49 protein-coding genes (2 of these 49 running past the window's edge) are annotated in these 57671 nt (G+C 66.6%); 27 read left to right on the top strand and 22 right to left on the bottom strand.

Going from position 1 to position 57671, the window contains the following annotated elements; translation table 11 throughout:
- Positions 1-1241 carry the 3' portion of a 2-succinyl-5-enolpyruvyl-6-hydroxy-3-cyclohexene-1-carboxylic-acid synthase gene (gene menD / locus NG697_RS06495; RefSeq protein ID WP_252598542.1) on the top strand. It extends 454 nt beyond the left edge of the window, so only the last 1241 of its 1695 coding nucleotides appear in the window; its start codon lies beyond the left edge, outside the window; it ends in the stop codon at positions 1239-1241.
- 124 nt (positions 1242-1365) lie between these two features.
- On the opposite strand, the gene NG697_RS06500 is transcribed toward menD, so the two are convergent.
- The 4 genes from NG697_RS06500 to NG697_RS06515 form a co-directional block, all read right to left on the bottom strand.
- On the bottom strand, positions 1366-2169 hold the full coding sequence (locus NG697_RS06500; protein WP_252598541.1) for an amino acid ABC transporter ATP-binding protein: 804 nt from the start codon (positions 2167-2169) through the stop codon (positions 1366-1368).
- Positions 2170-2180: 11 nt separating this feature from the next.
- On the bottom strand, positions 2181-2972 hold the full coding sequence (locus NG697_RS06505; RefSeq protein ID WP_252598540.1) for an amino acid ABC transporter permease: 792 nt from the start codon (positions 2970-2972) through the stop codon (positions 2181-2183).
- A 113-nt stretch (positions 2973-3085) separates the two neighbouring features.
- Complete coding sequence (locus NG697_RS06510; protein WP_252613833.1) at positions 3086-3886, bottom strand: ABC transporter substrate-binding protein; 801 nt, start codon at positions 3884-3886, stop codon at positions 3086-3088.
- Between the two features lie 224 nt (positions 3887-4110).
- Positions 4111-5454, bottom strand: coding sequence for an isochorismate synthase (locus NG697_RS06515; protein ID WP_252598538.1), 1344 nt, complete (start codon positions 5452-5454; stop codon positions 4111-4113).
- A gap of 24 nt (positions 5455-5478) precedes the next feature.
- On the opposite strand from NG697_RS06515, the gene NG697_RS06520 reads away from it, so the two are divergent.
- The 5 genes from NG697_RS06520 to NG697_RS21335 all read left to right on the top strand — a co-directional run bounded on the left by NG697_RS06520 (position 5479) and on the right by NG697_RS21335 (position 10332).
- Complete coding sequence (locus NG697_RS06520) at positions 5479-5874, top strand: MDR/zinc-dependent alcohol dehydrogenase-like family protein (protein ID WP_252613834.1); 396 nt, start codon at positions 5479-5481, stop codon at positions 5872-5874.
- A gap of 12 nt (positions 5875-5886) precedes the next feature.
- Positions 5887-6663: a demethylmenaquinone methyltransferase gene (locus tag NG697_RS06525; RefSeq protein ID WP_246848588.1), complete on the top strand. Its 777-nt coding sequence runs from the start codon at positions 5887-5889 to the stop codon at positions 6661-6663.
- 3 nt (positions 6664-6666) lie between these two features.
- The gene (locus NG697_RS06530) at positions 6667-7995 is read left to right on the top strand and encodes a geranylgeranyl reductase family protein (RefSeq protein WP_252613835.1); all 1329 of its coding nucleotides are present in this window, start codon (positions 6667-6669) and stop codon (positions 7993-7995) included.
- Positions 7992-9092, top strand: coding sequence for a polyprenyl synthetase family protein (locus tag NG697_RS06535; RefSeq protein WP_252613836.1), 1101 nt, complete (start codon positions 7992-7994; stop codon positions 9090-9092). Before NG697_RS06530 ends, NG697_RS06535 begins: the two co-directional genes overlap by 4 nt.
- A gap of 400 nt (positions 9093-9492) precedes the next feature.
- Complete coding sequence (locus NG697_RS21335; RefSeq protein ID WP_374209902.1) at positions 9493-10332, top strand: type IV toxin-antitoxin system AbiEi family antitoxin domain-containing protein; 840 nt, start codon at positions 9493-9495, stop codon at positions 10330-10332.
- Positions 10333-10446: 114 nt separating this feature from the next.
- Here NG697_RS21335 and NG697_RS06550 read toward each other — a convergent pair whose 3' ends face one another.
- Complete coding sequence (locus NG697_RS06550) at positions 10447-10875, bottom strand: hypothetical protein (protein ID WP_252598534.1); 429 nt, start codon at positions 10873-10875, stop codon at positions 10447-10449.
- A 13-nt stretch (positions 10876-10888) separates the two neighbouring features.
- Positions 10889-11653, bottom strand: coding sequence for a trimeric intracellular cation channel family protein (locus NG697_RS06555; protein WP_252598533.1), 765 nt, complete (start codon positions 11651-11653; stop codon positions 10889-10891).
- Between the two features lie 61 nt (positions 11654-11714).
- On the opposite strand from NG697_RS06555, the gene NG697_RS06560 reads away from it, so the two are divergent.
- The 14 genes from NG697_RS06560 (at position 11715) to NG697_RS06625 (ending at position 27953) form a co-directional block, all read left to right on the top strand.
- Positions 11715-12446, top strand: coding sequence for a sirohydrochlorin chelatase (locus NG697_RS06560; protein ID WP_252598532.1), 732 nt, complete (start codon positions 11715-11717; stop codon positions 12444-12446).
- A gap of 1081 nt (positions 12447-13527) precedes the next feature.
- Positions 13528-15273, top strand: a complete 1746-nt coding sequence (locus NG697_RS06565; protein WP_252598531.1) for a nitrite/sulfite reductase — start codon at positions 13528-13530, stop codon at positions 15271-15273.
- Entirely contained in the window at positions 15237-15995 is a 759-nt protein-coding gene (locus NG697_RS06570) for a phosphoadenylyl-sulfate reductase (protein WP_374209903.1), read from the top strand. Before NG697_RS06565 ends, NG697_RS06570 begins: the two co-directional genes overlap by 37 nt.
- The gene (gene cysD / locus NG697_RS06575) at positions 15992-16960 is read left to right on the top strand and encodes a sulfate adenylyltransferase subunit CysD (RefSeq protein ID WP_252613837.1); all 969 of its coding nucleotides are present in this window, start codon (positions 15992-15994) and stop codon (positions 16958-16960) included. Before NG697_RS06570 ends, cysD begins: the two co-directional genes overlap by 4 nt.
- On the top strand, positions 16961-18415 hold the full coding sequence (locus NG697_RS06580; protein WP_252608394.1) for a sulfate adenylyltransferase subunit 1: 1455 nt from the start codon (positions 16961-16963) through the stop codon (positions 18413-18415). It abuts the gene before it with no gap.
- Between the two features lie 128 nt (positions 18416-18543).
- On the top strand, positions 18544-19710 hold the full coding sequence (locus NG697_RS06585) for an RtcB family protein (RefSeq protein WP_252613920.1): 1167 nt from the start codon (positions 18544-18546) through the stop codon (positions 19708-19710).
- A 112-nt stretch (positions 19711-19822) separates the two neighbouring features.
- Positions 19823-20959: an ABC transporter substrate-binding protein gene (locus NG697_RS06590; protein WP_252613922.1), complete on the top strand. Its 1137-nt coding sequence runs from the start codon at positions 19823-19825 to the stop codon at positions 20957-20959.
- A 37-nt stretch (positions 20960-20996) separates the two neighbouring features.
- A complete protein-coding gene (locus tag NG697_RS06595) occupies positions 20997-21722 on the top strand; it encodes an ABC transporter ATP-binding protein (RefSeq protein ID WP_141141322.1) in 726 nt (241 codons plus the stop codon).
- Positions 21712-22668 (top strand): ABC transporter permease, encoded by a 957-nt coding sequence (locus tag NG697_RS06600; RefSeq protein WP_252608398.1) that lies wholly within the window; start codon positions 21712-21714, stop codon positions 22666-22668. Before NG697_RS06595 ends, NG697_RS06600 begins: the two co-directional genes overlap by 11 nt.
- Positions 22669-22794: 126 nt before the next feature.
- A complete protein-coding gene (locus NG697_RS06605) occupies positions 22795-23247 on the top strand; it encodes an SRPBCC family protein (protein WP_252608400.1) in 453 nt (150 codons plus the stop codon).
- Positions 23248-23640: 393 nt separating this feature from the next.
- Complete coding sequence (locus NG697_RS06610) at positions 23641-24585, top strand: PLP-dependent cysteine synthase family protein (RefSeq protein WP_252569818.1); 945 nt, start codon at positions 23641-23643, stop codon at positions 24583-24585.
- Between the two features lie 134 nt (positions 24586-24719).
- Positions 24720-25016 (top strand): putative quinol monooxygenase, encoded by a 297-nt coding sequence (locus tag NG697_RS06615; protein WP_252613838.1) that lies wholly within the window; start codon positions 24720-24722, stop codon positions 25014-25016.
- Positions 25017-25118: 102 nt separating this feature from the next.
- Positions 25119-26387: a uroporphyrinogen-III C-methyltransferase gene (cobA, locus tag NG697_RS06620; protein ID WP_252613839.1), complete on the top strand. Its 1269-nt coding sequence runs from the start codon at positions 25119-25121 to the stop codon at positions 26385-26387.
- A 99-nt stretch (positions 26388-26486) separates the two neighbouring features.
- Positions 26487-27953, top strand: coding sequence for an FAD-dependent oxidoreductase (locus NG697_RS06625; protein WP_252608404.1), 1467 nt, complete (start codon positions 26487-26489; stop codon positions 27951-27953).
- A 102-nt stretch (positions 27954-28055) separates the two neighbouring features.
- On the opposite strand, the gene NG697_RS06630 is transcribed toward NG697_RS06625, so the two are convergent.
- The gene (locus NG697_RS06630; protein ID WP_252608406.1) at positions 28056-28883 is read right to left on the bottom strand and encodes a DUF1206 domain-containing protein; all 828 of its coding nucleotides are present in this window, start codon (positions 28881-28883) and stop codon (positions 28056-28058) included.
- 223 nt (positions 28884-29106) lie between these two features.
- On the opposite strand from NG697_RS06630, the gene NG697_RS06635 reads away from it, so the two are divergent.
- A complete protein-coding gene (locus tag NG697_RS06635; RefSeq protein ID WP_252608407.1) occupies positions 29107-29643 on the top strand; it encodes a hypothetical protein in 537 nt (178 codons plus the stop codon).
- Positions 29644-29822: 179 nt separating this feature from the next.
- Here NG697_RS06635 and NG697_RS06640 read toward each other — a convergent pair whose 3' ends face one another.
- The 3 genes from NG697_RS06640 to NG697_RS06650 form a co-directional block, all read right to left on the bottom strand.
- Complete coding sequence (locus tag NG697_RS06640; protein WP_252598520.1) at positions 29823-30992, bottom strand: AI-2E family transporter; 1170 nt, start codon at positions 30990-30992, stop codon at positions 29823-29825.
- 210 nt (positions 30993-31202) lie between these two features.
- A complete protein-coding gene (locus NG697_RS06645) occupies positions 31203-31883 on the bottom strand; it encodes a FadR/GntR family transcriptional regulator (RefSeq protein ID WP_252613840.1) in 681 nt (226 codons plus the stop codon).
- A 9-nt stretch (positions 31884-31892) separates the two neighbouring features.
- Complete coding sequence (locus tag NG697_RS06650) at positions 31893-33113, bottom strand: MFS transporter (RefSeq protein ID WP_252613841.1); 1221 nt, start codon at positions 33111-33113, stop codon at positions 31893-31895.
- Between the two features lie 166 nt (positions 33114-33279).
- Between NG697_RS06650 and NG697_RS06655 the strand changes: the two genes are divergently transcribed.
- On the top strand, positions 33280-34890 hold the full coding sequence (locus tag NG697_RS06655) for a CYTH and CHAD domain-containing protein (protein WP_252613842.1): 1611 nt from the start codon (positions 33280-33282) through the stop codon (positions 34888-34890).
- A 10-nt stretch (positions 34891-34900) separates the two neighbouring features.
- On the opposite strand, the gene NG697_RS06660 is transcribed toward NG697_RS06655, so the two are convergent.
- Complete coding sequence (locus tag NG697_RS06660) at positions 34901-36337, bottom strand: PucR family transcriptional regulator (RefSeq protein WP_252613843.1); 1437 nt, start codon at positions 36335-36337, stop codon at positions 34901-34903.
- Between the two features lie 156 nt (positions 36338-36493).
- Between NG697_RS06660 and NG697_RS06665 the strand changes: the two genes are divergently transcribed.
- Together NG697_RS06665 and gabT are read left to right on the top strand one after the other, a co-directional pair.
- Positions 36494-37924, top strand: coding sequence for a gamma-aminobutyraldehyde dehydrogenase (locus NG697_RS06665; RefSeq protein WP_252613844.1), 1431 nt, complete (start codon positions 36494-36496; stop codon positions 37922-37924).
- 59 nt (positions 37925-37983) lie between these two features.
- Positions 37984-39354, top strand: a complete 1371-nt coding sequence (gabT, locus tag NG697_RS06670; RefSeq protein ID WP_252598514.1) for a 4-aminobutyrate--2-oxoglutarate transaminase — start codon at positions 37984-37986, stop codon at positions 39352-39354.
- A gap of 105 nt (positions 39355-39459) precedes the next feature.
- On the opposite strand, the gene rarD is transcribed toward gabT, so the two are convergent.
- Complete coding sequence (gene rarD / locus NG697_RS06675; protein ID WP_252598513.1) at positions 39460-40404, bottom strand: EamA family transporter RarD; 945 nt, start codon at positions 40402-40404, stop codon at positions 39460-39462.
- A 135-nt stretch (positions 40405-40539) separates the two neighbouring features.
- Here rarD and NG697_RS06680 point away from each other — a divergent pair, with 135 nt between their 5' ends.
- On the top strand, positions 40540-41538 hold the full coding sequence (locus NG697_RS06680; RefSeq protein WP_252613845.1) for a DNA topoisomerase IB: 999 nt from the start codon (positions 40540-40542) through the stop codon (positions 41536-41538).
- Between the two features lie 35 nt (positions 41539-41573).
- Here the strand turns inward: NG697_RS06680 and NG697_RS06685 are convergent, their stop codons facing one another.
- The 10 genes from NG697_RS06685 to NG697_RS06730 all read right to left on the bottom strand — a co-directional run bounded on the left by NG697_RS06685 (position 41574) and on the right by NG697_RS06730 (position 54607).
- On the bottom strand, positions 41574-42308 hold the full coding sequence (locus tag NG697_RS06685) for a class F sortase (RefSeq protein ID WP_252613846.1): 735 nt from the start codon (positions 42306-42308) through the stop codon (positions 41574-41576).
- A complete protein-coding gene (locus NG697_RS06690) occupies positions 42309-43172 on the bottom strand; it encodes a phosphate ABC transporter ATP-binding protein (RefSeq protein ID WP_083510445.1) in 864 nt (287 codons plus the stop codon).
- Between the two features lie 26 nt (positions 43173-43198).
- Positions 43199-44167, bottom strand: a complete 969-nt coding sequence (locus tag NG697_RS06695) for a sortase (protein WP_252613847.1) — start codon at positions 44165-44167, stop codon at positions 43199-43201.
- Positions 44164-45852 carry a substrate-binding domain-containing protein gene (locus NG697_RS06700; RefSeq protein ID WP_252613848.1) on the bottom strand — a complete coding sequence of 563 codons (1689 nt, stop codon included), beginning with the start codon at positions 45850-45852 and terminating at the stop codon, positions 44164-44166. Before NG697_RS06700 ends, NG697_RS06695 begins: the two co-directional genes overlap by 4 nt.
- Positions 45849-47129: a PstA family ABC transporter permease gene (locus NG697_RS06705; protein ID WP_252613849.1), complete on the bottom strand. Its 1281-nt coding sequence runs from the start codon at positions 47127-47129 to the stop codon at positions 45849-45851. The genes NG697_RS06700 and NG697_RS06705 overlap by 4 nt, the downstream gene beginning before the upstream one ends.
- 2 nt (positions 47130-47131) lie before the next feature.
- A complete protein-coding gene (gene pstC / locus NG697_RS06710; RefSeq protein WP_252608431.1) occupies positions 47132-48151 on the bottom strand; it encodes a phosphate ABC transporter permease subunit PstC in 1020 nt (339 codons plus the stop codon).
- Positions 48148-50850 carry a hypothetical protein gene (locus NG697_RS06715; RefSeq protein WP_252613850.1) on the bottom strand — a complete coding sequence of 901 codons (2703 nt, stop codon included), beginning with the start codon at positions 50848-50850 and terminating at the stop codon, positions 48148-48150. Before NG697_RS06715 ends, pstC begins: the two co-directional genes overlap by 4 nt.
- Positions 50851-51163: 313 nt before the next feature.
- Positions 51164-52384 (bottom strand): hypothetical protein, encoded by a 1221-nt coding sequence (locus tag NG697_RS06720; protein ID WP_252608434.1) that lies wholly within the window; start codon positions 52382-52384, stop codon positions 51164-51166.
- 216 nt (positions 52385-52600) lie between these two features.
- A complete protein-coding gene (locus tag NG697_RS06725) occupies positions 52601-53719 on the bottom strand; it encodes a hypothetical protein (protein ID WP_252613851.1) in 1119 nt (372 codons plus the stop codon).
- A gap of 162 nt (positions 53720-53881) precedes the next feature.
- Positions 53882-54607, bottom strand: coding sequence for a hypothetical protein (locus NG697_RS06730; RefSeq protein ID WP_252576241.1), 726 nt, complete (start codon positions 54605-54607; stop codon positions 53882-53884).
- A gap of 190 nt (positions 54608-54797) precedes the next feature.
- Here NG697_RS06730 and NG697_RS06735 point away from each other — a divergent pair, with 190 nt between their 5' ends.
- Entirely contained in the window at positions 54798-56252 is a 1455-nt protein-coding gene (locus NG697_RS06735) for an FAD-dependent oxidoreductase (protein WP_252613852.1), read from the top strand.
- A gap of 143 nt (positions 56253-56395) precedes the next feature.
- Positions 56396-57671, top strand: the 5' portion of a protein-coding gene (locus NG697_RS06740; RefSeq protein ID WP_252608439.1) for a helix-turn-helix domain-containing protein. 113 nt of this gene lie beyond the right edge of the window; 1276 of the gene's 1389 nt are visible here — the first part of the coding sequence; its start codon is at positions 56396-56398; the stop codon falls past the right edge of the window.

The raw sequence follows: 57671 nt of genomic DNA on the forward strand, positions 1-57671 counted from the left end.
TGGCCGCGGCCACCGGAGCGTTTTCCGACCTCGCACCCGGGCCCGTCCAGCTGAACCTGGCGTTCCGCGACCCGCTGGTTCCCGCACCGGGGGAGGGGCTTCCGACGGCGGCCGGGCATCCCCGGTTCCGGATCGGCACCGACCCGCTCACCATGAATCTGCCGCCCGCCGCTGCCTCCCTGGAGGAAAGGCGCACCGTGGTGCTGGCAGGGCACGACGCCGGGCCGGTCGCCGAAGCGTTCGCCCGCGCACACGGCCTGCCGCTGCTGGCCGAGCCCTCCTCCAACGCCAGGTTCGGACCCAACGCCGTGGGCCCGTACCGGCTGCTGCTGGAGCACTTCGGACCGTCCGCGGCGCTGCCCATCGAACGGGTGGTGATGTTCGGCCGGCCCACGTTGTCCCGCCCGGTTGCTGCGTTGCTGGAGCGGGCCGACGTGCCATCCGCGCTGTACCAGCCGGTTCCCGTGGCCTGGTACCAGCCGGGCCGGCGCACGGAACTTCCGCTGGAGAACCTGGCCGACCTCTCCGATTTCGCCGGCCGCGGCCCGTCCGACTGGCTGGATACCTGGCTGCTGGCCGGGGCCGCCGCGCAGCACTCGCTCGACGGCGTCCTGGCCGCCGAGCCCGCCGCTTCCGGACCCTCCGTGGGCGCCCAGGTCTGGCAGCACGCCCGAGGCCAGTTGGTGCTGGGATCCTCCAACGGCATCCGCGACGTTGACCTGGCCGGCCTGCCCGCCGCCGAGCCCTTGGCCACGGTGTACGCCAACCGCGGCCTCGCCGGGATCGACGGCACCATCTCCACCGCCACCGGGATTGCCATCGGCGGCCGCCAGGACACCACGCTGCTGCTGGGTGACGTCACCTTCCTGCATGACGCCGGCGGCCTGCTCCTGGGCGCCAGCGAACCCGAGCCCGGGCTCCGGATCGTGGTGCTGAACGACGCCGGCGGTGCCATCTTTGATCTGCTGGAGCACGGGGCTGTGCGTGAATCCGGACGCTATGCGGACGCCGTCGAGCGACTCTTCGGCACCCCCCACACCGTGGACATCGCGGCACTCGCGGCGGCGTACGGCGTCGGGCATTGCTCGGTAAGTACGACGGCGGGACTCGCCGAAGCGCTCGCCGCACCGCTGAAGGGGCGCAGCATCATCGAAGTCCGCACCGACCGTGTTGGCCTTCGCGCCCTCCACGCCCGCATCAAGGCCGCCGTCGCCGCCGCCGTGTTCGCCGTCGGAGCGTAGGATCGCGCTCGCGGCTGGCTGACGCGCGGAAGACCCTATGACGCGCAAATGCCCTGCCGCTACCGGTATTTCGGTGGCGACAGGGCATATGCGCGTCGACAGGCAGGCAGCGCGTCGAAAGCGGCTACTCTTCGATCTCGATGTGCGTCGGGTCCAGGACTCGGCGCAGGAACTCCTTGGTGCGGGCCTGGGTGGGTGCGGAAATGACCTGCTCGGCCACGCCTTCCTCCACCACCACGCCGCCATCCATAAACACCACGCGGTCGGCAACTTCGCGGGCGAAGCCCATCTCGTGGGTCACCACCAGCATGGTCATGCCCTCCTTGGCGAGGTTCCGCATCACCGAGAGGACATCGCCCACGGTCTCGGGGTCCAGCGCGGAAGTGGGCTCGTCAAAGAGCATCAGCTCGGGGTTCATGCTGAGCGCCCGGGCAATCGCAACGCGCTGCTGCTGGCCGCCGGAAAGCTGGTCCGGGAAACGGTCGGACAGGTGCCCCAGGCCCACACGGTCCAGGTTGTGCTGGGCCACCTGATCGGCCTCTTCCTGGGACCGCTTCAGGACCTTCGTCTGCGCGATGGTGCAGTTCCGCTTGGCATCCAGGTGCGGGAACAGGTTGAACTGCTGGAACACCATGCCCACCTTGCGGCGCATCTTATCGATGTCCACGTCGGGGTCGGTAGCTTCGAAGCCGCCCACGTGGATGGCGCCCTCGTTGGGCTGCTCCAGGAGGTTGACGCAGCGCAGGAGGGTGGATTTGCCGGAGCCGGACGGGCCGATCAGGCACACGACTTCGCCGGGGGCAACGTCCAGGCTGATGCCCTTGAGGACCTCGTTGCTGCCGTAGGACTTGCGGAGGTCCTTGATGGACACGCCGGCCGCGTTGATGGTGCCGGTGTTGCCGGCGGAGGAATTTACGACGTCGTTCATGGCTTCCCTGCCTATCGCTTGGTCCGCGCGGAGCGGCTTTCGAACTTCCGGGCCAGGAGGCTCAGCGGGATGGTGATGACCAGGTAGAAGGCGCCGGCTACGAGGAGCGGCGTCAGGCCTGCGCCCAGGCTGGAGATGCCGTCGCGGCCGAACTTGGTGAGCTCGTACTGCGAGGCGGTCAGGCCGAGCACGTAGATCAGCGAGGAATCCTTGGTCAGCAGGATGACCTCGTTGGTCAGCGGCGGCAGGACGATCTTGAATGCCTGCGGGATCACGATGGACACCATGGCCCGCCACTGCGGCATGCCCAGCGAGCGGGCTGCTTCCAACTGGCCCTTGGGCACAGCCTGCAGGCCGGCGCGGAGGGTTTCGGCGATATATGCCGAGGCCACCATACCCAGCGAGATCATGACCACGAGGGTGACGTTCCACTGGACGCCAAACGCGAGAGGGACACCGTAGCCGAACGCGATAAACACCAGCAGCGCCGGGATGCCGCGGAAGAACTCGATGTAGCCGGTGGCGATCCAGCGGTACAGCGGGAAGCTGGACAGCTTCATCAGGGCCAGCAGCAGGCCGCCGGAGAGGCCCACGACGAAGCCGAGGAACGTGTAGACCAGGGTGTTCTTAAGGCCCACCAGGATGATGTCCGGGAACATCGGGCCGATCTTGCCGAAGTTGAAGACACTGGTGCCGACGGTCTTCCAGTCGGTGGCCAGGACCAGCGCGGCCACGGCCACAACGAAGATGCCGATCTGGACATACAGGCTCACTTTGGCCCGTTGACGTGCGGTCATTGCCATGGGGTGCTCACATTCATTTGCGTGGCTGAGGCCCCGGACGGGCTGCAGCGCAGTCCGTGCGGGGCCCCAGCGGCGTGGTTCTCAGGGCTGTGAAGGTCAGTCCGGGGTGCCGGTTACTTGGCGGTCTCGCCGAACCAGGTGGTTTCGAACTTCTTCAGGCTGCCGTCGTCGGTCAGGCGCTTAAGGGTTCCGGTGACCTTCTCGGCCATGGCGGTGTTGCCCTTCTTGATGGAGATGCCCAGCTTCTCGCCCGTAGCGTAGTCATCCACACGTTCGAACTTGGGGTCATCCTTGATGGCGTAGGCCAGGATTGACTGGTTGCCCAGGGCCGCGTCGATGGTGCCGGCCTGGAGAGCCTGGACCAGGAGGCCGCTGTCCTCGAACTGCTGGGCGTCGATGCCGTTCTCCGCCGTGTACTTTGCGCCGGTGGTGGCCTGCTGGACACCCACCTTCTTGCCCTTGGCGCTGTTGATGTCCGTGATCCCGGACGCCGTGGTGGCCACGAGGGTGAGGTCATCGTCCATGTACGGGTTGGAGAAGTCCATGACCGACTTGCGGACATCCGTGATGGAAATCGAGGAGATGGAGACGTCGCAGCCGGTGAGGGCTGTTCCGGTCTCGATGGCCTCGAAGGAGCTGTCCACGATGCTGAGTTCCGCGTTGAGGTCCTTGGCTACTTCATTGGCGATGTCGATGTCGAAGCCAACGATCTTGCCGTCCTTCTGGAATTCGAAGGGCTCGTAGGGGACGTCTGAGCAGACCGTGAGCTTGCCGGCGTTGATGAGCTGGATGCCGCCCTCGGACGCTGCCGGGGTGGTGCTGCCGCCGCAGGCAGTGAGGGTGAGTGCGCCGGCGGCCAGGATTGCTGCTGCCTTGGCAGCGAACTTGGCCTGGGCCAGGGACTTGAGCTGCATGTTCTTTACCTTTTGTTGCAGGGGTAGGCGGTACTAAATCGGTTCATAGTGTAGCGCCGAATGAGAGATGTGCATCACATGAAACTTAGTTTTACTATTGGATAACTAAATCACAGCCTAAATCAAGACCCGGGAGGCCGCCCGTGACTGGAATTCCGGACACGCCGCCCATGTAAGTAGCGCTAACTGTCGTTTTGGACGCTCAAAACGACAGTTAGCGCTACCTAGTTGGAAATCCCCAGTGACTCCAGCATCGGCCGGAACTTCGCCCACGTCTCCGCCAGCTCGGCCTCCGGTTGGGAGCCATCCACTATGCCGCAACCGGCATATAACCGTACGGTATGCGGATCCTCAATCACGGCGCCCCGCAGGGCGATGCCCCATTCGCCATTGCCGGCAGCGTCGAGCCAGCCCACCGGCCCCGCGTACGGGCCACGGTCCAGGTGCTCAAGCTTGCGGATCAGGGCGCCGGCCACCAGCGTGGGCGTGCCACAGACCGCGGCCGTGGGATGCAGCGCATTGATCAGCGCGAGGCACGTGGGCACGTGGCCCTCCACTTCGGCGAGCTCCGCTTTTACGTCCGACGCCAGGTGCCATACGTTCGGCAGCTCCAGGATGAACGGCTCGTCGTGCGCGTTCATGGCCTCGGAAAACGGTGCCAGCTGCGACGTCAGCGACTGGATCGCGATCTCGTGCTCATGCCGCTGCTTCTCCGACCCGGCAAGCACCCGCTCGGCGTAATCCATGGGAATCCCGGACTCGCCGTGCGCATCGCGGCGGTCCAGCGTCCCGGCCAGCACGCGCGCCTGGGCAGTGCGGCCCTCCACCTGGATCAGCATCTCCGGGGTGGCGCCCACGAGCCCGTCCACGCCATACGTCCAGCATTCGCGGTACCGCACGGCGAGCTCGCGCAACACCTGCGCGGCGTTCACGCCCGACGGCACCGTGGCCACAATGTCCCGCGCCAGCACCAGTTTCTCCAGCGCACCGGTCCGGATCTCCGCCACGCCGGCGGCGACGGCGGCCATCCAGTCTTCCTCGCTGAGCGAACCGGTGTGCAGTGTGGCCCCGTCGGCGGAAGGCAAAGGACGCACGACGGCGCCGGCCGGCTCGGCGGGGACATCACCGGCGGTGCTGCCACCGCTCAGCCAGCCGGCCAGGGCGGCGAGGGCGCCCGCCTCGGTGAGTTCGCCGTCGTCGACCGTCAACTGGGTGAGCCAGTACCGGCCGTCGCGGACGCCCACCACGATCTCCGGCACAATCAGCCGCGATACATGGGTGGACTTCTTGGAAAACGCGAACGATCCGAAAGCCACCGGGCCGGTGCCGGGCAGCTCCACCGAGTCGGTGATGTCCGCTTCGAGGACCAGGTGGCGCCACCAGATATCCGCTTCGAGAAAACGCTCCGGGCCGGTGGCGGTGAAGCGGGCGATCTCGCCGAAGCCCACCAGGCCGGCTTCGCGGCGGGTCCAGCAGAGGACGTCGTCCCGGACCAGAAACTGCGGCAGTCCGCCGGCGGACGCGGTGCCATCCAGGGGGACTGTGAGGGTGCGGAACGTGCTCGTCATGATGAGACCACACTACTCCCGCGCGTGTCAGACCCGGGCCGGACGCCCCGTGCGTCGCTCGGGCACGGCAGGGGCGGAGAACAGGTCCGGCCGTGCGGCGCGCATGCTCGCGACGTCGTCCAGGACCTGGGCGGTGTCCTCGCGGCCGTGCGCCGCGGCGGCACCGTGGTCCAGGTGGGCAACCTGCCGGCCGGGCCCGTGCCGGCCGAGCTCGCCGCACTCGTTTTCCGGGAGATCGATTACCGCGGGACCTTCCGCTTCGCGAACGAGCTGGATGACGCCCTCGCGTACCTGGCGGACGGGCTGGACGTTGAGCCGCTGCTGACGCACACGTTCGACGCCGGTGACGTGGCCGAGGCGTTTGCCGTGGCTTCGGACCGGGGCACGGGCTCGTCGAAAGTCCTTCTCAAGTTTGTCTGAGACAATTGCATGGTGAACCGAGCATCCTTGGAAAAGCGTCCGGACGAAGTAGCCACGATGTTTGACGACGTCGCACCTAAGTACGACGTCGTCAACGATGTCCTCTCCATGGGGCAAACCCGCCGCTGGCGCAGGATCGTGGTGGACGCCATGGACATGAAACGGGGCCAGCGGGTGCTGGACCTGGCCGCGGGAACCGGCACCTCCAGCGAGCCATATGCCGATGCAGGCATAGATGTCATCGCCTGCGATTTCTCCCTCGGCATGCTCAAGGTTGGCAAGCGCCGCCGCCCGGACATCAACTTTGTTGCCGGCGACGCCACCAATCTGCCGTTCGCGGACAACAGCTTCGACGCCAGCACCATTTCGTTCGGGCTGCGCAATGTCAACGAGCCCAAGAAGGCGCTGGCCGAGATGCTCCGCGTCACCAAGCCCGGCGGCAAGCTGGTCATCGCCGAGTTCTCCCAGCCCGTGGTGCCGCTGTGGCGCACCATGTATACGGAATACCTCATGCGCGCCCTGCCGGCCATCGCCGTGAAGGTGGCCTCCAACCCGGACGCCTATGTCTACCTCGCCGAGTCCATCCGCGCCTGGCCGGATCAGGACCACCTGGCCGCCTGGCTGCAGGAATCCGGCTGGGAAAAGGTCACATACCGCAACCTGACCGGCGGGATCGTGGCCGTGCACCGTGCCACCAAGCCGCTGGAATCAACGCCGGAGGGCGCAGCGGAGGCCATCGCCGCACACAAGGGCCCCGTGGCCAAACTCCGACGAAACATCCAGCGCTGACCTGTGAATGTTCTGATTGTCGGCGCGGGGCCAGCCGGTTCCACCGCCGCGTACTACCTTGCCAAGGCCGGTATCAGCGTGACCGTCCTGGAGAAAACCAGCTTCCCGCGCGAGAAGGTCTGCGGCGACGGCCTCACCCCGCGGGCAGTCCGCGAAATCCAGAAGCTCGGCCTGCCGCACCCTGAAGCGGACGGCTGGCGCCGGAACAAGGGCCTCCGCCTCATCGCCGGCGGCCGCACCATCGAACTGCCCTGGCCCGAGGTCTCCGACTTTCCGCAGTACGGCCTGATCCGCACGCGCCTGGGCTTCGACGAGGAACTGGCCCGCCACGCCCAGGCTGCCGGCGCCGAAATCCTCGAGCGGCACAGCGTCACCGAAGCTCTCCGGTCTGAAGACGGCCGCGTGACCGGTGTCCGCGCAGCGCTCCTGGACGAGTCCGGACGCAAGACGGGGGAGTCACGCGACTTCAGCGCCGACGTCGTACTCGCCGCAGACGGCAACTCCACGCGAACCGCCGTATCGCTGGGCATCCACAAGCGGGACGACCGCCCCCTCGGCGTCGCCGTCCGCACCTACTTCACGTCCCCCCGGCACGATGACGACTGGATGGAAGGCTGGCTGGAGCTCCCCGGCCGCGACGGAAAACTGCTCCCCGGCTACGGCTGGGTGTTCGGCGTCGGCGACGGCACATCCAACGTGGGCCTTGGCATCCTGAACTCGTCCAAGGAATTTGGCAAGCTCGACTACAAGCAGGTCCTGCGCGAGTGGACCGGCGCCATGCCCGCCGAATGGGGCTTCACCCCGGACAACCAGGTGGGCGAAATCCGCGGCGCCGCGCTGCCCATGGGCTTCAACCGCACCCCGCACTACTCGCCCGGCCTCCTGCTCCTGGGCGACGCCGGCGGCATGGTCTCCCCGTTCAACGGCGAGGGCATCTCCTACGCGATGGAATCGGCACGGTTCGCGGCGGAGTTCATCATCGACGCGTCGGCGCGCTCTGCTTCGGCCGGAACGTACGACGCCGACGCGCACCTCGCGGGGTACGCGGACTATGTGCGGGGCCAGTGGGGATCGCACTTCACGCTGGGCCGGGCATTTGCCGCGCTGATCGGAAAACCCGCCGTTATGAAGCTCGCGCTGCGGACCGGGATGCCCATTCCCGTGCTGATGCGCTTTGTGGTGCGGCTGCTCGCAAACCTGACCGACCCCGCCGCGAAAGGCTTCGAGGACCGGGCCATCCGCGTCCTGGAATCGCTGGTTCCGGCCACCTCCAACACCCCACCGGCATCGAACCAGCGGTATCCGCAACAAAAAGTTAGGGTTAACCAGTGACTAACTCCGCAGACCACAGCTGGACGCACGCCGGGCACGGCCTGCCGGACTCCGAACCCAGCCTCAATACCACCGCCATTGCCACGGGACTGCAGCTGCCCGCAGGCTTCGCGGCGATCGCGGAGGACGCCGAACTGGGCCCCGCCATCACCAACAACCTGGCGCGGGTGGAAAAGAAGCTGCGCGAAGCCATTGCCAACTCCGATCCGCTGGCTGATGCAACGTCGCGTCACCTCGTGGAAGCCGGCGGCAAGCGCATCCGGCCGCTGCTGACGCTGCTGTGCGCCCACCTTGGCGACGCCTCACTGCCTGCCGTCGTGCAGGCGGCCGTGGTGGTGGAACTGACCCACCTGGCAACTCTGTACCACGACGACGTTATGGACTCGGCCCCGTTCCGCCGCGGCGCCCCCACGGCCCACGAGGTTTGGGGAAACTCCGTGGCGGTCCTCACCGGCGACCTCATCTTTGCCCGCGCGTCCATCCTGGTGTCCGAGCTTGGTTCCCGGGCGCTGGGCATCCAGGCGCGGACGTTCGAGCGGCTGTGCCTGGGCCAGCTGCACGAGACTGTGGGCCCGCGTCCGGACGAGGATCCGGTGGAGCACTACCTGTCCGTCATCGCGGACAAGACCGGTTCCCTGGTGGCCGCCTCGGGCCAGCTCGGTGCCATCTTTGCCGGTGCCGACGAGGCCTACGAGGACCTGCTGGTGGAGTACGGCGAGAAGGTGGGCGTGGCCTTCCAGCTCGCCGACGACGTCATTGATGTCACCGGCGTCAAGGTGAAGTCCGGCAAGTCCCCGGGCACGGATCTCCGCGAGGGTGTGCCCACGCTGCCCGTTCTGTTCCTGCGGCGCGATGCTGCTGCCGGTGACCAGTCCGCCGTCGAACTCTTGAAGCTCATTGACGGGGACCTGACCTCGGACGAGGCCTTGGCTGCCGCCGTGGCCGGACTGCGCGAGCACCCCGTCACTGCCGAGTCCTGGGTGGTTGCCCGCCGCTGGGCCGACGAAGCCATTGCCGCACTGGCGCCGCTTCCTGAGGGTGTTGTGAAGTCCTCGCTGTCCAACTTCGCCCTGGCTGTGGTGGACCGCGCCAGCTGATCTCTTCTTTTGGAGCGGGGCCTCGGCGGGGTGAAGCTGGCCGGGGCCCTTGCTGGTTGCTTGGGGGAGTTCGTTAAATGCAATAGCCCCGGTTCTCAGCAACGAAACGAATCACACGTTGCGTCGAACCGGGGCTATATCTCCGTTCGCATCAGACCCGCCGGAGGCGTTTAGCGGATCCGTGAACAGTCTATGACAGGTTTGTCACAGGATGCAAACCTGCTGTTACTGCCCGTGTCACAGGCTACTTCGTCCTTCGTGGGGCACATTGAGGCATCCGATGGGCCTTCCGGGCTGGAGAGACGGCGTTTCCGTGTCGAAGTGCCCCGCGACGGCCGCGTTGTCCACATGCGGCACCTTGGGTCTGCCCTTTGCTGTGGTCCAGGTGCACCGTGGAGTAATGGATATTGAGACTTTTCTCGGCGCGCGGGCAGGCGTAGCCCGGGCCTCGACGCTCCGAGAGGCCGGATTTTCCCGAACTTCCCTCGACAAAGCACTGGCGGCCGGGCGAATTGTGCGGATTCGACGAGGCATCTACAGCATGCCGCGTGAGGCAGGCGTGGTAGCCCTGGCGCTTCAGCACAACGCTCTGCTGACATGTCTGTCGGCCGCCCCCACGTACCAGCTGTGGACGATACATGACGCTGGTTCCGTGCACCTCAGTCCAGGGCATAAGAGGACACCGCCGGGGATGTTGACCCACGGCCAATGCCTCCACCCGTCCCACTCATGGCTGCCGGTGGCCGGTCTGGCCGATGTCCTGATTCATTCGTTGCGTTGCTTGCCGGCAGTGGAATCGTTGGTCATGCTTCAGTGCGCAGCCCAGCGGGGCGACATCAGCCTGGATTTCCTGCGGCGCAAGCTCTCGGGAAACCGCAACGCCCGCGCCAGGTCCGTCCTCGACAGCGTGGTCCCCAGGGCGGATTCCATCCTGGAGGTGCTGGCCAACTACCATTTCCGGCGAGCGGGCCTCCAAGTACGAAGGCATGTAGAGCTTCCGGGAGTGGGAGAAGTGGACTTCCTTATTGAGGAGTGGCTCGTGGTGGAAACCGACGGCAGTACGCATCTGGAACCACGGCAAGTAAAAAAGGACCGAAAGCGCAACAATGCCACAGTCATCGGCGGACGTCTTGGCCTCAGATTCGGCTATGACGACGTTGTCTATCACCCTGAGCGGATGGTGGGCCAGGTGTTGGCAGTACTGGAACTGTCGCGGCAGGGGGCTTTCGGTGCGAGGTGAGTCTCGCCGTCGTGGGGCACTTTGGGCGACGTGTCCGAAGAAACTGGCTTAGGAAGCGGCGCGTCCGTGTCGAAGTGCCCCGTTTAGGCCGCGCAGGCCGGGCAGGGGAGGACCCTAGTTTTCTTCCTCTTCGTTGAAGGCCCACTCGAACATGTCGAAGACGAACTCGGAGAAGGTGCCTTCTTCGCTCTTCCACTGACCGCGGGCGTTGTTGCGGCGGTACACGATGGGGTCCGGGATGCCGAGGTCGCCTACGCGGAAGCCCCAGGTGAACTGTTCTTCCTCGTCCTCAAGGAACATCAGGAAGCCTTCGTCATCCACTTCCAGCTCTTCAGGATCCCAGAAGTAGTGGTAGGCCTCCATGATGTCCTCGCAGCCGCCCACCGCCAGGTAAAACTCCTTCAGCACCAACGGGACCTGGAACTGGTGTTCGGCGAGGGCCGCGTCCAGTTCGTCGGCGGGCAGGCCATCTTCTTCCTGCCATTCGTCCTCGAGATACGTTGGAACAAGCGCGCGGAACTTCTCGAGGAACATGTCAGTCATGCTCATATCCTAGCTAACTGCGGCGTGCTCCCGAGCCGCTGCCAGCCCCATCAGCCCCACCGCCCCCAAAGCCGCCCGGGCCCCCAAAGCCGCCTGCCCCGTCCCCGCCGCCGGAGTCCCCACCGGAGCCCCGCCGGTGCCAGCCATGCACGGCCAGCGGAACATACCAGGACCGGCGCCACGCTACCACTCGGAAAGCGAACACCACGGCCGCCACCGCGCACGCCGTCAACGCGTTGAAGGCCCCTGTCACCCAGAGCAGCGCGGTCAAAGCCGCCCCGCTGAAGGCCGGCAGCGCGTAGAGGTCCCGGGGGTTGAACAGCTGAGGCACCTCGTTCGCGGTGATGTCCCGCAGCAGGCCGCCGCCCACCGCCGTCGTCACGCCGAGCAGCATGGCGGCCACCGGGTTCATCCCCAGGGCCAGGGCCTTCAGCGTTCCGGTGATGCAGAAGAGGGCCAGCCCGCCTGCGTCGAACAGCACCAGCAGCGAGGTGTACCGCTGCACGCTGGAGTACAGGAAATACACCAGGACGGTCGCCAGCACCGGGGGAACCAGATACGCGGGGTTGGAGAAGGCCGCAGGCGTGGTGTTGAGGATGATGTCGCGGATGACGCCCCCGCCGAGGGAAACCAGGGACGCCAGCAGTAGCGACCCCACCAGATCGAACTGCTTCCGTGCCGCCAACAACGACCCGGAGACGGCGAAGAAGAAGACTCCGGCCAGGTCCAGCCATACAAGGTCGATGCCGAACGGCAATGTGTCGAACGGCAATGTCATGAGGCGTCCCGGCAGTTTCATGGTGGGCGGACAGGGCGGCTCCAACGTTACGCTAGCCCCTATGAACAACCCGATCATGATCGCCTGCGCCCACGGGACGTCCAGTACTCAGGGCGCCGCGGAGGTCAACGCCCTGCGCGCAAACATCGCTGCCCTGCGCCCGGGCCTTGACGTTCGCGAGGCCTACGTGGACGTCCAGCAGCCGGACCTCGTGGACGTGGTGGCGTCGCTGCCCGAAGCGGACAAAGCCGTCGTCGTGCCTCTGCTGCTGAGCGTGGGCTACCACGTCAAGGTGGACATCGCCCGGGCCGTGAAAAGCCGTACGGGCAGCCTGGCTGCCGCGCCGCTCGGCCCGGACCCGCGGCTCGCCGCCCTCCTGGACCAGCGCCTCCGCGAAGCCGGCGTCACGGACCGCGACGCGATCGTCCTCGCCGCCGCCGGCTCCTCCAACCCCAACGCCGCCGGCAGCGTCGAAGAGCTCGCTGACCAGCTGCGGGAGCTGCGGCGCAACCGGATTCTGCCCGCCTACGGTGCCTCTGCCCAGCCGTCGGTGCCCGACGCCGTCGCCATGCTCCGCCAGGAGCTGGCCGGAGGTGCCGGGGCGGGGGAGTCCGCGGGGGCCGTGGACGACGGCGGCCGCGTGGTGATTGCCTCCTACCTGCTCGCGCCGGGGTTCTTCCACGACCAGCTGGCCAAAGCCGGCGCCGACCTCTTGACGGAACCACTGCTGCCGTCCCCGGTACTCGCCGAGATCGCGCTGGAACGGTTCGATGCCGCCGTCGCAGCCGGGTGACCCGGGCAGGCCGAAGGCCCCGGAATGCGCCTCCGAGGGAAGCACATTCTGGAGCCTTGCAATTGGGGCAGCTTGAACCGCGGGGATCAGGCTGTCCCCGGACTCGGGCTCTTTAGCAGGTAAGCGGCACCGTTCCGGTCAGTCCGTCCGGGTTGCTCGCTGTGCAGGTGAAAATGACAGTTCCAAGGGGCTGTTCGATCACTAGGGTGATTGACGTCACCGTCAGCACCGGGTTGACGCCTGTCCAGTTCGGGTTCGGGCACCCAGCGTCGGCTCCACTCACTGTCTCGGGAGCCGTGAGTACGACTGGAAGTGTGGTGAGTCTGAGGGTCCCGTTCTTGACAGCATCGCGAGGAACTGGAGTGGCTACCGTTGCCGGTCCCACCAGTACCTTGTTTTGTCCTGGTGCGACGTTTCCGCCCTGGTTTTGGCACTGATAAACGGCAGTACCCTCAACGGAGACAGTGGCCACGAGATCTTCATTTCCAAGGCCCGCGAGTGTGGCCTTGCAGACGGTTGTTGCAGTGCTCCCGCCGTCCGAAAGGACCACGGTACAGACAGGCGTACCGCCACGCTTAAAGTGCGGGCTGGCGGCTTGGGCTGCTGATAGTCCTGTCATGAACACGAGCAGAATGGTTGCGAACAGCATCAAGAGGGGGCGGAGGTGGGATTTCATGGTTACTTCTTGGGGGCAGCAATGGTTTCAAACCAAAGATTTCGAGTTTAATCGACTCAGTTGTGCCGGCCTCGATGCCGCCACGACCGATAACGGCCCCAGGTTCCCAGTAGTTACGGGGGCCAAACTCTGCGCAACTTCCCAGCTAGCAGCGCGAAAGGCGCGACCAACAGCAGATATTGACTTATTCAGAAATTCTGCTATGGCAAGCCCAAGGCTACCCCTGGCCGCGACCCTCGTCCATGGGTCGAGGGTGCCATCGGCGTCTAAGAACAATCACGTGTCGAAGCACAGCAGCCGGGCATCTTCAAGGGCCTCCGGCGGTTCGTGACGAATTGTTTCCCTAGGTGACCTCCCGTTTCCGGACCTTTGTGACGCGCTTCGGCAGGCACCTACAGTCGATGCATGACTGATACAGCTCTAGCCGGAGCGTCCGTGGACCCCGCCGCCGCCAAGCGCCCCGCGCGTGCCTCCCGCCCCGCTGCAAAGCCGCACGGGCAGTGGAAAGTGGACGGCAAAACCCCGCTGAACGCCAACGAAACCTGGAAACAGGAAGACGACGGCCTCAACGTGCGCGAGCGTATCGAGACCATCTACTCCAAGGACGGCTTCGACGCCATCCCCAGCCAGGACCTGCACGGCCGCTTCCGCTGGTGGGGCCTGTACACCCAGCGCAAGCCCGGGATCGACGGCGGCAAGACCGCCACGCTCGAGCCGCACGAGCTGGAAGACAAGTACTTCATGCTCCGGGTCAGGATCGACGGCGGTGCGCTGACCACCGAGCAGCTGCGTGTCATCGGCCAGATTTCCGTTGATTTCGGCCGGGATTCCGCCGACCTCACGGACCGCCAGAACATCCAGCTGCACTGGATCCGCGTGGAGGACATCCCCGAGATCTGGAACCGGCTTGAGGGTGTTGGCCTGTCCACCACCGAGGCCTGCGGCGACGTGCCCCGTGTCATCCTGGGCTCGCCCGTGGCCGGCATCGCCAAGGACGAGATCATCGACCCCACGCCGCTTATCGCGGAGCTGGGGGAGCGCTTCATCGGCAACCCGCTGCTGTCCAACCTGCCGCGCAAGTACAAAACCGCCATCACCGGCCACCCCAGCCAGGACGTGGTGCACGAGATCAACGACTTCGCCCTGGTGGGAGTCCGCCACCCCGAACTCGGCGTCGGCTACGACCTCTGGGCGGGCGGCGCGCTGTCCACCAACCCGATGCTCGGCAAGCGCCTCGGTGCCTTCGTGAAGCCCGAGGAAGCCGCCGAAGTGTGGCTCGGCGTAACCAGCATCTTCCGCGACTACGGCTACCGCCGCATGCGCACCAAGGCCCGCCTGAAGTTCCTGATGGCCGACTGGGGACCGGCGAAATTCCGCCAGATCCTCGAGGATGAATACTTGGGCTACAAGCTGGCCGACGGGCCCGCCGCGCCCAAGCCCACCACTCCGGGCGACCACATCGGTGTGCACGAGCAGAAGGACGGCAAGTTCTTCATCGGCGCCACCCCGCTGGCAGGCCGCCTGTCCGGCGCTCAGTTGATCAAGCTCGCGGACACCCTCGAGGCCCGCGGCTCATACCGCCTGCGCACCACCCCGCACCAGAAACTCGTAGTGCTGGACGTTGCCAAGGATCACGTGGAACCGCTGGTTGCCGAGCTGGATGCCCTAGGCCTCTCCGCACGCCCGTCCGTGTTCCGCCGCGGCACCATCGCCTGCACCGGCATCGAATACTGCAAGCTGGCCATCGTGGAAACCAAGGTCACGGCCGCCACCGCCGTCGCTGAACTGGAACGCCGCCTGGCGGACCTCGCGGAGTCCGGCGAACTGCCGCACGCGCTGTCCCTGCACATCAACGGCTGCCCCAACTCCTGCGCCCGCATCCAGACCGCGGACATCGGCCTGAAGGGCATGATGCTGCCAACGCCCGACGGCGACCCCTCCCCGGGTTTCCAGGTCCACCTGGGCGGCGGGCTGGCTTCCAACAGCCGCGAAGAGGCTGGTTTGGGACGCACCGTCCGCGGCCTGAAGGTGTACGTCGAGGACCTGCCGGACTACGTGGAACGCGTCGTCCGCACGTTCGTGGCCCAGCGCGCCGAAGGCCAGACCTTCGCCGAATGGGCCCACGCAGCAGACGAGGAGGCCCTCCAGTGAGCAACACTCAACCTGCCAACGTCCTCCGCACCCACGACGAGCTGAAGGTCATCGCCGAATCCGGCGCTGCCGAGCTCGGCTGGGACGCCCCGGCCCGCGACGTGATCGCCTGGGTGGAGCGCAACTTCGACCTCTCAGCGGTCGCCGTCGCGTGCTCCATGGCCGACGCCGTCCTGCCGGCCCTGGTCGCTGACCAGATGCCCGGCGTCGACGTCCTGTTCCTGGAGACCGGCTACCACTTCCCGGAAACCTACGCCACGCGTGACGAGGTGGCCGCGAACCTCCGCGTCAACGTGGTGGACGTCCTTCCCGAGAACACCGTGGAACAGCAGGACCGGCTCCTGGGCAAGGACCTCTTTGCCCGCGACGCCGCCCAGTGCTGCGCCCTCCGCAAGGTGGCCCCGCTGCGCCGTACGTTGGCCGGCTACGAACTCTGGTTCACCGGCGTCCGCCGCGACGAGGCTCCCACCCGGACGAACACCCCGCTGGTGACCTGGGACGAAGTCAACGGCTTGGTCAAGGTCAACCCGGTGGCCGCGTGGACGTTCGACCAGCTGGTCCAGTACTCCGATGACAACCTCCTGCCCGTCAACCCGCTGCTTTCCCAGGGTTACCCCTCCATTGGCTGCCAGCCCTGCACCCGCAAGGTGGCGCCCGGAGACGACCCCCGCGCCGGCCGCTGGGCAGGCACCGACAAGACAGAATGCGGACTACACGTATGAGCACCCTTAACGACACTTTGGTTTCGACAGGCTCAACCACCGAGCCGGTGATCGAGCCTGTCGAGATCTCCACGCGCCTCTCCAGCCTGGACGCCCTCGAGTCCGAAGCGATCCACATCATCCGCGAAGTTGTGGCCGAGTTCGAGAAGCCGGCGCTGCTGTTCTCCGGCGGCAAGGACTCCGTGGTGATGCTGCACCTGGCCACCAAGGCCTTCTGGCCGGGCAAGGTCCCGTTTCCCGTCCTGCACGTGGACACCGGTCACAACTTCCCCGAGGTCATCGACTTCCGCGACCGCACGGTGGAGCGCCTTGGCCTGAAGCTCGTCGTCGGCTCCGTCCAGGAGTTCATCGACCGCGGCGAGCTGGCCGAGCGTGCCGACGGCACCCGCAACCCGCTGCAGACCGTCCCGCTGCTGGACGCCATCCAGCAGAACAAGTTCGACGCCGTCTTCGGCGGCGGCCGCCGTGACGAGGACAAGGCCCGCGCCAAGGAGCGCATCCTGAGCCTCCGCGACGAATTCGGCCAGTGGGACCCGCGCAACCAGCGCCCCGAACTGTGGAACCTCTACAATGGCCGCCACACCGTGGGCCAGCACGTCCGCGCGTTCCCCATCAGCAACTGGACCGAGCTGGACATCTGGCGCTACATCGAACGCGAGAACATCGAGCTGCCGGGCCTGTACTACGCCCACGACCGCGAAGTGTTTGCCCGCGACGGCATGTGGCGTGCGGTCGGCGAAGTTTCCCAGCCGCTGCCGCACGAGCAAGTCATCGTCAAAACCGTCCGCTACCGCACCGTGGGCGACATGTCCTGCACCGGTGCCGTTGAATCGGACGCAGCCAACGTGAGCGACGTTGTGATCGAAGTTGCCGCCTCCACCATCACCGAACGTGGCGCCACCCGTGCAGATGACCGCATCTCCGAGGCAGCCATGGAAGACCGCAAGAAGGATGGTTACTTCTAAATGAGCACTCTTAATACGCCGGTGGTTGAGCCTGTCGAAACCCTGATTTCGACAGGCTCAATCAACGAGGCCCTGCCCACCACGCTGTTCCGCTTCGCCACCGCGGGATCGGTCGACGACGGGAAGTCCACTTTGGTGGGCCGTCTCCTGCACGATTCCAAGGCGATTCTTGCTGACACGCTCGACGCCGTTGCCCGCACCTCCGCGGACCGAGGCTTCGGCGGCGCGGCAGGCGGCATCGACCTGGCCCTCCTGACCGACGGCCTGCGCGCAGAGCGCGAGCAGGGCATCACCATCGACGTCGCATACCGCTACTTCGCCACGGACCGCCGCAGCTTCATCCTGGCGGACTGCCCCGGGCACGTTCAGTACACCAAAAACACGGTGACCGGCGCGTCCACGGCGGATGCCGTCGTCGTACTCATTGATGCCCGCAAGGGTGTCCTGGAGCAGACGCGCCGGCACCTGTCCGTGCTGCAGCTGCTGCGGGTGGCGCACGTGATTGTGGCCGTGAACAAGATCGACCTGGTGGACTTCAGCGAGTCCGTGTTCCGTGAGATCCAGGCCGATGTGCAGCAGGTGGCCCGCGAACTGGGCATCGGCTCCGCCGAGCTGGGCAGCGCGGACCACATCGATGATCTGCTGGTGATCCCGGTGTCCGCCCTCGACGGCGACAACGTGGTGGACCGTTCCGAGCGCACCCCCTGGTACGACGGTCCCGCCCTGCTGGAGGTCCTCGAGACCCTGCCCGCCGCAGACGAGATCGACACGCAGCTGGAGAGTTTCCGTTTCCCGGTGCAGCTGGTCATCCGGCCGCAGGGTGCGCTGGCTCCCGACGCCGTTGCCGGCGGCCTGGACGTTGAGGCCTACCGTGACTACCGCGCGTACGCCGGCCAGATCACCGAGGGTTCGGTGAAAGTCGGGGATTCGGTGTCCGTGCTGACACCGGGCCAGGCTCCGCGCACGACGACGGTGATTGGCATCGATTTCGCCGGTGATTCGCTGGAGGAAGCGTTCGCCCCGCAGTCCGTGGCGATCCGCCTGGCGGATGAGTTCGACGTGGCCCGCGGTGACACGATCGCCGCCTCCGGCACCGTCCGCGAGTCCACCGCCGACCTGTACGCCGCGCTGTGCTGGCTGTCGCCGAAGCCGCTGCGGGAAGGTGCCAAGGTGCTGGTCAAGCACGGCACACGCACCGTCCAGGCGCTGGTCCGCAGCGTCAGCGGCAAGCTGGACCTGGCCACGTTCAAGCTCGAAGGCGCGTCCAGCCTGGAGCTGAACGACATCGGCCACGCGCAGCTCCGGCTCGCCGCGCCGCTGCCGCTGGAGAACTACCTGCACCATCGCCGCACCGGCGCGTTCCTCGTCATCGACCCGCTGGACGGCAACACGCTGGCCGCGGGCCTCGTCAAGGACCACCCGGGCGACCACGAGGACGAGCGTTACTCCATCTAAGCCCGAGCTTGAGCTGCCCTGCCCCGCATGAACGGTGTTGCCCCAACACCGGTTATGCGGGGCAGAGCTGTTCCTAGGGCTTGTGGGCCTGAGTCTGCCGCACCATGATCGTCAGTGGGAGGCGCGGCGTGGAGACCATCAACAGCAAGCTCATCAGCTGGGCCTCGATCCTGGACGCCAAGACCCGCGAGCAGGCGCTGGCCACGTCCACGCTGCCGTTCATCTACCCGCACCTTGCCCTGATGCCGGACGCGCACCTGGGCAAGGGCGCCACCGTCGGCTCGGTGATCCCCACCCTGCGCGCCATCATCCCGGCCGCCGTGGGCGTGGACATCGGCTGCGGCATGATCGCCGTGCGGACCCGGTACTCGGTCAAGGACCTGCCCAAGGACCGCAAACGGCTGCGCGAGGACATCGAACGGGCCATTCCGTTGTCCGCCGGGCATAACAACAGGAGCGTCCAGCACACTGCCGAACCGTGCCTCGCCGAGCTCCGGAAGCTCGCGGCGCAGGCCGGCTTCAACCCGGCCCAGTATCTGGCCAAGTGGGAGCTTCAGCTGGGCTCGCTGGGATCAGGCAATCACTTCATCGAGGTCTCCGCCGACGAAACCGACGCCGTCTGGCTGTTCCTGCACTCGGGCTCGCGGGGCGTGGGCAACAAGATCGCGCAGCACCACATCGGCGTCGCCCAGCAGGTGACCCGGAAGCGCGGGACCAGGCTGCCTGACCCGGACCTCGCCTACCTGGAGGAGGGTACCAGCGAGTTCGCCCGCTACATCAAGGAACTACGCAGGGCCCAACATTTCGCCCTCCTCAACCGCGAGGAAATGATGGACCGCGTCATTACGCAGTTCGGGCACTGGGTGGGCGGCCATGTCAAGGAGCGCGAGCGGATCAACTGCCACCACAACTTCACCCAGCAGGAGACCCATTACGGCAAATCCGTGTGGGTATCGCGGAAGGGGGCGATCAGAGCCGAGCACGGCGATCCGGGACTTATCCCCGGGTCCATGGGGACGGCGTCGTACGTAGTGGAGGGGCTGGGGAACCCCGTCTCGCTGAACTCCTCCCCGCACGGGGCCGGCCGCGAGTACTCCCGGACGGCTGCCCGCAAAACGTTCTCGCTGGCCGAGCTGAAGACGGCCATGCAGGGCATCGAATTCCGGGCAACCGAGGCGTTCATCGACGAAATTCCGGCGGCGTACAAACCCATCGATGTGGTGATGAGGGACGCGGCGGACCTGGTCACGGTGCGCCACAAACTGCGGCAGCTGGTCAACGTCAAAGGGGACTGAGCCGGGCCCGGAATGTGACGCTGCATGAACCCGCGTGACCCCCCGTTTCTGCTTCATTGAATGGGTTTAGGTCACTCCCTATGGTGAAACAATGACTAGTTCCAAGCCCGGGATGACCCGCATCGTGGCAGGCGAAAGCGCCGTACCCAAGCGCAAGCGTGCCATCGAGGCGGCCCTGGCCATCGGGCTCGTCTTCCTGATCGCCGCCGGTGCCGTTGTGGCGTCGTCCATCTCCCGTAATACTGCGGCAGAGGCAGCCCTCCCGTCGCCCACTCCGGCCGCAGAACTGAAGCTTGGCTACTTCGGTAACTTGACGCATGCCCCGGCCCTGGTGGGCGTGAAACAGGGGATCCTCGCCCGGAATCTGGGCAACACCAAGCTCAGCACCGAAACTTTCAACGCCGGGCCTGCCGCGATCGAGGCCCTGAACGCCGGCGCCATCGACGCGGCATACATCGGCCCGAATCCCGCGATCAACTCGTTTGTCAAGAGCGAGGGGGAGTCCGTCAGCGTCATCGCGGGCGCCGCAGCGGGTGGGGCGCAGCTGGTTGTGCGTCCGGAAATCAACTCGGCGGCCGAGCTCAAGGGCAAGACCCTGGCCTCGCCTCAGCTGGGCGGCACGCAGGACGTGGCGCTTCGCGCCTGGCTCGGCTCGCAGGGCTACAAGACCAACGTGGACGGCAGCGGCGACGTTTCAATCAACCCCACGGAGAACGCCCAGACGCTGAAACTGTTCCAGGATGGAAAGCTCGACGGCGCGTGGTTGCCTGAGCCGTGGGCGTCCCGTTTGGTGCTCCAGGCCGGAGCCAAGGTCCTGGTGGACGAAAAGGACCTCTGGGACGGCTCGCATTCCGGCAAGGCCGGCGAGTTCCCCACCACCATCCTGATTGTGAATAAGAAGTTCGCCGCCGCGCACCCGGACACCGTGAAAGCCCTGCTGCGCGGCCACGTGGAGTCCGTGGCCTGGCTGAATGACGCGCCTGCCGCAGAGAAAACAAGTGTCATCAACGGCGCCCTGCAGGAATCGGCAGGCGCGGCGCTTCCCGCCGATGTCCTTGACCGAGCCCTGCAGAACGTGGTTTTCACGGTGGATCCGCTCGCGGGAACCTACCCCAAGCTCCTCGAAGACGGCGTGAAAGCCGGCACCACGAAGCAGGCGGACATCACCGGACTGTTCGACCTCCGTGCCCTGAACGAAGTCACCGGGACCGCCGAACGGGCCTCCGCGGCCGGCCTCGGCCAGGACTGACCGCCACCTACCGCACCAACTACTTAAGGACGGGACCATGCCAGTCGTACTGGAAAACCTGGGCAAGCGCTTCGGCGACGGCGCCCCGGTGCTGGACGACGTCAACGCCAATATCGGCGCGGGCGAATTCGTAGCCCTCCTCGGTGCATCCGGCTGCGGCAAATCCACCCTGCTGAACATCATGGCGGGGCTGGAGGTCCCGACGTCGGGCGCCCTTGAAGTACCCAGCGACGGAGCAGCCTTTATGTTCCAGGACGCTGCCCTCTTCCCCTGGCTGACGGCGCGGGAGAACATCGAGCTGGCCCTGAAGCTGCGCGGTGTGGGGAAGGCTGAACGCCGGATCAAGGCCAACGAGCTGCTCGAGCTGGTGCATCTCGGCGAGGCGGGGGACAAGCGTCCGCACGAGCTTTCCGGCGGCATGCGCCAGCGCGTGGCACTGGCCCGTGCCCTGTCGCAGGACCGGCAGCTGCTGCTGATGGATGAGCCGTTTGCCGCCCTGGACGCCATCACCCGCGACCTGCTGCACGACGAGCTGGAACGAATCTGGAAGGAAACCGGGCGGACAATCGTTTTTGTGACCCACAACGTCCGCGAGGCCGTGCGGCTGGGCCAGCGTGTGCTGCTGCTGTCGTCCCGGCCCGGCCGCGTGGTCCAGGAATGGGCCGTCACCGAGGAACACCGAACCGACGCCGGCCTGGCCGGACAGCTGACCGGGGTCATCACCGCCCGGCTGCGGGAGGAGATTCGCCGCCATGCCAAATAACCCCACGCCCCTCGCCGAGACCGAACCGGTGGTCGAGAGCAAGCCGGAAACCCGCAAAGTCCACGCCGCCCTGACCCGAACTTCCACCGGGCATGAGGACCTGCGCGAGCTCGAGGCCGGGCTGGATTCGCTCCAGTCCGACGCCGCGCGCAAGCACCGTATCGACTGGAGCCGTGTGCTTCTGCCCGTCGCGGCCCTCGTGGTCCTTGTCCTGATCTGGCAGTTCTACGTATCCCTGGGCCTCAAGCGCCGCGACCTTGTGCCCGGTCCGCTCGACGTCCTGGGCCAGATCGGCATCCTCTGGGGTGAGGCCAAACTGCAGGAAGCGGTGTGGACCTCGCTGCAGCGCGGGCTGGTCGGGTTCCTGATCAGCGTTGCCATTGCCACGCCGGTGGGGTTGCTGCTGGCCCAGGTTGCGCCGCTGCGCCGTGCCTTCGGGCCGCTGATTTCCGGCCTTCAGGTGCTGCCGTCCGTAGCCTGGGTGCCCGCGGCCATCATCTGGTTTGGGCTTACTGACGCCACGGTCTACTTCGTGGTGTTTATGGGTGCGATCCCGTCCATCATCAACGGGCTGATCTCCGGCGTGGATCAGATCCCGCCGCAGTACCGACGGGTGGGCACCGTCCTGGGTGCGAACCGTTTCCAGATGGCCGTACAGATCATCTTGCCTGCCGCGCTGCCCGGCTACCTCAGCGGGCTCAAACAGGGCTGGGCGTTCTCCTGGCGGTCGCTTATGGCCGCGGAAATCATCGCCGTGGGCGGCACCATCGGCTTCGGCCTCGGCTCCATGCTGAACCAGGGCCGCGACTTGGCCGACATGACTATCGTGATGTCCGCAATCCTGCTGATCCTGGCCGTCGGTATCCTCATTGAGCTGCTGGTGTTCGCGCCGATCGAGAAGCGCCTCCTCCGCAGCCGAGGCCTCCTCTCGGGAAGCACCCGCTAGGCCGCACCGGCAACGCCCCGCAAAACCCAACCCCCGCGAAACCTAACAGCAGAGCCCGACGGCGAGTCCCGCCGTCGGGCTCTGCTGCTGCTTCCGCGACCAATGTGGGTCTGGCAGACTGGCGCCATGACCGTAAGCTTCGTGTGCCGCACCGAGTCCGCACTGCCCCCGGAGCGTCTGTTCGACCTCGCGCGCAGCGTTGACGCCCACGTGGACTCGCAGCGGGGTGCGGGGGAGCGGGCCATTGCGGGAGTCATGTCCGGGCTGATCGATGAAGGCCAGGAAGTGACCTGGCGGGCCCGGCACTTCGGCGTTCCGCTAACCATGACCAGCCGCATCACAGCGCTGGAGTTTCCCGCCAGCTTCACGGATGATCAGGTCAGGGGGCCGTTCAAGTCATTCCGCCATGTCCATGAGTTCCAGGCCACTGAGACTGGCAGCATCATGACGGACCGCGTCGAATTCACCGCGCCATTCGGCATTCGGGGGCGCCTCGCTGAGCGGCTGATTCTCCGCGGTTACCTGCAACGCCTAATCGCGCACCGTGGCCGGTTCCTGGCGGGCCCTTGGACAGCATGAAGCGTCCTTAACGGGAAGACGTCGCGGAGCGGCTGGATGCCGTGGTGGTGGAGTTCACCAGAATGATCGTCGAAACCGAGGCGCAGCAGCGGACCATGTTGAGGCTTTCCCTGGAGCAGCCGGGGGACGGGCCCGGAGCCTGCCCTTGCGGCAGGGGCGTGCGATCGCCTGGATCTCGGAGGCGCTTGCCCCGCTCCAGGGCCAATGGGCCGGCCAGGACATTCAACGGCTGGTCCTGGCGATCCGCAGCGCCAGGGGCATTGAATCCCTGGTCTGGCTGACGGACGTCGGCGGCCTGAGCAGGGAATATGACGCGGCTCTCGGTCCTGAGGGGTATATCTTGGGACTTATCCGGAGTCATCAGGGCGGGCGTTGCGCGATGTGAGGAAGACCATGGAACGTGCGGTGGGGGCAGGCGGGGGCGTACTGGCGGGGATAGGTTCTACGCCACTGATCGAGCTGGGCAAAGTGGTACCGGCGGGATCGGCCAGGGTGCTCGCGAAGCTGGAGTTTGCGAACCCTACCGGGAGCATGAAGGACCGGATGGCCGTGGCCGCGATCAGGGGTGCAGAAGCCCGCGGCGACCTCAGCCCGGGTGACACCGTCGTCGAGTACACTGCCGGGACAACAGGCATCTCGCTCGCGTTGGTCTGCGCAGCCGAAGGTTACCGGCTCCACGTCGTTTTTTCGGACGCGTTCAGCGATGAGAAGCGCCGCACCATGGAGGCGCTCGGAGCAACGGTCGAGGACGTGCCAAGCGACCACGGAAAAATCACGGAGCAGCTGATCAAAGCGATGATCGCCCGGGCGGGTGAACTGAGCGCGCAGCCGGGCCATTGGGCCTGCGACCAGCTCAACAACCGGGATGCGATCACGGGTTACCTCGCCTTGGGCCAGGAAATCTGGCAGCAGTCCTATGGCCGCGTCGACGCTTTCGTCCAGTTCGTCGGCACCGCCCACTCGATCCACGGCACGGCGCGTGCCCTTCGCGCCCACCTTCCCGGGCTGCGGGTCGTCGCCGTCGAGCCGGCCGAGTCTGCCGTACTCTCCGGGGGCCCGACGGGCTCGCACCGGATCGAGGGGACCGGCATCGGCTTTATTCCCCCGCTTTGGGAGCCAGCGGAGGTGGATGCGATTGAACGGGTCTCATCCGACGAAGCGATGGCGATGAGCCGGCGGCTTGCCCGCGAGGAAGGCATCTTTGCCGGGACCTCCTCCGGAGGAAATGTCGTGGCCGCGCTGCGTGTGGCCGAACAGCTCGGTCCAGACGCAACCGTTGTCACCGTCATGGTCGACTCCGGCTTCCGCTATCTCAGTACTGGACTGTACGGCCAATAGCCGGGACTCACAGGGCGACGCCCTCACCGGACTCCTTCATTCCGTCGGACCCTTGTTCTGGTCCGGGCATCTTCCTAGACTCTGGAATAGGCCGGCAGGCGGCCGATTCCGCTGATGTTCTTGAGGAGACTGCAATGGTGCTTAACTTTGGAGTACTGGCACTGGTCGAGGCCAAGCCGGGCAAGGAGCAGGACGTCTGGGACTTCCTCAGCGGAGGCCGTGACATCGTGGCCACCGAGCCGGGCACTAAAACCTGGTACGCCTTCCGCGTCGACGAAAACACCTTCGGCATCTTCGACACCTTCGAGACTGAGGAAGCGCGGCAGGAGCATCTCAACGGTGCCATCCCGGCGGCGCTCGGCGAACACGGCCCAAGCCTCCTGGCCAGGGATCCCAACATCCGGCTGATCGAGCTCATCGCCGTGAAGTAGCCCCGAACCGGGACAGCACCGAATGTGACGCCCCGTTACCCTACGTGAACTGGTGTTTCCGCTGCCGTTGTTGGTGAAACGACGCGGCCCTACCGTTGATTCATGGCAATTCAGGATATTTACCCCACAGCACTGCGGCTGCTCGGCCGCCCCGTGCTGGTGGTGGGCGGCGGCCCCGTGGCAGCCCGCCGCGCCAAGGGTCTGCTCGACGCCGGTGCGCGGGTCACCGTCGTGGCTCCCGTTGCCTCCGCCGCGCTCCGCGAACTGGCCGACGCCGGCCTCCTCACTTGGGAGCCGCGCACATACCTTGCGTCCGACGTCGACGGCGTCTGGTTCGTCCAGACGGCCACCGGCGATCCCGCCGTGGACACCCAGGTGTCGGTCGACGCCGAGGCGCAGCGCATCTGGTGCGTCAACGCCTCCAACCACGAAGCCTCAGCCGCGTGGACGCCCGCCGTCGCCGTGGTGGATGACGTGCAGATCGCCGTGAACGCCGGGGGAGACCCGCGCCGTGCCATGGCCCTGCGTGACGCCGTCGCCACCGCACTGGAAACCGGCGACCTCCCGCTGCGCCGCCGTCGTGCGTCTGCGGGCTCCGTGGCCCTTGTGGGTGGCGGTCCCGGCGACACCGGCCTCATCACCGTCCGCGGCCGCAGGCTGCTCGGCCAGGCCGACGTTGTGGTGGCAGACCGCCTCGGCCCGCGCGAACTGCTCAACGAACTTGCCCCCGACGTCCGCGTGATCGAAGTGGGCAAGACCCCCGGCCACCATCCCGTGCCGCAGGCCGAGATCAACCGGATCCTGGTGGACGAAGCCCTGATGGGGCACCGCGTGGTCCGGCTCAAGGGTGGCGATCCGTACGTCCTGGGCCGCGGCGGCGAGGAAGCCGAATACTGCCGGCAGCACGGCGTCGAGGTTGAAGTTGTCTCCGGCGTGACGTCCGCGATCTCCGTTCCGGCCGCCGCCGGCATCCCCGTGACTCACCGCGGCCTGGCCAAGGGCTTCAGTGTGGTCACCGGCCACGAGGAGCTGTCCGAGGTCCCCGCCCGGGCAGATCACACCATCATCCTGCTGATGGGCGTGGCCGCACTTCGGGATTCGGCCGCTGCCCTGGCCGGCGCCGGTTTGCCTCAGGACACTCCAGTTGGCATCGTTGAGAACGGCTATCTGCCGAATCAGCGCGTGACGATCGGCACGCTCGGTTCCATCGCCGACCAGGCGGAAGCCACCGGCGTCGCAAATCCTGCCGTGATTGTGATCGGCGACGTTGTCCGCGTCAGCCCGTTCGCGCCGTCGCACTTCAAGACAGCGGACTACAGCACCACCACCCCGAACAGCCCCCGCACCACCGCAAGAGCCCTCACCACCTAGCCACCCACCCAACTAGGTAGCGCTAACTGTCGTTATGAGCCCTCAAAACGACAGTTAGTGCTACCTAGTTGGGCCGGTACGAACAAAAGGAACACAGCCGTGTCATCAAGCACCTCCGTAGGATCTGCCGAGCGTCCGCTGCGCGTTGCCGTTGTGGGCTCCGGCCCGGCCGGCGTCTACGCCGCGGACATCCTCACCAAGAGCGAAGCCGTCAAGAGCGGCGAGCTCACCGTGAGCATCGACCTCTTTGACCGCTACCCGGCACCCTACGGTCTGATCCGCTACGGAGTGGCCCCGGACCACCCGCGCATCAAGGGCATCGTCAACGCCCTGCACAAGGTCCTGGACCGCGGCGACATCCGCTTCTTCGGCAACGTGGATTACGGCACGGACATCTCCATCGAGGACCTCCGCACGCACTACGACGCCGTCATCTTCGCCACCGGCGCCATCAAGGACGCGGACCTGAACATCCCGGGCATCGAGCTGGACGGCTCCTACGGCGGAGCGGACTTCGTCTCCTGGTACGACGGCCACCCCGACGTCGCCCGCGAATGGCCGCTGGACGCCAAGGAAATCGCCGTGATCGGCAACGGCAACGTGGCCCTGGACGTGGCCCGTGTCCTGTCCAAGCACGCCGACGACCTGCTGGTCTCCGAAATCCCGGACAACGTTTACGCAGGCCTGAAGAACTCGCCCGTCACGGACGTGCACGTCTTCGGCCGCCGTGGCCCGGCCCAGGTCAAGTTCACGCCGCTGGAGCTCCGCGAACTGAGCCACTCCAAGGACGTGGACATCATCCTTTACGCCGAGGACTTCGAGTTCGACGAGGAATCGGACCGCCAGATCCAGAGCAACAACCAGACCAAAACCATGGTGGGCACCCTCACCAACTGGATCGCCGAGCAGCCCGAGGACCTTTCCGAGCTGACCGCCTCCCGCCGCCTGCACCTGCACTTCCTGCACAGCCCGGTGGAAATTTACGACGACGCCGTGGCGCCGGGCAAGGTTGCCGGCATGAAGTTCGAGCGCACCGAGCTGGACGGCACGGGCAACGCCCGCGGCACCGGCGAGTTCGTGGACTACCCGGTCCAGGCCGTCTACCGCTCGATCGGCTACTTCGGTTCGGCGCTCCCGGAGATCGAATTCGACCACAAGAAGGGCGTGGTACCGAACGACGGCGGCCGCGTCCTGGATGCCGCCGGCACCCACGTGCCGGGCATCTACGCCACCGGCTGGATCAAGCGCGGACCGGTAGGCCTGATCGGCCACACCAAGGGCGACGCACTCGAGACCGTGACGTACCTGATGGAAGACCGCGAAAACCTGCCGGTCGCCGCTGTTCCCGAGGCGGACGCCGTCGTCGAACTCCTCGACGCCCGCGGGGTGAAGTTCACCAGCTGGGAAGGCTGGCTCGCGCTGGACGCGCACGAGCTCGCCCTTGGTGCCGCGGCCACGGAGGCCGGCGGTTCGCACGGTGTTGAGGTCAAGCGTGAGCGCATCAAGGTGGTGCCGCGCGAGGACATGGTTGCCATCTCCCGCGACGGCGTGGCCGCGAACGTCTAGTCCGAGCCAGCACCCGCACAACAGCGCGAACAGGCAGCTAATGACCGCAAACCGCAAATTTGAGGTCATTAGCTGCCGGTTCGCGCTTTTTCGTCCGGGGCCCTACATCCTGCCAAAACGGGCCCGGACCAGCGCGAACAGGCCGTAGCAGATAAAGCCCGCCCCGATGGCGACGAGCAGGTGCGGGCCGAACGGATGGTCGCGGAGTGCCTTAAGGCTGCCGTCCAGACCGGTTGATTCCTCGGGACTCTGCTTCCCGGCGGCGATCACAAACAACAGCCCGGCCAGGTTCAGCGCGATTCCCTTAGCCACGTGGCCCGTTACGCCCAAGGTATCAATCAGCCTGCCGCGGCGGGTGCCCTCGAACCGGAAGAGCTCGTCCTTGAACCCGCGCCGGACACCCTTGACCACAAAGTAGACGCCGACGCCCATCGTGGTCAGGCCCACCGCCACCAGCACAGGCAGCCCGAACGGCGCATCCAGGAGGGCGGTGCTGAAATCCCGGGTGGTGTCTCCCGAGTCTCCGCGAATTCCCACGGCGAACCCCGCAAAGCTGAGCCCCACGCTGCCATAGGCAATGGTCAGGCATCCTGACGAGATCAGTTTTCCCCAGCGCTTCGCACTGGGCAGGTGCCGGGCACGCAGGGTGGCTTCACTCAGTTGCCACAACGCCAGGCCGGTGCACGCCACCACACACGACCACAGCACGGCCGGTCCCCACGGGTTGGCGCCCAGCTGCTCGATGGCACCGGTGGCTTCCGCCTGCCCCGGCTGACCGAAGGCCAGGGCGATGGCAATGACGCCAACAATGATGTGGAGCAGGGCCATCACGGCAAAACCCGAGCGCGCCACAACGTCCAGCGCCTTGGTGTCGGACGCCTCCTCGACGGCGTCTGCCGCCTCGCTGATGCTGGATTCCCCGTCTGCCATTGTTGCCGTTCGTCGGTCTTTAGGCGTGCAGTGTGCCGGCTCCGGGCCAGGTCATGTGCGTCTGTCTATGGCGAAGATATTACGCGCAACCATGGTGGAAGTCGGGGTTTCGTAACAGTGGTAAGTGTGCTTATCATAGCTTGTCAATGACCTTACGGGGCACAGCCAGTACAGACCGCACCAGCGGCATTTCGGAACCAGTTCGACGTTAGGAAACCACATCATGGCAGGAAATCTTGTTGCCCGGTCCGTTCACGATCTGAGCGCTGCGGCATGGTTCGGCGGCGCGCTGATGGGAGCCATTGGTCTGAACGGGGCGACGGCGGAGGCCAAGGATCCGACGGAACGTACCCGTCTTTCCAGCGCGGGCTGGATGAAGTGGGCTCCGATCCAGACTGCGGCTTTCGCCGCGCACCTGGTGGCTGACCTCGCCATCGCGTGGGAAAACAAGGGACGCATCGCGAAGCAGGACGGTGTGGCCCGCGATACCGCGATCAAGACGGCGGTCACGGTTGCCGGTGCCGCCGTGACACTCTACGCCGGCATCCTTGGCAAGAAGGTAGAAAGGCTCGCGGACGAGGGAGCGCGGGGCGCCACCGAGCCGAATCCCGGTGCGTCCGAGGAACTGCAGTCGGCTCAGCAGCAGCTCAAGGTGCTGCAGTGGGCCGTCCCGGCCTTCGCTGCCGCGGTGATTGTCCTGGGTGCCAAGCACGGCGAGATGCAGCGGCCCAAGAACGTGTTCCAGGGCCTCCGCCCCTAAGCGGTAGCGGCAGTACTAAGACGCGGTGACGCCCGACGGCGGTTCGGCACCCAGGTGCCGGACCGTCGTCGGGCGCTGTGCTTGCGACGCGCAAAGCGGCTGGCGACGCGCAGAAGAGCTGGCGCGCCCGATATTTCCAGCGCGCCAGGGAATAGGCGCCTCGATTTTGAAGAGCCGGCTCAGACTGGCTGGCTGTTGGGCGGCGGGAGGTCCGGATTCATGTCCTCAAGGTTCGGATCCTCAGCGGTCCACACCTGAATGACAGCCCAGATGACGGCCGCCATGGGGACAGACAGGACCGCGCCGATGATGCCCGCCAGGATGGTGCCGGCAGTCAGGGCCATCAGGATCACCAGCGCGTGAAGCTGGAGCGACTTGCCCATCACGATCGGCTGCAGCAGGTCACCCTCCAGCTGGTTCACGGCGATCACCACGGCCACCACGATCAGCGCCACCACCGGACCGTTGGCCACGAGGGCCACCAGGGCCGCGAGGATGCCGGCAACCGTGGCTCCCACCAGCGGGATGAAAGCGGTCATGAAGATGATGATGGCCAGCGGGAACGCCAGTGGAACCTGCAGGATCAGGAGTGCCGCGCCGATGGCCACGGCATCCACCAGGGCCACGATGGCGGTGCCGCGGACGTAGCCGCCCAGGACTTCGAGCGTGCGGCTGCCCACCCGGCGGAGTTTTGCTTCCCGCTGCCCGCTGAAGGGTCGCAGGAAGAAGTTCCAGATTTTGGCGCCGTCCTTGAGGAAGAAGAACAGGATGACCACCATCAGTGCGCTTCCGGCCAGGAACTCTGTCACCACGGACAGTCCGGTGATGGCACCCGAGCGGACCTGGCTGCTGGTGGCAAACTGGATGATCCCCTCCCGTGCCTGGTTCAGCTGCTCCCGGTCGATCGGAATTGGACCGGTGAGCAGGAACTGCTCCAGCTCGTCCAGTCCCGAGGAGGCCTGCTGCGCCAGCTCGGCCCACTGGCTCCGGACGGAGAAGTAGATGACCGTCCCCACGCCGGCCAGCAGGAGCAGGAGCGCCACAAACGCCAGTCCCGTGGCCGCGGCGCCCGGCAGACCGCGGCGGCGGAGCACGTTGACGAACGGGCCGATGGCCGCGGCAAGGATCAGGGCGATCAGGACCGGAATGACCAGAAGCTTGATCTGCATCAGGGCGTACACAGAGACCACGGCCACTGCCAGGATCAGCAGGACCTGGGCCGAACGGATACCCACTCTTCCCAGCCCGTCGGCCCACAGCGCGCCGGGCGGCTTCCGCTCCCGAGGCTTCGCCGGGGTCACTTCGCTCGGGGTTTCTTCGTTCGGGGCCTGGTGGGTTGCTCGTGACATGGAAACTCCTGGTCATCGGCGGGCACCCGGGATGCGGGAGGCCCCCGGGGCGTAACTACCTGCGTCAGGTAGTAAGCCTACTGATGGGGCTGGCCCGCGGAGAAACCACACCTTCGCGCGCCCCTGAAAGTAGGTAGCACTAAGTGTCGTTATGAGCGCTCATAACGACACTTAGTGCTACCTAGTTGGGCCATCAGGCAGGAACTGGACCTACGCCCGCAGCCACTCCGCGCAGGTGTTCAGGTTCTGGTTGACGCTGGCCACCGCGGCGTCGGCGTCGTGGGCCTCGATCGCATCCACCAGGGCGCCGTGGCCCTCGTACGTGAGGCCGTCCAGCCGGCCCTTGCGCTGCTGTTTGAGCAGGTCCTGGTGGAACACGTCACCGAAACTGACGTAGAGCTCGTGCAGCAGCGGGTTCCCAGAGGCCCGGGCAACGCGCGCATGGAAGTCCCAGTCCGCCCGGGCCCAACCCTCGAAGTCTGCGGCGTTCCAGGCGACTTCCCGGGTGGCGAGCACGGCACGCAGTGCGGCGACGTCGTCGGCCGTTGCATTCCGGGCGGCAAGACGCGCCGCCTGGGTATCCAGGCCCAGCCTGACCTCGAGGATGTGTTCGTCCGTGTGGTCCTGGTACATGCGCCGGGCGGCGCCGGACATCTCGCTGGTGGCGCGGACGTAGGTGCCGTCGCCGCGGCGGACCTCCAGCATCCCGCTGTGGGCCAGGGCCTTGATGGCTTCGCGCAACGTGCCGCGCGAGACGCCCAGGCGCTGCATCAGTTCCGGTTCAGAGGGGATGCGCTGGTCCAAGGGCCACTCGCCGGAGTGGATCATCTGCCGGAGTTTGGCGGTGACCTCGTCGGCGAGAGGCTGGCGGTGTGAGGTGCTCAGGGTCATGGCGTCCTACTACTTCAGGCCGGACAAGGGGGCACGCGAGATCAGGTGGGCCACCACCACTTGGACCACGGCGAGGCCCAGCAGCAGTGCCAGTGGCAGGGTCCAGCCTCCGGTAGCGCTGAACAGCAGACCCGCACCGAAGGGGCCGGCAGTCGCCAGCAAGTAGCCGGTGGACTGCGCCAGCGTGGACAAGGCCGTGGTCTCGGCAGTGCTTGTCCCGCTCCGGCTGATCATCACCATCACCAGGGGGAAAATTCCCAGGCCGAAGCCCAGCAGGACCGCGGGAATGACGGCCAGGCCCACCGGCAGGAACAGCAGCGAGGCCATGCCGGCCACCATCATGAGGCTGACCAGATACAGCGCGGGGCGGAGCATCCGGGGCCGGGAGCCGATGGCGATCATCAACATGCCGGCCGGCACAGAGACCAGCTGCATGAGCCCGTACATCAGGCCGCTGTCCGCCGCGTTGAGCCCCATGCTGATCAGGATGGAAGGGAACCAGCTGATGAGCGCGTACGCGAGCAGCGACTGGAGAGCGAAGATGGCCGTGAGCAGCTGGCCCTTCGGGGTGCGGAGCAGTGGCCACGGGGAGATGCGGACAGCCGTGCTCCGGACGCTGTTGCGGTGCGCATGCAGAACGACGGGCAGGAAGCCCAGGAAGGCAGCCACCGCCAGGAACCCGATTACGCCCACCGCGGCGGACGGCGAGCCGAGCGCCAGGGCCAGCGGGACCACGGCGACCGCGGTGACAGTGGCGCCGGTGGTCATAGTGACGGTGTACAGCGCGGTCATCGCCGAGGTCCGGTGGGCAAAATGCTCGCGAATGAACGACGGCATGGCCACATTGCACACCGCCAGGCCGGACATCCCCACCACGGTGCCCGCCACCAGCATGCCCGTTGCCGGGATCCCGCGGAGCAGCAGCCCGCCGGCCAGGAAACCAAGCGCCAGCAGGATTGCCTTCTCGACGCCGAGCCGTCCGGTCAGCCATGACGTCGCCGCCCCGGCCACCGCAAAACAGAGCGTGGGGATGGACGGGATGATCGCCGCCACCAGCGGCCCGTAGCCCAGGACCTGCTGAAAATCATGGAGGAGGGCAGAAGCACCCGCGATCCCCGCCCGCAGGTTCAGCCCAATCAGCACCAGCGCGATGACTCCGAAGACGACGGCGGAGCGCGGCTTGGGCGGCGCTTCGGACAGCGTCGGGGCATCGGAGGGGGCAACAGTCATGTCTTAACGTTAGACGTTAGACGTTTGATGTCTAGAATTCTGTGGTGAACCTCTCCCCGTCGTTAACGTTGGGGCAATAGACTCGGGCCACGAGAGTTCAGTCCCGGGCTCGTAAGAACTCGTCCAGCTGGATCTGGCGCCCATCAACGTGGAAGGACGGCCGGGCATGGCTTTGCAGGCAGTTGAGGTCGAAAAGAAGTACGACGTCGGTCATGACGCTGAGGTGCCTTCGCTCGCGGAGATCCCCGGGGTAGTCAGGGTGGGGGAGCCTCACGTGGACACCTTGGAAGCGGTGTACTTCGACACAGCAAGTCACACGCTCGCCTCCCGCGATATCACCCTTCGCCGCCGCACGGGAGGAGTCGACGCCGGCTGGCACCTGAAGCTGACCGTGGAGGGCCCCCGGTCCGGTGACGGGTCCGGCGGCTCCGGCTCGGAACCCCAGCGGCGCCGCGAGCTGCACGCCCCGCTGGGCCAGCCCGGCGTCGTTCCTGACAGCCTTTTGGCGCACGTGCTGGCCTACCTCCGCGGCGAGGACGCCGCCCCGGTGGTCCGGCTGAAAACCCAGCGGACCACCTATGCGTTATATGGCGCGGACGGTGTCCACCTGGCGGACCTGGCGGATGACCGCGTGAGCGCAGAGCTGCTCGGCGCTGCGGGCGGCGCGGGCGCCGCGGTTGGGGACGCGGCAGCGCCCGAGGGGGAGGCCCGGACGCGGCAGTGGCGTGAATGGGAGCTCGAGCTGGTGCACGGGAGTCCGGAACTGTTCCCGGCCGCTGAGGAAATCCTGGCGGCCGCCGGGGCGCTCCCGGCCAAGCACGGCTCCAAGCTGGCAAAAGTCCTGGCACTGCCTGCCAGGGAGTCCGGTGCCGCTGCCGGCCCAAAAAGTCCTGGTATAAAGGGGCCCGTGTCGGACCTCCTGACCGCCTACCTGGCTGAGCAGATCAGCGAGATCCTGGCGCACGATCCCGGCATCCGCCTGGAGGAACCCGAGGCTGTGCACGACCTTCGGTCGGCCACCCGCCGGGCCCGTTCGGCGCTGCAAGCCTACCGGCGGTTCTACAATGCCCTGGCTGTGCGGCACCTCGGTGCCGAGCTCAAATGGCTTGGCCGCGTGCTGGGCGTGCCGCGGGACGCTGAAGTCATGCTGGACCGCCTGCGCGCGCATACGGCGGAGCTGCCCCCGGTACTGGCCTCGGCGGTGAAGGACCGGCTGGAGGATGACCTCGGAGCGAGCCGGGACGCAGCCCACCGGAAACTCCAGATGGCGATGGTTTCCGCGCGCTATTTCCAACTGCTGGACGGCCTCGAGGCCTTCCTTGACAACCCGCCGGTCCGCCCGGGCGCCGCAGCCCCGGCCCGCAAGGCGGCGGTCAAGCTGGTGGCCAAGGCAGCCAAAAGGCTGGAGCGCGCAGCCAGGACAGCCAGGCGAACACACAGGGGAGCCGAGCACGAGACGGCGCTGCACCAGGTGCGCAAGGACGCCAAGCGGCTGCGGCACGTGGCGGAATCCGTGGAGCCGGTCCACGGCAAGCACGCCACGAAAATCGCCAAGGCCGCGCGCCGCCAGCAGCAGATCCTCGGCGATTTCCACGACAGCGTGGTGGCCCGGGACCTGCTGGCCAAGCTGGCGGCGGCGCCGGACCTGCCCGAGGCCGTCGCGTCAGCCTACGTCACGCTCCATACCCGGCAGGTGCAGCTCGCGGCCGAGGCCGAAGCTGAGTACCGGAAGGAACAAAAGAAGTCCCGGAAGTTCCTCCGGGGGACGGTCATTTAGGGCAGCTGGCCTACCTGGCCTGCCGCGCTCCGAGCCGCGACACGGCGAGCGCCAACCACAGCTGCACACGGTCCGCCGTGACCGAAGGATCGTAGCCGGTCAGCTCGGTGATCTGCGCCAGCCGGTACCGTACGGTGTTCCGGTGCAGGGTCAGGGCTTCGGCGACGGCGGCCACGGAACCGTTCTTGCTCAGGTAACTTTCCAGGGTGGTCACGAGTTCCGCGCCGTGGGCGGCGTCGAAGGCTCGCAGCGGGTTCAGTGACTCGTGGGCCATGTCGGCCAGGGGAACGTCTTCGCTGGCCAGCAGCAGGGAGGTCAGGCTCAGCCGTTCCGGCTCGTTCACCGGCAGGCCGTGGCTGGCCGCGTCGCGGGCCTCGAAGTAGCTCCAGCGCAGGCCGTTCGGCTTGGTGTACGCGCCGCCGATGCCGATCGTCGCGTGGATCCCTGCCTCAGCCAGGTGGTCGCTGAGTCTCCGGGCCAGCGCAGGTGCCGCGCCGCCGTCGTCGTTGATCACCACCACCAGATCCTTCCCGACGACGGCGGCCACCGCGTTCTCCAGCGGCTGCGGTACGGAGGTGCTCACCAGTGCCTTGTGATGGGCGGCGGACACCGCCAGCAGCACCACGTTCTTGCGCGTGCTGTTCAGGCCCACACCGGCCAGGCGCCGCTGGGCCTCGCTGGTCTCCAGGGAGCCGTGGATGACGTCCTCCAGCACCTGGCCACACAGTGCGCGCTGGGCCTGGCGCTGCTTGACCATGTTGTTCAGCTCCACGCTGATCAGGTTCTGGGCGTAGCCGATAATGCCGGAATCCTCGAACGGCTGGCGAACCCACAGCGTGCAGGCATCGCGGCGGCCGGTGGGGATGGGGTAGGAGGCCCACGTGTCAGCGAAGGGGAGCTCGGTGCTGCTGTTGTATAGGTGGGCGGTGAACTGGGTGAGGGCAATCTCTGTCCTCAGCATGCCGCCCAGGTGCTTGAGGAGCTGGGTGAGGCCGCCGCCGGTGAGGAGGGCGCGTGCCAGGATCTGGTGGCCCGCGATCAGGCGCTCCAGCTTGGCGACATGATCAGCGGCCTGCGCTTCCGCCACCAGCTTGCCGATGGCAATGAACGGAGTCTCGTAAGGCACCTGGACGATCGGCAGCCCCCAGCGGTTGGCCTCGGCAATCAGGGCCGGCGGGACGGCGTCGTGCGTCAGCCCTGTCCCGAACCCGATGCCCACGGCTCCGGCGCGCTGGACCTGCCGGACGAAGCGCCGCTGCTCGGGCGCGGACCGCAGGCGCATGCCGGTGGTGAGCACCAGTTCGCCGCCGCTGAGGAAACGCTGCGGGTCCTCCAGCTCCGTGACGGCAACCCAGTTGATGTCCTCGTGCCAGGTGGTCTCGGCAAGGCCTGCATTGGACAGGTGGAGGGAGTGCACGCCGAGCAGGGTGGCGAGGGAAATGGCCATGGCTCAAGGATAGACGGACGCTGGTCAACCGCACTAAACATTGCGGCCAAGGGTGTGCAGGTGGCTATTCCCCGGGGGAAGGTGCTGGCATAGGCTCAAGGCAGTCGCAACCATCCGCTTCGCAGCTGATGTTCCCTATGAAAGAGGTTGTACACCGTGGTTCAAACCTTGCAGAACTTCATCAACGGTGAGTTCGTCACGCCCGCGGGCACTGACCTGCTGGACATCGTCAATCCCACCAACGGCGAGGTAGTGGCGCAGTCGCCCGTGTCCATCCAGGCTGACGTCGATGCCGCCATGACCGCGGCCAAGGACGCCTTCAAGTCCTGGAAGCACGTCACCCCCGGACAGCGCCAGCTTATGCTGCTCAAACTCGCCGACGCCGTTGAAGCCAACAGCGACGAACTTGTCGAGGCCCAGCACCGCAACACCGGGCAGGTCCGCTCCCTGATTGCCTCCGAGGAAATTGCAGCCGGCGCCGACCAGCTCCGCTTCTTCGCCGGTGCCGCGCGCATCCTGGAAGGCAAGTCCGCGGGCGAGTACTTCGAAGGCCACACCTCCTACGTGCGCCGCGAACCCATCGGTGTGGTGGCCCAGGTTGCGCCGTGGAACTACCCGTTCCTGATGGCCATCTGGAAGATCGGCCCTGCGCTCGCGGCCGGCAACACCGTAGTCCTCAAGCCCTCCGACACCACCCCCGAATCCACCCTGGTGCTGGCCCGCCTGGCCGGCGACATCCTGCCTGCCGGCGTGCTGAACGTGGTGCTGGGAACCGGCGAAACCGGCGCCATGATGGTGGAACACCGGGTCCCCGGCCTGGTCTCCATCACGGGCTCGGTCCGCGCCGGCATCGCCGTGGCCTCCGGAGCCGCGAAGGGCCTTAAGCGCGCCCACCTGGAGCTCGGCGGCAAGGCCCCGGCCATCGTGTTCAAGGACGCCGACATCAAGAAGAGCGCCGCGGCCATCGCCGAGTTCGCGTTCTTCAACGCCGGCCAGGACTGCACCGCCATCACCCGCGTGCTGGTGGAGGATTCGGTCCACGACGACGTAGTGGCGGCCATGGTGGAGTACACCAAGACCCTGCACACCGGCTCGCAGAACGACGAAGAGAACTACTTCGGCCCGCTGAACAACGTGAACCACTTCAACGCCGTCACCTCCGTGGTGGAGCACCTCCCGGAAAACTGCAAGGTTGTCACGGGCGGGCACCGCGCCGGGGATAAGGGCTTCTTCTTCGAACCCACCATCGTCACCGGCGCCAAGCAGACGGACGACATCGTCCAGCAGGAAACCTTCGGCCCGGTCATCACGGTGCAGAAGTTCTCCTCCGAGGCGGAGGCACTCGAGCTGGCGAACGACGTCGAATACGCCCTCGCGTCCAGCGTCTGGACATCCGACCACGGCACGGCGATGCGGATGAGCCGCGACCTGGACTTCGGCGCGGTCTGGATCAACACGCACATCCTCCTGACGGCCGAAATGCCGCACGGCGGCTTCAAGCAGTCCGGTTACGGCAAGGACCTCTCCATGTACGGCGTGGAGGACTACACGCGCATCAAGCACGTCATGAGCGCACTCGACGCCTAGCAACTCTCCCGGTGGTCGAGCTTGCCGAGACCCCGCCCCGCAGAAAGAAGAAGACCCCCATGAGCACCACAGCAAGTGAAATCACCTTCCGCCTGGAGCAGAAGCGCCGTGTCCAGGCCGACTTCCCGGGCCCCAAGTCCATCGCCCTGACCGAGCGCCGCAAGGCAGTGGTCGCCGCGGGCGTCGCGTCCGCCGTTCCCGTTTACGTGGCAGACGCCGACGGCGGCATCATCCACGACGTCGACGGCAACTCCTTCATCGACCTCGGCTCGGGCATCGCGGTGACCAGCGTCGGCGCGTCCGATCCCGCCGTCGTCGGGGCCGTGAAGGAAGCCGTGGAGCACTTCACGCACACCTGCTTTATGGTCACCCCGTACGAAAGCTACGTGGCACTCGCGGAACAGCTCAACCGCCTGACCCCGGGCGACCACGAGAAGCGGACCGTGCTGTTCAACTCCGGCGCCGAGGCAGTGGAAAACGCCGTCAAGGTGGCCCGCCTCGCCACCGGGCGTGACGCCGTCGTCGCCTTTGACCACGCCTACCACGGCCGCACCAACCTGACCATGGCGCTGACCGCGAAGGCCATGCCGTACAAGACCAACTTCGGCCCGTTCGCGCCCGAGGTCTACCGCATGCCCATGAGCTACCCGTACCGCGAGGAGAACCCCTCGATCACCGGTGCCGAGGCCGCCAAGCGCGCCATCACCATGATCGAGAAGCAGATCGGCGGCGACCAGGTGGCCGCGATCATCATCGAACCCATCCAGGGCGAGGGCGGCTTCATTGTCCCGGCCGAAGGCTTCCTGCCGGCACTGGCCGCGTGGGCCAAGGCCAACGGCGTGGTGTTCATCGCCGACGAGGTCCAGTCCGGTTTCTGCCGCACCGGCGAGTGGTTCGCGGTGGACCACGAGGGCGTTGTCCCGGACATCATCACCATGGCCAAGGGCATCGCGGGCGGCATGCCGCTGTCCGCGATCACCGGCCGCGCGGACCTGCTCGATGCCGTCCACCCGGGCGGCCTGGGCGGCACCTACGGCGGCAACCCTGTTGCGTGCGCCGCCGCGCTGGCCGCGATCGGGTCCATGGAGGAATACAACCTCGCCGGACGTGCGCGTCACATCGAGCAGCTCGCCACGGAACGCCTGCAGGAACTGCAGGCCGAACTGGCAGGCGCCGGGAAGTCCGTGATCGGCGACATCCGCGGCCGCGGCGCGATGCTGGCCGTCGAACTGGTCCAGGCCGGCTCCAAGGAACCCAACCCCGAGCTGACCAAGGCCGTGGCCGCTGCCTGCCTCAAGGAGGGTGTCATCATCCTCACCTGCGGCACCTACGGCAACGTCATCCGCCTGCTGCCCCCGCTGGTCATCACCGACGACCTGCTGAACGACGGCCTGGACGTCCTGGCAGCGGCCATCAAGGCCAACGCCTAGGACCCCGCCCCACAGAGTTAGCGCCCCCTCGCAACGGCGCGAACGAACACTTGAGGCCCTGGAAACTCACGTTTCCAGGGCCTCAAGTGTTCGTTCGCGCTCGTACTATGAGGCGCGGGCCCGCTTCCTTGCCCTTGAGTTCTTGCCTGCCATCCGGAGCATATCGACGGTCAGCACCAGCAGGGCCAGCCACACAACACCGAAGCCGATCCAGCGGCTGGCCGTCATGGCCTCCTGGAACACCACCAGCGCCACGATGAACTGCAGGAGCGGGGCAACGTACTGCAGCAGCCCGATGGTGGTCATGGGCAGCCGACGGGCCGATGCGCCGAAGAACAGCAGCGGCACCGCGGTGATCACGCCGGAGGCCACCAGGAGCCAGAAGTGCCCGGGGCCCTGGCTGGCCAAGGTGGCCGAGCCGCTGACGCCGAGGAACACCATGGTGGCCGCGGCGATCGGGGCCAGCACAATGGTTTCCACGCTGAGGCTGGTCACCGCGTCCACCTTCGGGCCAACGCGCTTCTTCACAAACCCGTACAGGCCAAAGCTGACGGCCAGCGTCAGGGCGATCCAGGGCAGTTTGCCGTAGCTCACCGTGAGCACGCCCACCGCTACAAAACCGATTCCGACGGCGGCCCACTGGAGGGGGCGCAGCTTCTCCTTCAGGACGAACACACCCAGGAGGACCGAGACCAGGGGATTGATGAAGTAGCCCAGGGCGGCTTCGACGGCCTGGCCGGTGGTCACGCCGTAGGTATAGGTCAGCCAGTTCACGGCAATGAGTGCGGCCGCGATGGCGAGGGTGCCGAACACGGAACGGTCGCGGAAGGCTGCTGACAGCGCACGCCAGGACCGGGTGACCGTGATCAGGAGGATGCAGAAGAGCAGCGACCACACCACGCGGTTGGCCACGATCTCCACCGCACCGGCGGGCATCAGCGCGAAAAAGTACAGGGGGAGCAGCCCCCACAACCCGTACGCGCCGAAGCCGAACAGGACTCCCGCCGTCGTCTCCTTGTCTACAGCCTTGGGACCAGCCGGCGCGGTCACAGCGGTTTTGGGTAAAGAGGTGGTTTCAGGGGGAGTAGGCACCTAACCAATAACACCAGTTGATGGACGCGTATTCCAGTCAAAAGTCAGTACGCTTTCCTTCATGGAATCGATGACCCCGCTGGTTGCCGTCCTGTGAGGCTCCGCCGCAGCAACGCCAACGGCCGCGGCTACCGTCGCGTGCCCGCCGGGACGCGGTTCAGCTACCGGGACCTGGACGGCTCGACGCTGCCGCCGGGGCCGGTCCGGGACAGGCTGGAGGGCATCGGCATCCCGCCGGCCTGGACGGACGTGTGGATTGCGCCGTTCGACAACGGGCACATCCAGGCGACAGGCCTCGATGCGGTGGGCCGGCGGCAGTACATCTACCACCCCGCCTGGCGGGAGCGAAAAGACCGCGTGAAGTTCGACCGCGCCCTGCAACTGGCCGAGTCACTGCCCACTGCCCGCCGGCTGGTCACCCTGGACCTGCGCCGCGACGGCCCCAGCCGCGAACGCGTCCTGGCGGCGGCCTTCCGGATGCTGGACAGCGGGTCCCTGCGGGTGGGGTCGGAGCGCTACACCAACGAAAACGGCAGCCGCGGCCTGGCCACGCTCCTATGTGGTCACGTCCACGTCCGCAAGGAGTGCCTGGAGCTGAAGTTCCCGGCCAAGAGCGGGAAGGACTGGGAGTCGGAAATCCACGACGCCGACCTGGCCGCCCTGGTGCGGACGCTCAAGCGCCGCGGTGGAAATGCCAGGCTGCTGGCGTTCAAGGAGGGCCGGACCTGGCGGCCGGTCACCAGCGCGGACATCAATGCCTACGTCAAGGAGCGGACGGGCCTGGACTTCACCGCCAAGGACTTCCGGACCCTGCGCGGGACGGTGGCCGCCGCCGTCAGCCTGGCACGCAGCGGCCCGCAACCGACCGTTACGGCGCGGAAGGGCGCCATCAGCGTGGCCATGCTGGAGGCTGCCGCGGTGCTGGGGAACACGCCGTCGATCGCCCGGAAAAGCTATGTTGATCCCCGGCTGCTGGACCACTTTGCCGCGGGGGAGACCAGCGACCCCAAACGCCTGGACTCCGCCGAAGCCGAGCTGCGGGCGCTGCTGTACCGGGAAGGCGACGTGGTGCCGCTGCGCCAGGGCGGCTGAGGCCCGTCGTTGCTGCCGGTTGTTGTGGCCGCTGCTCAGCCCGTTTGCTCGGCATACACAACGTAGTTCTCGGTGGCGCCGGTGTCGTTCAGCTGGAAGCACGTCACCAGCACCAGCCGCCCGGGCACGGCAGCCCAGAGGTCGTCCCGCTGCCCGAGACTGGTCTTTGCATAGCCGGCCGCCCCCGTGACCGTGTATCTCGTGACGCCCTCCGGCGTGGTGACCAGCACCGCGTCGCCCGGCTGTGCCCGGCCCGTGCCGGCCTGGATGTCCATCAGACCGTTGAATGCCGAGTAGCCGAGGTTCCAGGAGTGGGCGGCCAGGTAAGTGGTGTTGGTGGCCCCGGCGCCGGCCGGTCCGTAGTCGCTGATCCAGTACGCGAATCCATTGGAGGGCGGGTTGACCCGGCGGTCGGCCGGGAGGGCCATCGGCAACACGGGAATGTCCATGCCGAGCCGCGGCACTTGCACCCGCACTGGCTGGCCCGGCCCCGCGGGAGTCCGGGCCAGTTCCCGGCCGGCCACCGCCTCAGCCTCTGCCGGCGTCTCCACCACCAGTGGGGCGACGCCGCCTGCCGCAGCGGCGGAGTCGGGCAGCTGCGGCGCAGATTCCGTGGCCTGCCCGGGGACTGCCAGCAGCGGCTGGGCCCCCGTCAGGAGCGGGATTCCGTACACCAGCACCACGGAAAGGCCCAGCCCGGTCAGGCCGACGGCGGCAAGGTTACGGAAGCGGCGGCGCCTGCGGGCCGCGGATGTGGGGGCCCGTCGCATTTACCCGAAGCGTCCGTTGACGTAATCGCTGGTGCGCTGGTCCTGCGGGTACTGGAACATGGCGTCAGTAGGGCCGTGCTCAACGATCGCCCCGGGCGCGTTGTGTGCCGCCAGGAAGAAGGCACACGTGTCCGAGATACGCGCGGCCTGCTGCATGTTGTGGGTGACGATGACAATCGTGACAAGTCCGCGCAGCGACGCGATGGTCTCCTCGACGCGGCGGGTGGACGTGGGGTCCAGCGCAGAGCATGGCTCGTCCATCAGCAGCACCCGCGGGGAAACCGCCAGGGAACGGGCGATGCACAGCCGCTGCTGCTGGCCGCCTGACAGTCCGCCGCCGGGCTGGTGCAGCCGGTCCTTGACCTCGTCCCACAGGGATGCCTTGCGGAGTGAATCCTCCACCAGGAAGTCCTTCTCCAGCCGGCTGGCCTTGATGCCCGCGAGCTTCAGGCCGGCGACGGTATTTTCGTAGATGGACATGGCGGGGAAGGGGTTGGCTTTCTGGAAGACCATGCCGATGTTGCGGCGCGCCAGGGTCACCCGTCGGCCCGGATCGTAGATGTCGGCCCCGTCAAGCAGGACCTGCCCCGCCAGCGACGCGGTTGGCACCATTTCGTGCATCCGGTTGAGGATCCGCAGAAACGTGGACTTGCCGCAGCCCGAAGGGCCAATCAGTGCCGTGACCTGTCCCGCTTCCATGGTCAGCGAGACGCGGTCCAGGACTTTGCGCTCGCCGAACCAGGCACTGACCGCCTTGGCGTCGAGCTCGGCCGCCTCGCTCCCGGCGAACGGATCCGGGAAGCCCTCGCCCTCGGGCGGATCGAACACGGCCAGTGCGTGGCCGGAGGATGATTGCGTGGTCATCAGGGTTCCTTCTGTGGAGATTTTCACTAAAGCAGGTTGGGCAGCAGGAGGCTGACCTGCGTACCGGTCAGGACTGACAGCGCGCCGAGCATCGGCAGGAAGACCAGCCAGGTCTCCCGTTGACCCCAGCGGTACCACGACCAGACGGCGGCCATGGCGGCCAGGATCAGGAGTTCCAGGCACACCAGGAGTCCCACCAGGTCCGAGGTGTCAGATCCCAGGGGCCGTTCGGCGGCTTCCAGTGATGCGGGATAGAGGACGGGTGCGGACTTCGGGAAAGCCTTGGACAGCAGCTTGGCGTCGACCCGCAGGACCCCGTCGGGACGGAAGGCGGCGCCGGCTGCGGTGGTCAGGGTCAGGCGCCCTTCGTCACCGGTGGGTATAGACGGGCCGGGGTCGCCGGCGCGGCGATGGCCGGTCACCTCGAACTCGGCCACGCCCAGCCCGGTGGTCACGGTGAACCGCTCGCCGGGTGCGAGGCGGGTCAGCTGGCCAAATGCGCCACCGTAGGCGGCGGCCCTGCCCATCAGGACGCTGGTGCCGCTTTGCCCCGGCAGGGGAGTGTCCCGCCGGTGGCCGACGCCGTCCATCAGCTCCCGGGACGTGGTTCCCTCCACCACCGTTTCCTGGATGTCCAGGGCGGGAATCGAAAGCAGGGCCAGCGGTGTCCCCGGGGCCACCAATGCGCCCGTGTGGTCTGTCTGGCCGAGCGGTGCGGAGCCTTCCGCCAGGCCCGTCCGGAGCTCTTCAAACAGCCGGGTCTGCGTGGTGGCGTGCTGCACCTGCGAGATGATCACAATGTTGATGATCTGGCCGAAGAGGATCACCGAGACCATCGCCAGACCCAGCGAAATCGCCTTGTTCGTGTGCGACGGCGGGAGCCTGACGGGGGTGGCCCGGCGCCTGTTCCGTGCCGTACGGCGGAGCCACGCGAGCATGCCGCGGTGCAGGAACCGGGGGCCGGTCTGGCGCCGGCCGGTGAGTGTGGCGGTCATGCTTTGGTGCCGCGCTTACTCCCCGCACGCCTGGCCAGGGCGCCGGCGGTCAGTGGCGGGACGAGTACCAGCAGGCCCACGAGGCCGCCGATGATCAGCAGGAGGTTCTGCGGTTGTCCCCAGCCGCGGCTAGAGGCCAGCGTGGTGGTGACAGGCGTTAGTTGCCCGGCGACGCCGCTGGCGGCCCCGGCGGCAACGGCTGTACACGTGCCGCTGTCGGGGTCACAGGCCGCCGCTTCGCTGGCCGGATCGACGGCGGCCGCTCCGGCGTCGGCCAGGTCTGTAACGTCGGCGGCGCCGGCCGGAACTTCGGCTCCCGCTGCCGCCGGGGCCCCTGCCGGGCCCTGGTTGACGGCTGCGTCGGCACCGCGCCAGGGTACCTGGCAGGCAGCGTCGCAGGCCTTGTCGAACGGTGCACTCCGCACGAGTTGGTTGGCCGAAGGTGAGTCGCCCGGCTTGAACGTGGGGTTGTTGCAGGCGGGCGCCGAACCGCCGGACACGCTGTCGCGGGTCTGGTCCATCTTGCGGATGGTGTCCTGGTCCACGCCCGGTATCTTGCGGATCTGTTCCATCCCGGCCAGGACCAGGTTCATGGGCAGCGGCGAGTATCCGAGTTGGCCCATGGGGCGCTGGCCCTCGCACAGGGCGTAGTTCGCGAAGAAGCCCAGGGTGGCTCCCTGCGCCGGGTTCAGGGCATTGGTGGTCTGGGTCGGGACGATCATGTACGAGTATGCCGACATGGGATACGTGCGGGGGTCCTTGTAGCCGTACACCTTGGAGAGGTCCTGGGAAAGGTAGTTCGCTGACCCCTTGTCCTGGTTGATGCTCGCCTGCGTCAGCGCCACCGCCACTGCGTGCTCCGTCGGCAGCGTGTAGAAGCCGGCCGCGTTCTTGACCTGTGCCACCGGGAAGCCGATGCCCTGGGCGTAGGAGTACTCGTCGTAGTTGATGGTGAACTGGTTGTTCGCCGAGTACGTGGTGACACCCTGCGAGCCGTTCTGGGCCACGAAGTTCTTGAGACCCTGCGTGGGGTAGAAGGACGTGGCGTGCTGCGGGTCGCAGCCGGTGACGGCGCACAGCTTGGCGTAGTCGGCAGGGTACTGGCGCAGCAGCCAGAGCGTGAACTGGGCGGTGGCGCCGGAGCCGTCAGAGCGGACCACCACGTTGATGGTGGCGTCCGGCAGGGCAACGCCGGGGTTATCGGCGGTGATGATGGGATCGTTCCAGCGGGTGACCTGGCCGGTGAAGATCTTGGCGATGGCCGGTTGTGAGAGTTTGAGGCTGGTCATCCGTGAGCTGCCGGCTTTGAGGTTGTACATAAAGGCGGTACCGCCAGCCACGACGGGCAGCATGCCGTAGGCGAAGCCGGGCATGCTGTTGTCGCGCGGGTCGGCGGTGTCCCCGGTGTAGGGGATTTCCGAGACGGCGAACTGCTTCATCTGGTCGGCGAATTCCTTGCGCCCCGTGGAGGACCCCTTGTTCTCGTAGTCCACGGTCACGCCCTGGGCGCCGACCCGTGCGATCCAGTCCTGCAGCGCGTTGCCCGCCCAAGAGGATCCGGAGCCGCCGATGCGCAGGTAGTTGGCCGCCTGGGCCGGCGCCAGGCCGGCCAGCACCATACCGAGTGACAGCAGGATTCCCAGGACCGCCGGAACGGTCCGTCGCTTGGAAAGGGGGCGGATCATGGTTTCTCCTGCATGTTGTCGGAAGGTGCTGCGCCCAGGCTCGCCAGCAGTTGGGCGTGGTTGCGTTCAATGCGGGGCAGGTCGCGCCGGGACTTGGCGGCCGCGCGCCGTGCCTGGCCCTGTGTCTGCTTGCCGGCGTCCTGGCCGCCGATGATGCGGGCGATGATGAACAACACCAGGACCACGAACAGCAGGAAGGCCGCGGTGGCGAAGCCGCGCGCCACCATCTCCGGCACCGGGGAGCGGACGTAATCCAGGGCAGCCAGGGGAAGTGGTGTCTGTGGGCCGGAGAACGGATTGGCATTCATCACGCCGGTAAACCCGGAAGTCAGCAGGACAGGGGCGGTTTCTCCGATGCCGTGGGCGGTGGCCAGGATGACGCCGGTGGTCAGGCCGGAGCGGACTGTGGGCAGCACAATGTGCCACACCACCCGCCATTGGCCCGCGCCCAGGGCCAGGCCTGCCTCGCGCAGGTTCCCGGGCACCAGCCGGAGGACGACGTCGGCCGAGCGGATCATGATCGGCAGCATCAGGACGGTGATGGCCAGCGAAGCGGCAAAACCATTGGTCTGATGCGTGATCGCCATAACTACGGCCGCATAGATGAACAGGCCCGCCACAACGGACGGCAACGCCGTCATTGCTTCCACGACTGTGCGCACGATGCGGGCCAGGCGCCCGCCCACCTCGTTGAGGAATACCGCCGTCGTCATTCCCAGCGGAATGGTGATGGCCAGTGCGATGCCGATCTGTTCCAGCGTTCCCACCAGGGCATGCAGCACGCCGCCCTGGTCCAGGCCGGACAGGGGCCCGGCGCCGGTCATGTCTGTGGTGAAGAAGTTGAGGTGGAACAGCGCTTCCTGGCCGCGGGCGAACGTGAACATGACCACCAGGCCAAGGGTGCCGGCGACGGCGGCGCCCGCCGAGCTGAGCAGGACCGTCAGCAGTCCGTTGCGGACTGCCGGAGCCGGCTGCCGCAGGTGTATCAGTGCGGTGTACAGCAGCAGGAACCAAAGGTAGGAAACGATGAACAGCCATCCCAGGGGGATCAGCCCGAGGGCCACGGTCAGCAGGAGGCCCATGGCCAACCCGCCGGCGGCCGCCCCGGCCAGCGACAGGATGTGGTTACGGCCAACGCCAAGCCGTACCCGGACTTCGTCCGGGGCACCTGGAGTGTTGGACAGTTGCGGAAGTTCAGTGGCCGGGCGGCGTGGCCCGGGATCGGTAGGCAGGTCGGTCACCTCGAAAGTGGTGGGTCCGTCGTCAGTGGTAGTCATGGTCAGCCCTCGCTTTCTGCGCCGGACCGGGACCTCGCCATAATGGCTGAGGCAGTGATGTTGACCAGCATGGTGATCACGAACAGCGTCAGTCCTGCGGCCATCAGCGCGCTCATCGCAGATTCGTTGGATTCGGAGTACTTCAGGGCAATCATGGCGGCGATCGAATTGGCGCCCTTTTCCAGTACATGGAAATTGATCGCATAGACCGGGCTGATGATCAGGTAGATGGCGATGGTTTCGCCGAGCGCCCGTCCCAGCCCGAGCATGGTGCCGCCGATGATGCCGCCGCGGCCGAAGGGCAGCACCACGGTGCGGATCATGCCCAGCCGCGTGGCGCCCAGGGCGTAGGCGCCCTCACGCTCACCCGTTGGTGCGCGCCGAAAGGACTCCGTCATGATGGAGGTCTGGATCGGGACGATCATCATGGCCACCACCAGTCCGGCGATGAAGGCGGAGGCCGTGAACGGCACGGTGTCCCGCAGCGGACTGCCCGGATCAACGCCGTCCACCTGCAGGAACGGTATCCAGCCGAACCACGTGGACAGCCACTTGCTGAAGTCCACTACGTTGGGCTGCAGCATGTAGGCGCCCCACAGGCCGAAGACCACCGACGGCACGGCGGCCAGGAGGTCAATCAGGCTGGTCAGCGCCTTCTGCATCCAGCCGGTGGCGACTTCGGTGATGAACAATGCTGTCCCCAGGGCCAGCGGCATGGCGACGGCCAAAGCAACCGTTGCGATCTGCACCGTGCCCCACAGAACAGCGGCGATGCCGAAGTCGTTGGTTTCCGGCGCCCAGTTCTGGGTGGTCAGGAATTTGCCCAGCCCCACGTCGCTGATGGCGCCGACGCCGTTGCCGGCCAGGAAGAGGCCCACCAGGACCATAATGGCCAGGACGATCCCGCCGCCGATCCGGGTGACGGTCCGGAACAGGTAGTCCTGTTGTTCCAGCTGCTGGTGCAGCGTGCGGGGAGTATCCTGCGCTTCATCGGCGCGGGAACGCGGCATTACCGTGCTCATCGACGCCGTCCCCGTGCCAGCAGCGGCGCGGCGGCAGCGCTTGCCAGTGCTGCCACGAGACCGATCGCCAGCGTGTACTGAGGCCAGGCGCTGCTGGTGGCCGCGGTCCGGCTGGGCACCGCAGCGGCGGCCGCAGGGGCAGCCGCAGGTGCTGCCGCCGGGACGACTTCTGCTGCGGCGGCGGCCGGTGCGGCCAGTGCCAGGACTGCGGGCACCACGTTTTCACCGGACACGGACTCCATCGGCATCAGGTCGGTGGTGGCGGCCGCGGCTTGTTGTGGCCCTTGGATTCCCTGCAGGGTCTGGATGCCGGCGGCGGCCAACTGCAGGAGCGCCGGTGTGAGTGGCGCGTAGCCAGGTGGCAGCATCCCGCTCCTGAAGCCGGTCTTCTGGCCTTCGGTGCTGATGTACGAGAAAAGCTGCGCGAACGTTGCGGCCTGGGTCTGGCTGACCGAGGCAAGGTTCACCACGCCGTAGATCGGCAGGGTCAGCGGATACGCGGTGGTGTAGTCCGGGACGCTGGCAGGCCGCATGGCGCCGGGGGTACCGGTGGGTTCGAACTGGCCGGCTGCTGCCTGCAGGCTGCTGGCGGTGGCGCCAATGCACTGCGAACCGCTGACGTTGCACAGCTGCGCGGTGGGCAGCTGGAACTTCGCTGCCGAGGCCGCGTCCGTAATGGACAGGACGCTGCGGCTGCCGTAGCCCTGACGCGCCACGGATTTGTACGCGGGCGGGCTGCAGTCGGCGCACCAGGACGTGGTGGATGCCGGCTGGGCGCGCACGGTGTTCTGGGCCGCCGCGGCCATGTCCTGGACGCGGGAATACTGGTCGCCTACGGTCAGGGCTGGCTCGGCGATGGAACCGTCGCCGGCCATAACGGCCTGCTTCTGCGCCCAGTAGACTTGCGGGTACGCGGCCCCTTCGGAGGGGTAGGACTGGCGGGCGTACGTGAACCCGTCAGGTGTCTTGGTCTCGGCGACCTTCCGGGCGGCCTGCTGGTCCAGTTCGGTGGCCTTTTCCTGGCATTCGCTGTAGGTCCGCGTCGAATAGAACGGGTTGATGGTCATGCCGGACGGATCCGGGCAACCGTTCAGGAAGGCCCGGGAATCCTTGTCGTTGAGCAGCCAGTCCCAGACAGCGGACGCGGCATCGGAGCGCAGGCCTTCCACCACGGGTGGGCTGAGGTTGCCGGAGGAACCCAGGCCCTTCGGGTTCAGGGCCCTGAACTCCGGATCATTCTGGATGGAATACGTCATCGGCTGGCCATAGGCCGTGGCGCCGGGCTTCGTGAAGGGGGCCTCAATGGCGGAAGCCGGGGCAGTGTGTTGCACGTAGCTCTGCGTGAGCAGCTTGGCCAGCAGCCTGGCATTGAGTTTCAGGGCACGCACCAGACCCGAGCTGCGTGCCTTGTCGGCCTCCCACTCTGCCTTGTCCTGATAACCGCAGTCGGCCAGCGTGAATTGCGTGAACGCTGCCGTGCAGGCATTGTCAATGGTCATGGCGACCACCACCCCGGCCAGCGCTGTCGGCACATAAAGGGCGTTGAGGTCACCGGCGGCGGGGCGGGTGATGAAAGCGAGGGTGTCGGGCTGCTGCAGCTGGGTGCGGGCCTGCAGGTCAGCCAGCGGTGAGAAGCCGAGCGTGAACTTCTTCGTGTCGCACACGGCGGGAATCCAGGACTTCATCGCCGTACTGAGGGCTTCGGAACCCACGCTGAGGGTAGCCGCCTGATCGGTGGGGCAAACTGCCGCGACGTCCTGGAAGTGGAGCGGGACCTGCAGGCGCATCGCCCACAGGCTGGGGGAGAGGGGTCCGGCCGGCAGAATGGCGTCCATCGCGGCTGTCCGCGGTACGGCTACCAGCCAGCATTTGGCCACGCTGGGTGCATCCGGGCGGTAGCCGCAGCCCATTCCGGAGGCTTCTGCGCCGCTCTGGACCTCGAAGGTGCGCGAGCCTGCGCCCTGTTCGGAGGACATAAAGCGGGAGAACTCGTTCGTGCTGGTCCGGCTGAAGAAGGGGTTGCGGTATTCGCTGAGGTTGAACCCGTCCGTGATCCGCGTTTCTTCACCGGTGACAGCCAGGAAGGGGGCAGGAAGGTGCATGGTGGGGGAGGCCGGATCCTGGGCTTCCCAGTCCCCGCCGCGGACCAGGGGATCGTTCAGCAGTGAACGCTGGTGGGCCGTGCTGGAAATATCGCCGTCAAGTCCGGTCGCGCCGAACTGGCAGGTGGAGGGGTCGGGCTCGGTGGCCGCGGGGTCAGGCTTGTTGTCCGTGCCCGGTTTGCCCCAGCACTGGAACACCTGCAGATAGGACGTGCTGGCACCATTGCTGCCGGTGGCGGGATCCGCGCCGGTGAAGCTGACGGCCACTGACTGGTTCTGCAGGTTCCTGGTCTGGGAGACGCTCACGGACAGGCCGCCCAGCCCGTTGCCCGGGCCGAAGGCACGGGTCGCTGAATCGCGCAGCCGCTGATCGACGTCGTCGTACGTCTTCCCGGCAGTGTGCGGCAGCTGCTGCTGGTTTCCGCGGTGAACCGTGCTCTCGGGGGCATTGTCAGTGTTGTCCCACGTGACGGTCGCCGAGGTGTCGCTGACCATGGAGCCGCGCGGCCCCCAGTCGGTGCCCGGAAGGACCGGATCTGCCGAACTCGGCGGAAGCGAGACCAGCAGGAGGGCGCCCACAGCGGCCGCAGCGGCCAAAGGGGAAGCCCACCGCGCGCCGGGTTGCTGACGGGGCCTGGCGCCGGCCTGTCGGGTATTCCATGGAAGCGGCATGAATTCTTTCTTTTCATTATTCCGGGTCAGTCATCAAACCTGCGGGCCGATTGTTCAGACCTGTCAGTGGAAGGTCCAGCCGGTTGGCAGCGGAAGCTGCTGGACTATTATTTCGGTAAATCGTCCCGGGTCCGCTGTGCTTTGATAAAGAACGGATTTCCGGGAGGTGAACAAAAGTAATTGGCGTTGAAAGCGGAATTGCCCGGACCCCAGCGGGATCCGGGCAATTCCTGGTGAATCAGGCCCGGGTGGCCTTGCGGCGCCGGGAAATGTAGATCCCGCCGCCCACACCCATGAGCGTCAGTCCGCCAATGACCATGGCAGCCAGTCCCGCAGTGCTTGCCGGGTTGGCGGCGGCAGCGCCGAACCAGTTGGTGTCCGCGAGGAAGGGAGCGTTGGACCCGGCGGTCACGGTCAGGCCGGTGACCTCGAACGTTGCGCCGGCTGCACCCTTGAGGACCAGGGTGTGCGTTCCGGCAGGCAGGTCGGCCGGAATGGTGAAGGTGTAGCTGACCGAACCGTCAGCGTTGGCCACCGCAGTTTCGGCCAGGACAACCGGCTCGGAGTGGATCTCGCCAATGACCGTTTCGCCAGCGACGAAGGTGCCGGCGGGAGCGTTGACCACGAACTTCTGGCCGCTGACCAGTTCGGCGCCGGCGGTCAGTTCCTTGACGGATCCCGTGGTGGCCAGCGGGACTGACGTGCTGCTGGGCGTCGCGGTTCCGGTCGGTGTGGCCGACGGGGTCTCCGTGGCGGTCGGCGTCGGGGTGGCCGTTTCCGTTTCGGTGGGCGTGGCGCTCGGTGACGGAGTGGCCGTTTCGGTGGCCGTCGGCGTGGCGGTCGCCGTCGGGGTGGTCACCACCGGCTGGCTGATGGTCCAGTTCTTGGACGCGTCGGTGGTGAGCGTGGCCCAGGAGGCTACGGACTTGCCCGCGACCGGGTTGATCTTGGCGGTGGTGACGCTCTCGTTCGAGACGGTGCAGACGTAACCAATGCTGTAGGTGTGGTTGGCCTGTACAACGGCGGACATGTCAGCAATGGGGGTCTTGCTGCTGTTCACAAAACCGGATTCCAGCGTGTTGTCGTCAGCAATCGTGCCGTTGGCATTCAGGGACATCGCGTACTGGGGATCCTGCGTCAGGGGGTAGACCGTCTGCGCTTCCACGGTGCTGCTCAGCGCCGGCTGGATTTCCTGCCCGGGCTCGGACATAAAGATCAGCGCGCCCTCGAGGATGTTGCCGGTGGTGGGGCAGACCATGTCGCTGTGCAGCTTCAGCACGGACAGGCTCAGGGCGCTCCAGTTGCCGCTCGTCGGGTTGGCCGTGACGGTTCCTGCCGAGCCGGCCGGGAGGTCCGCGTTGGCAACAGCGATTCCACCGCCCAGCAGGAGGGCGGTGCCGGCAACGGCGGCCGTGGCGTTCAGGCCCCAGCGGGATTTCATTGTCGTGGCGTTAGCCATAATCATTTCTTCTTTCTCAGATAAACGTGTCTACTGCTGCGGTGTTGCCCGGCGCCGGGAAATTAAATCCACCGGCCAACCAGCGAAAATCGCTGCGAAGAATTACCGATCAGTCTGGGTCATCAGTCGAATTCTGCGGGCGTGGCAAAGTAAAGCAAGACGGTACTGAAAGTAAATTCTTTATGAACGGAATTCAGGACCCGGCCGGAGGAATTGTTAGTTGGTGTAACCCGACTTTTTGCCCATCGTCCAGTCGCCCACGTAGGAGAGCGTCTTGAAACCAAACTTGTTGATGATGACCTTGCTGCCAATCGTCTTCAGGTTGGTGGTCACGGCATTGCTCAGGACCAGGCTGTAAATGAGCTTGCTGGTCTGGGTGGAGCTGGCCACCACGTTGTAGGTGTCCCGGGCGAAGGTGCCCTTGCCGCTCGCGGGTGCCACGGCTGCGTTACCGTAGAGGTCTCCGGGGGCCAGTGCCGGAGCCGTGGTGGCCGGGTCGATCGCCTTCAGGCCGTCGATGTTCGCCAGCACCTGACCGGCAGCCGTGGTGTTGGCCATGGCGCCGTTCTTCTGCGCGATCCACTGGGCGGCGGAGAAAGCGATGATGTCGCCGTCGTTGATGAGGGCCGCACCGTTATTTTCGGGATAGTTCTGCTCGATGTCGGGGATGCAGGTGCTGTTCGGGGTGACGCCGATGGCCTTCACGAAGAAGGCGCGGGTGCCCGAAGCGGCCTGGGGCAGCTTGGGAGTAAAGGTCATGGTTCCGATGACGGGCTTGCCTGTGGTGCCGTCAATGGTGACGCCGTCGCCGGCCGTGCAGCTGAAGATGTTTGCGATCTGCTGGGTGGTCAGGTTCACCGGCGTGTTGGTGGAGTCCTTGACTGCCACGGTCATCGCGTCGCGTGCGAACGGCAGGAACGTCAGGTCAGTGCCTGCCACGCTGGGTGAGGAAGAGGACCGGGCGATGTCGACGTCGTTCCTTTTCAGCGTGAAGGTGTTGTTGGCCGAGTCCTTGTAAACATGGTTCAGCGGGTTCAGGCTGGCGCTCAGGGCCTTGACGCCGGCACCGGAACCGTTGGGACGCGTAAACGCGGTGACACCCGTTTTGGTCACGATCGCCGAGGGCAGGCCAAAGGCGTCGTAGGAAGCCACTGTCCTGATGGGGCCTGTGTTGGTCAGGGCGTTCCAGACGTCCTGGATGGTGTCGGAACCAACGGCCGCCAGCGGGCGGTCCGGCGTCGTGGGCTCCGCAGACGCGCTTGCTGAGCTGATCAGGCCGAGTGCCAAGGCGGTGACGCAGATAGCGCCGACAGCCTGGAAGGACTTCAATTTCATGTCAAGATTCCCCATCTTAGGTACCGAGTGGATTAGCTGGTGCAGGTGGGCCACGGCGCAGTGCGGGCACTGCCGCTGCGGTCTGCGGCTGCCGGAGTAGTCAGGACAGTGCCGGCCGCTATGAGTCTGCGGTGGCGCTGCCCGGCATTTCGAATTGCTTGGCTAAGAAGAACCTGCGATCAGGTGAACGTTTGGTGAAAGCACCGGCAAGGGGGCTTCGGGCAGCCGTTCCACGCCGGGAGCTCCTGCACGCAGGAGCTCGGGCGGGAACTCAACCGGAAGATGCCGGTGTCCGTGGCGGATCACTGTTTCTAGCAGGCGTGCGCCGCCAAGCAGGTCCAGTGCCGCCAGGGCGCTGCGGTCCCGGTCCCGGATGGTGGGGTACCAGGCGCTGGCCATCAACACGGGGCGTCCGCGCAGGCTGACGTACCATCCGTAGTCCCGGGCCTGCTGGTTCTGGACGAAGGTAATGGTCAGGTCCTGGGCGGCCTTCTGAGCGGCCGTCGCATTCGCGGCCGCCACCGCATAGCTCGGGAAGAGGCCAACCCCCCGGCCGAGTTCCCTGTGGTTGCCCGAGATCAGGCGCCAGACGACCAGTGGCTGGTTGAAGTGATCCATCCGGCGCACCAGTTGGTGGATGGCCGGCAGGCGGACTGGCTGTGCCAGGACTTCGGTTGGCTGTTCAACGGGATTGGTCAACCGTTGCCGCACGTTAAGTGATGGCAGCGCGGAAACATGGCCGTGCTGAACGCCAGCGCTGAAGACGGCGAGTTCGCGCTCCTTCCAGCGGGTCGCCGCAGGAAGGGCCTGACTAACAAGAGAGGTGAAGGAAATGCGTTCATTGGAAATGATGGCTCCCCAGGGATCCTGTGACTGGACGCCGCCCATGCGGTCGTGATAAGGCTCAAGCCGGATGGTTGCCAGCGGGGGTGGCGCGGGTAAAGGAAGAGCGACAGGCAGCTGAACGTCTGGCATCACACGATGCCGCGTCCCGCGGTGGGCACATTTAGAATGGGACATTGTGCGCAACTGCACTGTGCGCCTCCGTCGCAATCTCCTCGTTCCAGAAGGGCTCCCGGTGTCCAACCAAGCCGAAACCACCTCCAAACGTCCACTCCGCGTTGCCATTGTGGGTGCGGGACCGGCAGGTGTTTACGCGGCGGATATCCTGACCAAGTCCAACGGCGTCAAGGACGGCGATTTTGAGGTCAGTATCGACCTTTTTGAGGCCTACCCCGCCCCGTACGGCCTGATCCGCTACGGCGTGGCCCCTGACCACCCGCGCATCAAGGGGATCGTGAACGCGCTGCACAAGGTCCTGGACCGGGGCGACATCCGCTTCCTGGGCAACGTCACGTACGGCCGCGATCTCACCCTCCATGACTTCCGGGCCTTCTACGACGCCGTGATCTTCTCCACCGGCGCCATCAAGGACGCGGACCTGGCCATTCCTGGCATTGACCTGGCCGGATCGTTCGGCGGCGCGGACTTTGTGTCGTGGTACGACGGCCACCCGGATGTGCCCCGCGACTGGCCGCTGGATGCCAAGGAAATCGCCGTGATAGGCAACGGCAACGTGGCGCTGGACGTGGCCCGGATGCTGGTCAAGCACCCCGATGAACTCCTCACCACCGAGATCCCGGACAACGTCTACCAGGGCCTGAAGAACTCCCCGGTCACCGACGTCCACGTCTTTGGCCGCCGCGGCCCGGCCCAGGTCAAGTTCACGCCGCTGGAGCTGCGCGAGCTGAGCCACATGAAGGACGTGGACATTGTCCTGTACCCGGAGGACTTCGAGTTCGACGAAGCCTCCGATGACGCCATCCGCAGCAACAACCAGATCAAGACCATGGTGAACACGCTGACCAACTGGCTTGTGGAGGAGCACGCCGAAGCGGAAGAGCCGTCCTCCCGCCGCCTGCACCTGCACTTCCTGCACAGCCCGGTGGAGATATACCAGGACCCCGACGACGGCGGGTCCGGCCGGGTGGCCGGCATCAAGTTTGAGCGGATGGAGCTGGATGGCACCGGCAACGTCAAAGGCACGGGCGAGTTTGTGGACTACCCCGTCCAGGCCGTGTACCGCGCCATCGGCTACCACGGTTCGCCACTGGACGAGCTGGAATACAACGCCAAACGCGGAGTGATCCCGAACGAGGGCGGCCGCGTGCTCGACTCCGATGGCAACCCCGTCCCCGGAATCTACGCCACCGGCTGGATCAAGCGCGGGCCGGTCGGCCTCATCGGCCACACCAAGGGCGATGCCCTGGAGACCATCGGCTTCCTGCTGGAGGACCGGCTCACCCTGCCACCCGCCCAGAACCCGGACCCGCAGGCCATCATCGACCTCCTGCAGGAGCGCGGCATCGAGTTCACCACCTGGGAGGGCTGGATCAAGCTGGACGCGCACGAAGCAGCCCTCGGCGCCGCGTGGACAGAAGGCGAGGTCGGCGCCGACGGGACCGCCGCCGTCGTGCGTGAACGCATCAAAGTAGTCCCACGCGAGGAAATGATCAACATCTCCCGCGCCTGACCCAGCGTCACCCACCAAAACAGCGCGAACGGGCACTTGAGGCCCCAGCCAGAGGGGCCTCAAGTGTCCGTTCGCGCAAGAGGGGCTGGCACTGGAGGGTTCGCGCCTGCGGCCAGTAGACTTGCAGGACCGAGGGGAGTTCGATGAGGAACCTGATCCTGCCGCCGGCGTCCGGCGGCGAAGCGACTGCGCTGGCACAGCGGCATGCCCTGGCCGCCCATGGGCAACTCGACGCCCAGGCGTTTCCGGACGCACCGGAAATCCCCGGGCTGCGCAGGCTGATCCGGGAATCCTGGCAGCGGTCCGCCCGATTGAAAGCCAATCCGGACAATCCCGAAGCACCCCTTGCCCTGGACACTGACGAGCTTGAGGAATACCGGCGGCAGCACCCCCTGGCCAGCATTATGCCCGTGATCCACAAGCTCCTGGTCCAGCCCAGCCACGACAGCGGCCTGCTCGTTGCCGTGGGTGATGAGGTGGGCCGGCTGCTCTGGGTGGAAGGCGATCCGGCCCTGCAGCGCCGTGCCGAAGGCATGATGTTCGTGCCGGGCGCCGACTGGTCAGAGGCCACCGTGGGCACCAGCGCTCCCGGCACTGCCCTTGCCCTGGGCCGCGGCATCCAGATTTCCGGGGCGGAGCATTACCAGCGGTCCGTGCACGCGTGGAGCTGCACCGCCGTCCCGTTCCACGACCCGGATTCCGGTGCGCTGCTGGGCGTTGTGGACATCACGGGCAAAGCCAGCGCGGTGGCGCCCCACACGCTGTCGCTCGTCGAGGCGACTGTCGCTGCCGCCCAGGCGCAGCTCCGTGTTGAGCGGCTGCAGCTTGCGGCCACCCTTGCCAGCCGGCCGGCCCGACGGCGGAACGCCAGTTCGGCGGCCAGGTCGGATTCGGCCCGGGCCGGGGGAGCCGGCGGCGCCAAGGAAGGCAGCCTGTACCGCAACAGCCTGCAGCTTCTGGGCCGCGACCAGGCATTGCTCAGCATCGAAGGCAGAACGGTGGCACTGTCCGCCCGGCACAGTGAAATCCTCGCCTTGCTCAGCACCCACCCGGACGGGCTGAGCGCCGAGGAGCTCAGTGTCCTGCTCTACCCGGGCGACGGCCCCACCATGACGCTCCGCGCGGAAATGGTCCGGCTGCGCAAGATCCTCCAGCAGCTCAACCCGGCCGCCGTGCCCGAATCCAGGCCGTACAAACTCACCATGGACCTGGTCCCGGACAGCGGCCAGGTGCTGAACTGCCTACAGCGCGGCGCTCATCGCATTGCGCTGGAAATCTACCGCGGCGCAGTGCTGCCGCGCTCCGAAGCGCCGGGCATCATCGACCTCCGTGACAGGGTCTCCTCGCTCATGCGCGAAGCGGTCCTGACGGACGGCAGTGCCGAGACGCTGCTCAAGTACGCGGCCCTTCCGGAGGCGA

This window comes from Pseudarthrobacter raffinosi (assembly GCF_023913835.1).
Taxonomy (GTDB): Bacteria; Actinomycetota; Actinomycetes; order Actinomycetales; family Micrococcaceae; genus Arthrobacter; species Arthrobacter raffinosi.

What these genes read in the sequence shown, in the direction of transcription:
- NG697_RS06500 (WP_252598541.1), bottom strand. Translation starts at nt 2,169, where the DNA reads ATGAACGACGTCGTAAATTCCTCCGCCGGCAACACCGGCACCATCAAC.
- NG697_RS06505 (WP_252598540.1), bottom strand. Translation starts at nt 2,972, where the DNA reads ATGGCAATGACCGCACGTCAACGGGCCAAAGTGAGCCTGTATGTCCAG.
- NG697_RS06510 (WP_252613833.1), bottom strand. Translation starts at nt 3,886, where the DNA reads ATGCAGCTCAAGTCCCTGGCCCAGGCCAAGTTCGCTGCCAAGGCAGCA.
- NG697_RS06515 (WP_252598538.1), bottom strand. Translation starts at nt 5,454, where the DNA reads ATGACGAGCACGTTCCGCACCCTCACAGTCCCCCTGGATGGCACCGCG.
- NG697_RS21335 (WP_374209902.1), top strand. Translation starts at nt 9,493, where the DNA reads ATGGATATTGAGACTTTTCTCGGCGCGCGGGCAGGCGTAGCCCGGGCC.
- NG697_RS06550 (WP_252598534.1), bottom strand. Translation starts at nt 10,875, where the DNA reads ATGACTGACATGTTCCTCGAGAAGTTCCGCGCGCTTGTTCCAACGTAT.
- NG697_RS06555 (WP_252598533.1), bottom strand. Translation starts at nt 11,653, where the DNA reads ATGACATTGCCGTTCGACACATTGCCGTTCGGCATCGACCTTGTATGG.
- NG697_RS06560 (WP_252598532.1), top strand. Translation starts at nt 11,715, where the DNA reads ATGAACAACCCGATCATGATCGCCTGCGCCCACGGGACGTCCAGTACT.
- NG697_RS06565 (WP_252598531.1), top strand. Translation starts at nt 13,528, where the DNA reads ATGACTGATACAGCTCTAGCCGGAGCGTCCGTGGACCCCGCCGCCGCC.
- NG697_RS06570 (WP_374209903.1), top strand. Translation starts at nt 15,237, where the DNA reads ATGGGCCCACGCAGCAGACGAGGAGGCCCTCCAGTGAGCAACACTCAA.
- cysD (WP_252613837.1), top strand. Translation starts at nt 15,992, where the DNA reads ATGAGCACCCTTAACGACACTTTGGTTTCGACAGGCTCAACCACCGAG.
- NG697_RS06580 (WP_252608394.1), top strand. Translation starts at nt 16,961, where the DNA reads ATGAGCACTCTTAATACGCCGGTGGTTGAGCCTGTCGAAACCCTGATT.
- NG697_RS06590 (WP_252613922.1), top strand. Translation starts at nt 19,823, where the DNA reads ATGACCCGCATCGTGGCAGGCGAAAGCGCCGTACCCAAGCGCAAGCGT.
- NG697_RS06595 (WP_141141322.1), top strand. Translation starts at nt 20,997, where the DNA reads ATGCCAGTCGTACTGGAAAACCTGGGCAAGCGCTTCGGCGACGGCGCC.
- NG697_RS06600 (WP_252608398.1), top strand. Translation starts at nt 21,712, where the DNA reads ATGCCAAATAACCCCACGCCCCTCGCCGAGACCGAACCGGTGGTCGAG.
- NG697_RS06605 (WP_252608400.1), top strand. Translation starts at nt 22,795, where the DNA reads ATGACCGTAAGCTTCGTGTGCCGCACCGAGTCCGCACTGCCCCCGGAG.
- NG697_RS06610 (WP_252569818.1), top strand. Translation starts at nt 23,641, where the DNA reads ATGGAACGTGCGGTGGGGGCAGGCGGGGGCGTACTGGCGGGGATAGGT.
- NG697_RS06615 (WP_252613838.1), top strand. Translation starts at nt 24,720, where the DNA reads ATGGTGCTTAACTTTGGAGTACTGGCACTGGTCGAGGCCAAGCCGGGC.
- cobA (WP_252613839.1), top strand. Translation starts at nt 25,119, where the DNA reads ATGGCAATTCAGGATATTTACCCCACAGCACTGCGGCTGCTCGGCCGC.
- NG697_RS06630 (WP_252608406.1), bottom strand. Translation starts at nt 28,883, where the DNA reads ATGGCAGACGGGGAATCCAGCATCAGCGAGGCGGCAGACGCCGTCGAG.
- NG697_RS06635 (WP_252608407.1), top strand. Translation starts at nt 29,107, where the DNA reads ATGGCAGGAAATCTTGTTGCCCGGTCCGTTCACGATCTGAGCGCTGCG.
- NG697_RS06640 (WP_252598520.1), bottom strand. Translation starts at nt 30,992, where the DNA reads ATGTCACGAGCAACCCACCAGGCCCCGAACGAAGAAACCCCGAGCGAA.
- NG697_RS06645 (WP_252613840.1), bottom strand. Translation starts at nt 31,883, where the DNA reads ATGACCCTGAGCACCTCACACCGCCAGCCTCTCGCCGACGAGGTCACC.
- NG697_RS06650 (WP_252613841.1), bottom strand. Translation starts at nt 33,113, where the DNA reads ATGACTGTTGCCCCCTCCGATGCCCCGACGCTGTCCGAAGCGCCGCCC.
- NG697_RS06655 (WP_252613842.1), top strand. Translation starts at nt 33,280, where the DNA reads ATGGCTTTGCAGGCAGTTGAGGTCGAAAAGAAGTACGACGTCGGTCAT.
- NG697_RS06660 (WP_252613843.1), bottom strand. Translation starts at nt 36,337, where the DNA reads ATGGCCATTTCCCTCGCCACCCTGCTCGGCGTGCACTCCCTCCACCTG.
- gabT (WP_252598514.1), top strand. Translation starts at nt 37,984, where the DNA reads ATGAGCACCACAGCAAGTGAAATCACCTTCCGCCTGGAGCAGAAGCGC.
- NG697_RS06685 (WP_252613846.1), bottom strand. Translation starts at nt 42,308, where the DNA reads ATGCGACGGGCCCCCACATCCGCGGCCCGCAGGCGCCGCCGCTTCCGT.
- NG697_RS06690 (WP_083510445.1), bottom strand. Translation starts at nt 43,172, where the DNA reads ATGACCACGCAATCATCCTCCGGCCACGCACTGGCCGTGTTCGATCCG.
- NG697_RS06695 (WP_252613847.1), bottom strand. Translation starts at nt 44,167, where the DNA reads ATGACCGCCACACTCACCGGCCGGCGCCAGACCGGCCCCCGGTTCCTG.
- NG697_RS06700 (WP_252613848.1), bottom strand. Translation starts at nt 45,852, where the DNA reads ATGATCCGCCCCCTTTCCAAGCGACGGACCGTTCCGGCGGTCCTGGGA.
- NG697_RS06705 (WP_252613849.1), bottom strand. Translation starts at nt 47,129, where the DNA reads ATGACTACCACTGACGACGGACCCACCACTTTCGAGGTGACCGACCTG.
- pstC (WP_252608431.1), bottom strand. Translation starts at nt 48,151, where the DNA reads ATGAGCACGGTAATGCCGCGTTCCCGCGCCGATGAAGCGCAGGATACT.
- NG697_RS06720 (WP_252608434.1), bottom strand. Translation starts at nt 52,384, where the DNA reads ATGGCTAACGCCACGACAATGAAATCCCGCTGGGGCCTGAACGCCACG.
- NG697_RS06725 (WP_252613851.1), bottom strand. Translation starts at nt 53,719, where the DNA reads ATGAAATTGAAGTCCTTCCAGGCTGTCGGCGCTATCTGCGTCACCGCC.
- NG697_RS06730 (WP_252576241.1), bottom strand. Translation starts at nt 54,607, where the DNA reads ATGGGCGGCGTCCAGTCACAGGATCCCTGGGGAGCCATCATTTCCAAT.